This is a genomic window from Streptomyces sp. NPDC102259, assembly GCF_044766465.1.
GTDB lineage: Bacteria > Actinomycetota > Actinomycetes > Streptomycetales > Streptomycetaceae > Streptomyces.
This window is the reverse complement of record NZ_JBIWMA010000030.1, coordinates 1-57,289: the sequence shown is the minus strand read 5'-3', so window position 1 is coordinate 57,289 and position 57,289 is coordinate 1. Positions and strand designations below refer to the sequence as shown.

Genomic DNA, 57,289 nt, shown 5'->3' with positions numbered 1-57,289 from the left:
TGCGGCTTGGATGCGGCGGGAACGGGTGGGGTTCATGTGATCGTGCTCTCTGTGCGGGCTTCCCAGGGCGGGAAACAGGTTTCGCGTGAGGGTCGATGGAGCGGTTCGGAAGGCTGGTGGGGCCGGGGTGGTTCAGGACTCCCGGCAGCCGGCGTCGTACAGCACGAGGGTGCTCAGCGGTGGCACCCGGACCGGGCGGCGCAGATTCGTTTGTCTGCCGGTCTTGAGGTCGACGGCGCGCTGGGAGCTGGTGGACCGGTAGGTGAAGGTCTGCTTGTCGCTGGTGTTCATCGCGACGATGTAGCCGGCGTACTCCAGGACGTAGAACGGTGCCTTGCCGACCAGCACCTTCTCCGATCCCGGTGCGGTCGAGCCCTGGGCCGGGTCGGGCACGTCCGCGGGGACCGGCGCGAGGTAGAACGTCTCGCCCGCGAACGCCTGGTGCAGGACTGGTCCGGGAGGCGCGAGGCCGCCGCCGGGCACGTCGACGTTGCTGTCGAGGTCGGAGATGCCCCAGTCGCGTGTGACCCAGTCCTGGACGGTGAAGACGTTGCCCGGGTTCTTGTCGAACACCGATGTCACGCGGACGGTGGCCGAGCGCTCGGCATCCGGGGAGATGAGGTGGACGCGCGCCATGTCGTTGACGGCCTGGCGGGCCCGGAAGTACAGCGAGGAGTAGAGGACCTCCTGGCCGCGTTTGACGGCGATGCAGGCGTTGGCCTCGTCGGTGAAGACGAAGTCGGGCGTGTCCCACGAGCCCGCGGGCAGCCGCTTGTCCGACGCCGCAAGCGCCTGGAAGGCGGGCAGGTGCTCGGCGATGAACAGGAACGCGTTGAGACCGGTCCGCGTGTACAGCCCGGTGCTGAGGTAGGTGTCGAGCTGTGGGGCCAGCTGGCCGTCCTCGATCATCTGCTGGGTGTAGCCGGCCAGGTCGGGGTCGGCGAACACGGCGGCCGCCGACACGGGGCTGCTGTCGTGGTCGAGGAGCTGGGCGTAGACGATGGCGCCGGGATACGGCTCGTTGCGCCAGCCGATCTGCGTTTCGATACGGACGGTCCTGTGTCCGTCGGCGTCCACCGCCGGGTGGCGGAACCACGAGCGGGCCTTGGCCATCGTGATCATGCGGGCCTTGAGCTTCGCATCCGGTGCGCCGCCCGCTCCCTGGGTGACGGCCTCGTACATGCGGACGAGGATGCCCGAGGTCTCGCCGTAGTCGGCCACATAGCCCAGCTCGCGGCTGAGGCCCTTGGCCGTGACGGTGTAGTGGCCGTGGCCGAGCGGCCAGGTCCAGTTGCCGGCCTTGTCCTGCGAACCGGCCCAGGGCTCCAGGCCGACCGCCTGGTAGAGCCAGCTCTTCGCCGCCGTCTCGCTCCAGGCGTCGGACGGTGACAGCAGGGCGAGCGCGCGGTTGCAGGTGTAGATGCCGATCGAGCAGTACATCGCCTGGTTGGTGTAGCTGCGCTGGTGCTGCCTCCAGTACTCGCGGCTGGCGAGCATCATGTCCCGGTAGGCGCTGCGGCGCGAGACGGTGGTGCCCGAGGCGGCGGGGGCGGTGATCTCCACGTCGTCGAAGTAGGCGGTGGCGCCGCCCAGGACGCCGACCCGGAAGGTGTACTGGGTCGCCCCGGCAGGCACGGTGAAGGTCGCGGTCAGCTGCTGCCAGTCCGTCGTCCCCGCGCTCGCGAGGATCAGGGCCGGGGAGGTGACGCCCGCCCCGTTCGAGTCCGTGAAGGCCACGCCGGCGCGGGCCGCGTTCTTCGACCCGTCGGTCTTCACCCAGACCGAGAAGGTGAAGGTGCCCTGGCCGGTCACCGCCTTCGACAACGTACCGACGAGCAGGTTCTTGCCGGACGAGGTCGCCCGCATCGACGCCGTTCCGCTGCGGAACACGGTGGTGTCCCGGGCGAAGGTGCCGAAGTTCGCCCAGCTGATCGCCCCCCAGCCGTACAGGGTGCTGGCGTCGCCGGTCTCGAAGCCGAGGTTCAGCAGCGAGGTCGGACCGGTGGTGACGGTCCTGTCCAGGCAGGTCTGCAGGTCGTCCCAGGTCAGGCAGAGCGCCGCGCCGATACGCCCGAAGCCCTCCCAGCCCTGGTCCGAGGTCATCACCGTGGCGTCGTCCTGCCATGCCAGATAGGTGCCGTCGAAGGCCTGACAGAGTTTCTCCAGCGCCTCGGGGTTGCGGTAGGCGGGGGACTTCGGCCAGGAGTAGCCGTGCGCCAGGGTCGTGAAGGCGTAGACGTCCAGGGTGGGCGCCCAGCGGTTGTACAGGATTTGGGACTGGTCCTTCAGGACGCGGTCCGTGACCAGCGCGAGCTGTTCGGCGTCGGTGTTCGGGCGGGTCGTGGGTGCGGCCGGGGTGCCGAAGTCGTCGTCCGCGCCCGGCTGGAAGTGCGGGGCGGTGTGGGTGTAGGCCCGGTAGATCCCCCGCGAGGGGGTGGTCATCGGGTAGAAGAACTTGTCGGCTGTGGGCCCGTAGGCCCAGATCCGGCCCATCGCCCGGATCTCGACCTGCAGCTCGGTCCTGCCCTTCGTCGCGCTGAGCGGGAGCGGCAGCGTGTGGCAGTAGAAGCCGCCCGGCCGCCGGGGCGCCACGTCCATCAGGTCGATGTTGTCCACCGGGCCCTGGTCGAGCCAGCCCAGAACCCTGCCGTCCAGGAAGATCTGCAGCCGCCAGTTCTGCTCGAGTGCCGGGGCGCAGTCCCCGCCCCAGAACTTGACCGACACGTAGTTCCCCGCCCTGGGGTCGACCTTCAGCGTGAAGGCGGTCGTGCCGCCCCAGAAATCGGCGGGATTCATGGGGTTCAGTACCCGCCCGGGCTGGCCGAGCTGACCGGCCACGATGTCCGATCGCTCGGCGGTCAGCGCGTGGGCGGTCTCGGAGGCGGTATCACCGAACATGATCATGTCCAGGGTTCCCGCGCGGCTGCCGGCTCCCGCGGAGGAGGCTGCCGCGGACTGCTGGGGGGACCACCACTGCGCGGCGACGATGCCGGCACCGGCGAGTGCACCTGCCCGCAGCAGGGTGCGGCGGGTCATCGGGCTGCTGTCTCTTGACGCTTGGGGGTTCGGCGAAGGGTCGTTCATGGAGACACTTCCTTGGGCTCCGGGGCAGATGCCGGTCTCGGCGCGAGGTCGGTGACCAGCGGTGAAGCGGTACAGCACGCCCGGCGACGACCGAGCCTCAAGCGTTTCGGGATAGTAACCGCTTGCCATGCAAGGTAGGGACAAAGACGTCCACAAGACAAGGGTCGGGCCCGAGGTTGTTTCGTTTTGTTATCGCCGATGTTTCCCCGTAGGCCGCTTCGAAGGTCTGCGGATTTCGCCTTTTGGCTGCTCAGGATGGCTTCATGAAGGTCGAGGCATGAGCCCTGCATGAGCCCGCTCCTTCGATGTTGACTGAACGCAACACCGTCGTTACGGTCGTAACCGCTTACTGCGCCTCTCGGCCCACCTGCTCCGGGCATCCGCCCCCTCTAGGTCAGGACTGCGATGACCATCTCCTCAACGCCCCCTGCCCCCAGCCGCCTCACCAGTGCGGCACCGCGCAGCGGGCGTCCCCCAGCGCTTTTCGCCATGTCGCCGGAGCACTTGAACGCCCTGTTCCCCCCGAGGCTGATGAACCGGCTCAAGGGCCTCCTCGACATCGATGAGTCGCTGATCGCCCAGCGGTTCGACCAGGAATCACTCACCCCGGCCCTCGCCGAGGCCGAGGTCCTGATCACCGGCTGGGGTGCCCCGGTCCTGGACCCCGCCGCGCTGGCAGCCGCGCCCCGGCTGCGGGCCGTCCTGCACGCTGCAGGCACTGTCCGAGGCATGATCAGCGAATCCTGCTGGGAGCGTGGGCTGCTGATCTCCTCCGCCGCCCACGCCAACGCGCTGCCCGTCGCCGAGTTCACCCTCGCCACAATCCTCCTGGCAGGGAAGAACGCCTTCGGCCTGCGGGAAAGCCTGCGCACCGGGCACCGACTCCCCCCAGGGCCCGCCGACCTGGCACTCGTTGGCAACTTCGGCCGCAAGGTCGGCATCATCGGTGCCTCCCGTGTGGGGCGCCGTGTCCTGGAACTGCTGCGCCCCTTCAACCTGGCGGTCTGCCTCAGCGACCCCTACGTCGACGCCGCCGAAGCCGCACGGCTCGGCGTTGAGCTTGTCTCCCTGGACGAGTTGCTGGCCGGCAGCGACATCGTGAGCCTGCACGCCCCGGACACCCCGCAGACCTATCGGATGCTGGACCGGCGACGACTGGCCGCCATCCCCGACGGCGCCACCCTGATCAACACCTCCCGGGGAGCTCTCATCGACCCGGAGGCGCTGGCGGACGAGCTGACCTCGGGGCGGCTCAACGCCGTCCTGGACGTCACCGAGCCCGAACCGCTGCCCCAGGACTCGCCCCTGTACGACCTTCCCAACGTCTTCGTCACCCCCCACATCGCCGGGTCCCTGGGCAACGAGCTCGAACGCCTGGGCCGAGCCGTGGTCGAGGAAGCCGAGCGCCTGGTCGACGGCCTCCCGCTGGTCCACCAGGTTCTGCGGGCCGACCTGCACCGCATCGCCTGAGCCCGTGCCCCCTTCTGCAGGCTTGCGCCGACAGCCCATGACGAACGCACCCGGCAAGAGGCTGAGAGCGCGAGATCCACGTCCGGCGGCCGCCTGCTTGGGTGCTCCGAGCGCTCATTCACCCCTGGCGTCCGGCCTGCTCCAGAACATGAGCGTTAAGGGCGGACCGTGAGACTGCACAATCCACCTAGAGTAACCGCTTACCAGTCAGGTCGAACCGTCTGCCACCTGCAACAGAGGCTGGGTTTCGGCCTGTCGACGGCTCTGCGAAGCTGGTCCGGCAACCATGGATGGAAACAATGAGCCACCCATGCAGTAACGTCGTTCTGTGACCCTCAGCGCGAACAAGGCATCGTCGCCGACCAAGAACGCCAACGGCGGACGTTCCAGGAAGCCGAAGCCGATGAGCGCGTCGCGGCCGAGCACCATCCGCGATGTCGCCGCCGCGGCTGGCGTCTCCTCAGCAACGGTTTCCCGTGTGTTGGCCGGCAACTATCCCGTGTCGGCCGAGACGAAGAAGCGCGTCTTGGCGGCCGTCGAGTCACTGAACTACGTGATGAACGTCCACGCTCAGGCCCTGGCGGGGAATGCCATCGGCCCCGTCGCCCTGGTCATCGACAACGTTCTCGGGGCTTCACTGGCCCATATCGCCGCCGGAGTCGAGCAGGAGTCATCGCTGCACGGCAGGATCAGCCTGATCTGCGCCACCCATGGCGACCGCGTCCGGGAAGACGAGTTGGTCCGGCTCATGCGCCAGCAGCACGCAGCAGCCGTCGTCCTGGTCGGCGGGGCTGTGGCCGACGACGCCTACCACGCCCGCATCACGGAGTACGCCAGGGCACTGGACGCTGTCGGCTCCCGTCTGGTGCTGTGCGGCCGCCCCACGCCACCGCCCGGCACCCCCGCGACCGCCGTGGGGTACGACAACCGCGGCGGCGCCTTCCACGCCGCTTCCTACCTGATCACCAAGGGGCACCGGCGCATCCTGTACCTCGGCGGCGTGCCCGGGTTCAGCGCCAGCGAAGAGCGGCACGCCGGATACCTCGACGCACTGCGCGCCCACGGCGTCCCCTACGTCGAGGAACTGGACACCTCCGGCGACTTCGACCGCCCCGGAGGTTATCTGCGGACCCAGGAAGCGATCCGCTCCCGCCTGGGCTTCACGGCGATCTTCGCCAGTGCCGACATGGTCGCGGTCGGGGCCGCCGCCGCTCTGCAGGACGAGGGTGTGAAGGTCCCCGACGACGTGTCGCTCATCGGCTTCGACGACATCCCGATGTCCGCCGAACTCACCCCCGCCCTCACCACCATCCGCGTGCCGTACGAGGAACTCGGACGCACCGGGGTCCGACTGGCTCTGGAGCACCGAGAGGGCCGGTCACGCTCGAGCGAGCACGTCATTCTGAGCACGCAGCTGGTGGTCCGTGACACCGTCCGGTCGCTGACCTGACCCTCGCAGGTCCTCGCGGTCGGGCCTGGTCGAGAGCCGACGCCGCATAGTCCCACGAGGGTGAGTCCGCGCCGCGCGGACGCCGTCACAGCCGTGACCGTCCGCAGCCCTCAGCGCCCTCCTGCAGTAAGCGGTATCCCTTGAGAGTCCGTTCCCCTGGTCCGGCATCCCATCGCGGACCGGCCCGAAGACTTCGAGCCGCCCCTCAGAGGAACCACCGCATCTACGGTGCACCCGCAAAGAACACCCTTGATATCCAGGGTAGTTGCCTCTCTACCTGCACTTTCAACGGCAGCTCCCGTAACTGGGCGGCATGTTTCGCGCGAGTCGTAGCCCCGGTGGCGTCCAGGGCGTAGCATTCGAGCAACCGCTTACTACCGCCTGGCCAAGCACATCACGCGGCAGGCCTCGCGCTCACCCCTCCCCGCGGGCCGGATACCACCCGCAGACCATCAAGGAACCGAAAGCTCATGACGACGCCTTCATCCAGGGTCATTGCCGAGCCTGAACTCACCTCCCCCGCCTCGGCTGGAGCCCCGGTGCGGCCGTGGGCCGACCCGCTGATGCCGGTCGGCGAGCGTGTCGCGTCCCTGCTGGCGGTCATGACCGGGCGGCCCTGTTCGGACTCGGTCCCTCCGGGGAAGGGTGCGACGCCGAAGGCCTGAGTCCGCCCGGCGTCCAGGACGAACTCCTGGATGCGCTCCTGGCGACCGGCTCACCGGCCCCGTGCGTGACGTCGGCCGTGACCGGGTCCTGTCCACTGCCGCCCGGATTGAACCGGCAGCCGGCAACTGATCCGCCCACCCACCCACAACGTCCTGTCCTGCTGCCTGAGACCCGACAAGGTGCACTGATGCCGGCGCATCGACGAGAGCGACACCCCGACATGGATCAAACAATTCCCCGCCCCCAGCCACCGCGATCCGCCAAGCCGGTGCGCCTGGCCGCCGCGGCCCTGCTCGCACTGTCCGGCACCGTATTGCTTCCGGCGAGGCCTGCCGAAGCGGCCGCGGCGAGAGACGTCACAGCCGCAGTGCTCGCGGGCACTGACGTGACCCTCTCCGGCCCGTCGATCATCAAGCTGCCGTCCGGCACCACGACGTACAACGGCGTCTTCTCCGGGCAGGGCACCCTCACGATCGCCGGGCCGGGGACGCTGGTGGTCACCCGTGACAGCGCCTTCACGCTGCCGAGCTCCGACCAGCACCAGAGCCTGACCCGGGGCAGTGGGACCGCGTCGCACCCGGCCGTCAGCCATCCCGACCAGCCCGCCGTCATCATCGACCGCGGCGCCACGCTCCAGTACGGCAACGGCGGATCGACCGGGGTCATCGGCGACTATCCCTATGCCTCGATCGGCGGTGTGAAGCTCAACCACGACAACATCAAGGTCGACGGAACACTCGTCCTAAACCTGAAGAGCCGCAGGTACAACCTCGGCACGATCACCGGCTCCGGCCTGATCTCGCAGCCAAGGTTCACGTGGAACCAGCTCGACCTCGTGGGCACGATCCCGTTCACCGGCACCATTTCCAACGGCACCGGGATGAACTTCGGCAACGTGACCTACCGTCTCTCGATGCCCTCCGTCTCCGCCGTGCGCAACGATGGCTCCGCCATCATCGCCGCCCGCAACTACACACTCGTGCTGCCGGCGAACTTCTACGAGGACCACTACGGCAGCGACATCAACTTCCACACCTGGCAGACCGGTCTGATCGTCATGACCGGCGTGGACCACTACATCAACCCTTCGCTCGACCGCACGAAAATCGCGCACGGCTCCAACTACCGCGGCATCAACATCGGTGCCGCACACGTGCAGTGGGGCAACGGAACCACCGACAAGTTCTTCCTGCCTGCCATACCGTCCAACTCTTACATCAACATGCGGCACGGCTCGTTGACCTTCGATTACAACGGACCGGTCACTCTCGGCACACCCATCTCCGGCGGCATCCTCGGCAACTCGCCGAACACTCCGGGGAACGCCTCGATCACGCTCGCTGCGACCAAGGGCAACGCGGTCACCTTCGCCGCGCCGATGAACTACCACGGCACGACGACGATCGGCCACGGCGCGACCCTGCTGCTGGGGACGGGTAAGCCGGGCGGGGACAGCAGCCTGCTGACCGGCGCCTCGAACGACGCGGTGATGAACAACGGCACCCTGACGATCCGCAACGCGGCCACCGCGATCACCCTGGCGAACGTCAGCGGCACCGGCGGGCTGACGCAGGCGGGTGCGGCCACCACGACTCTTTCCGGCCGCACGCGCTACACCGGGCCGACGACGATCGGCTCGGGAACCCTCGCGATCGGCTCCAACGGCTCAGGCATCGCATCGAGCAGCAGCCTGAGTCTCAGGGCGCCCGGAGCGAGGTTCAGCATCGCGTCGGCGCGCTCCGGACAGGCGCAGAGCGTACGGCAGTTGTCCGGGGTCGCGGGCAGCGCGATCGAACTCGGCAGCACTGCCCTGAACGTCAGCACGTCGGGCTCGACGACATATGCGGGCTCGATCACCGGTACCTCGGGCGGGCTGACGACATCCGGCAGCGGAACGCTCACGTTGACCGGCCACGCAAGCACGCCGAGCGGCACCTGGCACGTGCGGCAGGGCACGCTGGCGATCGGTTCCAGCGGGACGCTCGACCTCGGTTCGCTGATCCAGTCGGCCGGCAGCACTCTCTCGCTCACGCCGGGGACCGGTGCCACCTCGCCGACGGGCGCTCCGATCCAGGTGCGCGGCGCGGTCCAGCTTGCAGGGAAACTCACCCTCGCATCGGTGCCCGCGATCCCGGCCGACGGCAAGGTGGTGCTCCTCCACGACACCGGCACCCAGCCGATCTCCGGGAGGTTTACCGGGCTTCCGCAGGGGGCGCACCTGACCGTGGACGGCAAGCAGTTCACTATCGACTACGCGGCCCACGACGTCACCCTCAGAGCGGGCACCGGGAGCTCCGCAGCCGCAAGCGGCAATGGCAGTGCGAGCGGTGACGAAGCCTCCGTTTCGGGCGGCAGCGGCCAGTCCTCGGGCGTCGGTTCGTCGGTGGCGCTCGGCGGGGCAGCCGCAGTCGCGGCGGTCGCTGCGGGCGGAGTCCTGGTCGCCAGGCGCAGGCGACGCAGAGCCGCCAGGAAGGCACAGACCCTCCCCTTCGAATATGGCGGACCTGCCACTCCTCCTCGTCCGACGAGGCATCGGCACCGAAGGTAGAAGGCCTGCCACTTGTACTTCTGTGTCCAGGGCCTTGCGCTGGGCCATCAGATCACGGCACTACGGCGTCACCTCGGCGCGGTCGAAGCGGGATTGCGCCGAAGGGCCCTTCGCGGCGTCCTTGGCGGACACGTCGTTGAGGTGCACCGTCCCCGTGCGCAGTTGTTCGGCTGCAGCGGGACCCCGCCGCACCATACGGAAGTGCACCGCGTTACCGGGCACAAGCGCTGGTGCAAGGGCCCGCAGGGCGAACAGCAGCGGCGCGTTCCAGGGGTTGATCACGCCGACGCCCCCCCCAGCGGCACACGCGATGCCAACTTCGCCTGTCTGTCGTCGCCGTCGCGGACGACTCAGACCGGGGTCGCCCGGCGGGGAGTGCCGTCGGGGCGCCGGGGGGCGATCTCAACAGCGGCGGCGGCTGCTCCAGGCCGCCTATGACGGCGCGGCCCACGCCGTGCTCACCGCACTCGACGACGTCCTGCGCGCCGGACAGGGCCCGACCACAGGAAGCTCAGCTAAGTAAGCGCTTCCCTAGATCATGGATACACCCTCCCGACCCCGCCACTCGGGTTCCGGGCTGCCCATCCCGGTAAACCAGCAGGTCAGATGCACTCTCTGGCATTACGAACCTCGCAGCTCAAGAAAGGTGCGACATGAGGTTGACATGAACGACCCCGGGAGGGTGCTATTGAGAGATAGCGCTTTCTAAGATCTGATGAAAGCGCTTTCCGAGCACCGCCGCCGTTACTTTCCCCCTCCGGCCGCGACGGACGCCCCCGCCCCTCACTCGGCCGGCACATCGGTTGAGTGCTCCAGAAGAGCAGGTCCACGTCATGTCGGCACCCCTCCTCCTCGCCTCCGCCCCTTCCGCCGCGGGCGGCGCTCCCGCAGTCGGACCCACCCCCATCGGCGCGACCGCCACCACCCCGGACCTGGACCATCGGCACGAGTCACTGCCGCACCAGAATCAGGCAGCCTGCATCGCGCGCCGGGCCGTCTGCACCACCCTGGCGGAATGGGGGGTGGACGGCGGGACGGTCGACGACATCCTGCTCGTGGTCTCGGAGCTGGTGACCAATGCGGTCCAGCACGCCGCCCCGCCGCTGACGCTCAGCCTGCTGCGCAGCAGCGAGGATGCGGTTCGGGTGGAGGTCTGCAGCGGCGGTTGTGCACCGAGCCCGGTCCTTCGATCAGCCGACGACGAACCCGAGGAGCACGGCCGGGGACTGACCATTGTGGCCGCCCTCGCGACAGTTCACGGCATCCGGCACCAGGACGGCGAAACGATCTGCTGGGCCGAATTCTCCGGGGCAGCTGCCGGGCTCTCCCAGGCGGCTTGAGCGGGTGGGTGATTGCCGCCCGGAACGGCGCCGACTAGCTTACAGAAAGCCCTTTCTCGTCTCCTGCCACAACATACGGCATGACGGACGAGCAGAAAGCGCGCCCACCACCCTGCCGGGAGATCGCCCCGGTCTCGCCCCCCGGCGGGGCAGCAGTGCGTCCCGCGCCAGAACTCGGAGTGCCCCATGCCCCAAACCGGCAGCCTGTCGAACGTCCTCGTCTACACCCGCACCACGGGCTACAGCCACGACTCCATCCCCGCAGGGAGGGCCGCGCTGTGCGAGCTGGGAGCGGAGCACGGCTTCGCGGTGGAGGCGTCCGAGAACCCCTCGGTCTTCACCGACGCCTCCCTGGCCGGGCGCAGCGCGGTGGTCTTCCTGTCCACCAGCGGCGACGTGCTCACCCCCGGCGGGCGGGCGGCGCTGCGGCGCTTCATTTCCGCCGGCGGCGGCTTCATGGGCATCCATTCCGCCGCATGCACCGAGTACGACTGGCCCTATTTCGGCGGCCTGCTGGGTGCCCGCTTCGCGGGGCACCCAGCCTTCCAGCCGGGCACCGTGATCGTGGAGGACCGGACACATCCGGCGATGGCCCACCTGCCGCAGCGGTGGGAGTGGAATGACGAGTGGTACGACTTCCGGGCCAACCCCCGCCCGGGCGTGCATGTCCTCGCCACCGTGGACGAGGCCGACTACGAGGGTGGCGGCATGGGTGTCGACCATCCCCTGGTGTGGTCGAAGGAGTTCGGGGGCGGCCGTTCCTTCTACACAGCACTGGGTCATGCCGATGCCGCCTACACCGACCCGGCCTTCCGTGGGCACCTGTTGGGCGGCCTGCGCTGGGCAGCGGGCGCGGCAGGCTGAGATTGACATGCTCCTCGGGCTGACGCCCGAGGATTCCGGCCGTCCCTACCGGTCGCCGTGCCGCTACGCAGCACGGCTTCGGAACGGACCAGCTCACCGCCCCCGGCCGACGGTCGCGCCGAGGTCGCCGACGCGTACGAGGAGCAGCTGGAGTGCGGCTCTATACCAGGGACGACTTCAACTATCCGGAGCTGATCCGGGGGCTAACTCGGGTACAGCGATGTCCTGTTGGGAGTCTTCGATCCCACCGCCGCGACGGCGGCGGTCACTCTGCACGCCCTGGATGCGAGCGACTTGGGCCGGTACGACGCGCTGCTCGCCCAGGACCGGCATCGCCCTCCTGGCCCATCTGGCCGACCACCAAGATCACTTCACCATGGTCGCCGGTGCGCACAGCGGTCGCTCCGTCCCGCACCTGACCGAGCTGTTCCGGCTCGACGATGAGGCTGGCGTGCTGTCCGATCCGGAGCTCGCCGCGCACGGATGCGGCAGTTCCTGGCCGTGGCGGGGGGCGGCCGTGAACAGACTGTCGCTCACCAGATCGCCACGATGCGGCCACCGTCCGCCCGCGCAGCGTCGCGAGATAGTCCAGTTCGCGCTCCGGGCGGCGCGCCGTGCTGCCGACGGTCACCAGCAGCCAGTTGTCCTCGGCGGCCCGCATCACACCGGACGCGATCGAGGAGAAGTACAGATCGGCGATGGAGCGACACGCCGGCCTCCCGCGCCACGTCCGGCCCAGCCGGGCAGAGTATCCGGCCGTTTCCCCCATTACTTCGGTGACCGCACCGACTGCCGGATCACCAGCTGCGTACTCAGCACCACATGGTCGTCGGCCAGGCGGTTCTCCCGTTCCAGGGCCAGGCGGACCGCGGTGCGTCCGAGGTCCTCGTAGGGCACGCGAACCGTGGTGAGCGCCGGCGTCAGGTCGGCGGCGAAGGGTACGTCGTCGAAACCGACCAGGGAGACGTCGCCGGGCACGTCCAGACCGGCCTCACGCAGTGCTGCCAGAGCGCCGGTGGCCACCATGTCGGTGCCGGCGAAGATCGCTGTGAAGTCCAGCCCCTCCGCCAGCGCGGCCCGGGTCCGCTGATAGCCGGAGACCCGGGTGTACGAACCGGGTACGTCCAACTCCTCGGCATAGGCCACGTCGTGCGCCCGCAGGGCCTGGCGGTGGCCGCTTTGACGCTGCTCGGCGCTGCTCATCAGGGGATCGCCGCCCAGGAACAGGATGCGTCGGTGTCCCGCGCCGAGCAGGTGGTCGACGGCCTGGAAGGCGCCGCCGCGGTTGTCGTAGTCCACCACCGTCACCGGGAGGCTGGACGGCAGCGGCGGCCGGCCGCACAGGACCAGCCGGGAGCCGGCGGCGTCCAGCGCCCTGGCGTACTCGGCCATCCGGGCGTGGTACGCGTCGTCCAGCACCGCTCCTCCGACCAGGACCACCGCGGCCGCGTGCTGCTCGCGCATGAGCTGCACCAGGTCGTCCTCCCGGTCCCGGTCGTTGTGGGTGGCGCAGACCAGACTGAGCCTGCCGCGCGCTGCCGCCTCCTGCTCCGCCCCTGCCGCGACGTGGGCCAGCGAAGGTCCGGTGATGTCCTGCAGGACCAGCGCGATCGGGCCCGCGACCCGGCCGGAGAGGGCTTTGGCGTGGACGTTCACCACATAGTGCAGGGACTCGACCGCCGCCATGACCCGGGCGCGGGTGGCCTCGGAGACCGGATAGTTTCCGGCAAGCGTTCGGGAAACGGTTGCTACCGATACGCCGGCCTTCACGGCGACATCGCGAATCGTGCTGGGCCTGTCGCCCGCGCCGTTTTCGCGCCGACGCCTGCCGGGCCGCTTGGGTTCGGGGCTCGTTCGCGCAACGCTTCCGTTGTCCGTCACAGCTCGACGTTACTGCATGTGACACCCCTTGCGGACTGTTGGGGCGCGAACTACGGTCTCTCAGCGGTAATCGTTTACTAGCCTCTTCGGAGCCGCCCGTCATGTCCGTCACCCACCTGCGCTGGGGAACCGCTGAGCTGTCCCTGCTCCTGGCCTTCGACACGGCCGCCGGTCCGGTGAGGCTGGTGGCGGCGGGCGAGGCGGCCACACTTCCCGATCCGGCGGGCGATCCCGAGCTGTGTGCCCTGCTCACTCGCCGGGCCCTGCCGCTGGTCGAAATCGAGACTGCGGGCAGCGGGCGGCTCGGAACGTCGGGCAAGCGCCACGTGGACGGTGCCGCATCGCGTGCCCTGCGGTACACCGGGCACGAGGAGGACCACGAGCGGCACGGCGGCGGGGACCTGCGGACACTGCGGGTGCGGATGGCCGACGAGACCACCGGCCTGCGCGTCACCGCCGTCTGCACAGTGCGCGAGGGCATACCGGTGCTCGGCACGGAGGTGTACGTGGACAACGCCGGAGACCGTCCGGTCACCCTGGAGTACGTCTCCTCCTTCGCGTGCTCCAACCTCGCCCGCCACCTCGACGACGGTGAACGCTGGGAGGACGGCCTGGCCCTGTGGCTGGCGGCCAATCCCTGGAGCGGCGAGTACCGCTGGTCCAAGGCCACCCTGGGCGAGCGCGGTCTCTACGACGTGGGCATGGTGCCCTTCGGTCAGACCGGCTCCAAGAACCGGATCACCGTGACCAGTACCGGCTCCTGGTCCTCCTCCGAACACCTGCCTGTGGGCTGCCTGGAGGAGCCCCGCACCGGCCGCGCCCTGCTGTGGCAGATCGAGCACAACGGCTCCTGGCACACCGAGATCGCCGACCGCTTCGGCGACGTGTACCTGGCCCTGTCCGGACCGGCGGACCGCGAACACCAGTGGCGCCGCCGGCTTGCCCCCGGCGAGTCGTTCCGTACCGTGCCCGCCTCGGTGGCCTTCGTCTCCTCGGGCGGCTTCGAGGCCGCGCTCGCCGCCATGACCCGGCACCGCCGCGCCACCCGGCGCCCGCACCCCGACCACCAGGGCCTGCCCGTGGTCTTCAACGACTTCATGAACAGCCTCATGGGCGAGCCCAGCACCAAAGCCCTTCTCCCCCTGGTGGACGCGGCCGCGGCAGCGGGCGCCGAGTACTTCTGCATCGACGCCGGCTGGTACGACGCCGAAACGCCCGGAACCGTGGGCCCGGGCGGGGTGCCCGGCTGGTGGGACGCGGTCGGCGAGTGGGAAGAGTCGGCCCCGCGCTTCCCCGGCGGGCTGAACGAGGTACTGGACCGCATCCGCGACGCGGGCATGGTCCCCGGGCTGTGGCTCGAACCGGAGGTCGTGGGCGTACGCAGCCCGGTCGCCGACGCCCTGCCCGACGATGCCTTCTTCCGTCGGGACGGCATCCGCCTGGTGGAGTGGGGCCGCCATCAGCTCGACCTGAGCCACCCGGCGGCGCGTGCCCACCTCGACGCGGTCGTGGACCGGCTGGTGCGCGACTACGGCGTCGGCTATCTCAAGCTCGACTACAACATCGACATCGGCCCCGGCACCGACGGCCCGGACGGCACCGACAGCCCCGGCGAGGGCCTGCTCGGCCACAACCGCGCCTACCTCGACTGGCTCGACGGCGTCCTGGACCGGCACCCCGCCCTGGTCCTGGAGAGCTGCGCGGCCGGCGGCAGCCGCACCGACCACGCCCTCCTGTCCCGGCTGCCCATCCACTCCGTCACCGACCAGCAGGACTTCCGGCTCCTGCCGGCCATCGCCGCCGTGGCGCCCACCGCGGTCACCCCCGAGCAGGGCGCGATCTGGGCGTACCCGCTGCCGGAGCACAGCGAAGCCGAACTCGGCATGGTGATGGTCTCGGCGATGCTCGGCCGTATCCACCTCAGCGGCCGTCCCGACCTGCTGTCACGGGAGCAGCTGGCTCTGATACGGCAGGCCGTGGACACGTACAGGACCTACCGCTCCCTGCTGACGGGCGCCCTGCCGCGCTGGCCGCTGGGCCTGCCCGGCTGGCGCGACGGCTGGATCGCCCTCGCACTGACCACGGGAGTCACCGACGATCAGGGCGACACGACGCTGCTGGCCCTGTGGCGCCGGGAAGGCGCGCCCGAGACCGTGACCGTGCCGCTCCCGTGGATCGCCGAGGACGAGCGGCCGCGTGTGGTGTTCGGAGCGGGCCCACAGCCGGCGTACGGCTGGGACGGCCGGGGGCGCACCCTGCGGGTGACGCTCCCGGCCGAGCAGTCGGCGGTGTTGCTGTCCTTCGGACCCGACCCGGATGTGCGGGCCTGAGTCCCGCTGCCCGCGAGCATGTTTGCGGCCCCTCGGTGCGTGCGGATTCACCGAGGGGCCGCTGTGCGTCGGCAGAGAAGGGGGAACACGGGGACGCGTACGCCGGACGGAGTCCGGGGCCGGCAGGGCGGCTCAGGCGCTGATCGTGAGATCTGCCCTGCGGATCGCGTGGGCGAGCTGAAGTCCTGAGGCAAGCCGCGCCAGTTCGTCGACCACCGTGCGGCCGAGTCGTTCGAGTTCGTTGCCGAGCGAGCCGGCGATGTGCGGGGTGAGGACGACGTTGGGCAATTGGTAGAGCGGGGATCCGGCCGGCAGTGGTTCTGGTTCGGTGACGTCGAGCACGGCGCTGATCCGCCTGCTTACCAGCTCGTCGGTGAGCGCCTCGGGGTCGACGAGGGCGCCTCGGGAGGTGTTGATCAGGACACCGCCGTCCCTGATCAGCGTGAGCCGGTCGCGGTCCAGCATCCGGTACGTCTGCGGGATGTCAGGGGCGTGCAGGCTGACGATGTCGCTGGTGCGCAGCAGGTCTTCCAGGGACAGCGGTACGGCTCCGAGTGCGGCGGCCTCGGTCTCGTCCACGTAGGGGTCGTACAGGGATACCGAGAAGTCGAAGGGGCGCAGGAGTTCGAGCACCCTGCGGCCGACCCGCGAGGCGCCGATCACTCCGACGCGGCGGCCCAGGTTCCCGACGTCTGCGAAGTCGGTGGGGGCCGGGTAGACGTGTTCGGTCCGGAAGCGGTCGCGCAGGCTGAAGGCGTCCTTGCCGGCGAACAGGATCGCGGCGAGGGTGTACTCCGCCACCGGCAGCGCGTTGGCCTGCACCGCGCTGGAGACGGTGAGTCCGCGCTGCCATGCCTCCTCCCCGATGAGGCTGCGCACGCTGCCGGCCGCGTGCAGCACGGTGTGCAGCCGGGGGGCGGCGGCCAGTGCCTCGGCTCCGATGTGCGGGCAGCCCCATCCGGTGATCAGCACCTCGGCCTCGGCCAACGCCGCCCGCGCGGCCGGCTCGGAGAAGTCCTGGACGACGAGCGTGGAGTCGATCCGTACCAGTTTCTCCAGCCGCGCCATCAAATGTGGCGGAAGGAGTTCGTGCAGGTGCACCGGGTTCATCGCGAACACGGCTGAGGGCAGGCGTGGGCTGGGCATGGGGCTCCTGCTTCGACACGGAGAGTGGACCGGGGCAGTAAACGTATTCCAAGCTAGGGACGAATCTGGCCGCAGGTCAATGGCTTCGCCGGAGTTGCAACAGCGTGACGACCGCCCGTCCCAAACCGTCAGCGACAGGGAGATTGCAGGTCAGCACCCATGCTCGGTAACCTGTTGGAGAGTTGGGCGAAACAATTGAGCCTCTCCCTCTTGTGGTTCCAGCCACATGCCCCTTACGGTCCACGCAGCAAACGGTTACTTCCTACCTCTCGGGTGTGACCTCCCGCCCCTGCCTCGCTGACCACCGCGCCGGCCCCCACACCGCACGCGCCGTCCTGTCCCCTGTGGAGGACCGATGACCACGTTCCGCGCCAGAACCCTCACCGCGGCGGCCGCGGCCGCCTCGCTCTGTCTCCTCCTCGCCGCATGCTCGGGCGGCGACGACTCGAACGCCGACGCCCAGACCAGCACCAAAGGCAAGGTCTCCCTGGAGTTCTGGAGCTGGACCGACGGCATCGAGGCCCAGACCAAGGTCTGGAACAAGGAGCACCCCGAGACCCAGGTCAAGTTCGTCAACGCGGCGGGTGAGACCGCGTACCAGAAGCTGCGCGCCGCGGTGAACGCGGGCACCGCCCCGTGTCTGTCGAAGATGGACGCGATGAACCTGGCGAGTTTCGCCGCCGACGGTCTGCTCACGGACATCTCCAAGACCGCCGCGCAGTACAAGGGCAAGTACACGGCCCCGGCCTGGAACGCGGTCAGCCCGGGCGGTACCACCTTCGGGATCCCGATGGGCTCCTCGCCGCTGTTCACCGCCTACCGTGCGGACCTGTTCAAGAAGTACGGCATCGAGGCGCCCAAGACCTGGGACGATCTGATCGCGGCCGGCAAGAAGGCACAGCAGCAGAACAAGAACGTCAAGATCTACAACATGGCCGGTGAGGACCCGAGCACCCTGGTCGACCTGTCCTGGCAGGCAGGCGCCCAGTGGTACAAGGCGGACGGCGACCACTGGACGATCAGTTTCACCTCGCCCGAGGCGCTGAAGGCGGGAGACGTCGTCCAGCAGCTCGTCGACAACGGCCTCGCCTCCAACGCCTCCTATGCCGACCCGGGCGTCTTCAAGACCTGGGACCTCGGCAAGACCGTTGCGATGACCACGTCGACATGGCAGTTGCCGATCTACGACACCAACTTCCCCAAGTCCAAGGGGAAGTGGCAGCTCGCGGACGCGCCCGTCTTCGACACCGCCTCACCGCGGACCTCCAGCAACTTCGACACCACGGCTGTCCTGAAGGGCTGCAAGTACCCCGACCGCGCCGCCCAGTTCGCCGCCTGGCTGAGCAGCAGCAAGGAGTCGCTGACCACGCTGACGGATCCGGCTTCCAAGTCCGGTCTGTTCCCGGCGGTGAAGGACGTGTCGCCGTACGTGGACAAGATCATCCCGGCCGAGATGTTCAACAAGGAGTCAAACAGCGCCGAGGTGATCACCACGGCCGCCTCCCGGGTCGGTAACCAGTGGCAGTACGGGCCCGACTACGCGGCCATGTACTCCGAGATGCAAAAGCAGTGGGGCAAGGTCATCAACAAGCAGCTCACGGTCAAGGCGATGCTGACCAGCCTGCAGAAGTGGACGATCGACGACCTGAACGGCAAGGGCATCAAGGCCGTCGCGGGCAGTTGACGACGCCCGTTCGCCTCGCTCGGAGACAGCCGACGCACATCACTTGGAGACATCCGTGTCCACCCTGACGCGACCGCCGGTCGCGACCGACTCCCCGGTCCGGCGGCCCTCCCCCCGCCGGACCGGGAGGCGGGGAGCCTACAAGGGCCTGCTGTTCGCGCTGCCCTTCCTGGCCGGCTTCCTCGTCACCTACGTCCTGCCGATCGCCTACGCCTTCAGTGAGAGCCTGCACGAAAAGAAGGGCACCGGCCTGGGCTTCGGCCCGACGCGGGTGGTCTTCACCGGCTTCGCCAACTTCACGTCGGTCCTGACCGACGGCGCCTTCTGGGCCAGCATGCTGCGCACGCTGCTCTTCGGGACGGCGCAGATCACGGTGATGCTGGGGATCTCGCTGCTGCTGGCCCTGGTGCTGGACGGCGTCGCCGCGCGGGCGGTCCGTTTCTTCCGGGCCGGACTGCTCATCCCGTACGTCATCCCCACGGTGGTCTCCTCCCTGATGTGGCTGTTTCTCTACAGCCCCACGGGCAGCCCGATCCTCGACCTCGCGGACCGCGTCGGCATGGACATCCACTTCTTCGGCGGCCTCAACACCTATCTCTCGCTGGGCAATCTGCTCACCTGGCAGGGCATCGGCTTCAACATGATCCTGATCTCCGCCTCGTTGCAGGCGCTGCCGCGGGAGCTGTACGAGGCGGCCCGGCTCGACGGGGCCCGCGAGTGGCGCATCGCCTGGTCCATCAAGGTCCCGAACATCACCGGGATCCTCGTGCTGACGGGCATGTTCTCGCTCATCGGCCGGCTCCAGCTGTTCACGGAGCCGCTGTTGCTGCGGCAGATCGCACCGGAGTCGATCAACACCGACTTCACTCCGATGATGGAGATCTACGACAAGGCCTTCAAGACCGGCAACTACCAGTACGCGGCGGCCGAGTCGCTGGTCCTGGCCGTGGCCACCGGCATCCTCGCCTTCGTCTTCTACCACGTCACGAACAGGAAGATGTCATGAGCAGCGCCACCCAGGCCGACCGCGCCCCCGAGGCCGTCCGTACCCCAAAGGCCGCTGCCGCTCGCAAGTCCCCGCGTGCCGTCCACGCGTCCGGGGGTGGAGTGCGCCCCACCCGCCGCGCGATGGTCCTCACCACCGGCCTGCTGGTCGTCTTCCTGCTCTACTCCCTGGCCCCCACCTGGTTCCTGTTGGTCTCGTCGACCAAGAACCAGACCGATCTGTACTCCACCTTCGGCCTGTGGTTCTCCTCCAACCACCTGGCGGACAATCTCCAGGACATCGCGAGCTATCACGACGGCGTCTTCCTGCGCTGGATCGGGAACTCCGTCCTCTACTCCACCCTCGGAGCCGCGGGCGCCACCCTCATCTCGCTCGCCGCCGGCTACGGCCTGTCCAAGTTCGAGTACCGGGGCCGGGGCGCCCTGTTCGCCCTCGTCGTCGGCGCCTCACTGCTGCCCAGCACCCTGCTGGCCTTCCCGCTCTACCTGGTGTTCGCCAAGGTGGGGCTCACCAACACCATCTGGTCGGTGCTGATCCCCTACTTCATCAACCCGTTCGGGGTCTACCTCGGCAAGGTCTACGCCGACAGTTCGGTACCGACGGAGCTGATGGAGGCGGCCCGCATCGACGGCGCCAGTGAGCTGCGCATCTTCGCCTCCATCGCCCTGCAGCTGATGCAGACCGGCGGCATCACGATCTTCATGCTCGACTTCGTCAACATCTGGAACAACTTCTTCCTCCCCCTGTTCATGCTCAACGGCGAGCGCACCTTCCCCGTGACCCTGGGACTCTTCTCCTGGCTCCAGCAGGCGCAGACCGCTCGCGACATGAACACGCTCGTCCTGACCGGTTCCCTGCTGTCGATCATTCCGCTGGCGATCTTCATGTTCGCGCTCCAGAAGTACTGGCGCAGCGGAATCCTCATGGGCAGCCTCAAATAAGGATCAGCCGTGCCCAACACTCCCAGACGCCGTGAAGTGCTCAAGTACGCCGGAACGACCGGTGCCGCCACGGGCGGCCTCGGCTGGCTGACCTCTCAGCCGGCGGTGGCCGCACCCGCCGCTGTGGCCGACTCCCCCGTACCGTCCGGCTCGTTCGGTCAGTCCGCCGCCAGACCCCTGGACATCGTGGTCTTCGGCAACGCGCACTCCGAGACCTCCCACCACCTGACCGCCACGCATTCCGACACCGTCACCGGCGGCCTCGGCCAGAGCGCCCGCGTCCTCAACCCCTCCGACCCGGCCTCATACTGGGGCGGCACGCTCACCTTCGAGGTCGCGGTCAGTCCGGTCGGCACCACGTATGTGACGGTCCGGCTCTGGGGCGACGAGCACGATCCGACCGCCACCGAGGCGGGCTTCGGCTCCCACAACTGGCGGCTGCAACTGTTCTGCGAGGGCCTGCAGGTCGGCTACCAGGACGAGGGCGCGGTCGACAGCCTCGACATCCTGGACACCGCGCCGCGCAGCCCGGGCCGGTTCTTCTTCCACACCCTGCCGCTGCCGGAGAAGCTGACCAAGGGCAAGCGGAAGGTGAGCCTGGAGATCCGCTCGATGGGCCGCATCTGGTCCTACGGCCAGAACCAGGCGCAGCTGTACTACAACCAGACCACGGCCTCGCGCGGCATCTACCGCCTCTACACCCACACCGAGCCATACTTCGTGCCGCCCAAGGGCGAGGTCCAGGGGCCGGCCCCGGTGCCCGTGGCGCGCACCACGGGCACGGAGGTGCTGGACGCCGTCAAGGCGCGGGTCCAGAAGGAACAGACCGCTCTCCTCACCACCGCCACGCCCGCCACCATGGACGGCTGGGCGATGCAGTCGCTGGCCGAGGGCTACCTGTGGTCCGGCAGCCCCGCCTACCAGCAGGACGCCGCCGTGGAGCGGGTGTTGCAGGCCATCGACGGCCGCTATATGGCCTGGCAGTCGGACGCGACCGTGCTCACCGGATCCGACCAGCAGTGGCAGGGCTTCGGCCGGGTCGGCCTGTGTCTGGCGCTGCTCTGGGACCGTCTCGGCGACAAGCTGGACTCCAAGGTGACCGGCTCCCCCTACGAGATAGCCAACGCCGGCTTCGAGGACGGCGGCGCCACCCCCACCTCCTGGGTTCGGCCCGGCTGGGCCTCCGGTGGCGGCGGTACCTGGGCCCGCGACACCAGCGTCTCGCGTTCCGGTTCCGCCTCTCTGAAGCTCACCGCCACCACCGGCGGCGGCTACAGCTATGTCAACTCCGCGCCCAGGACCAAGGTCGGCCCGGGCACGTACACCTACGGCGCCTGGATCAAGACCGACGGCGTCACCGGTGAAGGCGCCCACATCGACCCGCTGTTCTACGACGCGAGCGGCAACCTGGTCGGCAGCGACCACAAGAAGTACGCGAGCACGGGCACCCACGACTGGGAGTACGTCTCCCTCGACCTGGCGACCCCCGACGGCGCCACCCAGGTGGAGCTCCACCTGCGACTGACCGGCCCCGGTTCGACCTGGTTCGACTCCGTCACCCTGGTCAATCCGACCGAGCTGCGCAATCCCGGCTTCGAGGCCGGCGGCGCCACTCCCGACCACTGGGCCAGGCCCGGCTGGGCGTCCGGCGGCACGTGGGCCCGCGACACGACCGTCTCGCACACCGGCTCGGCTTCTCTCAAGCTCACTGCGACCGGCGACAGCGACTACAGCTACGTCTACGCCGCCCCCACGGTCCAGGTCGGCCCGGGCACGTACACCTACGGCGCCTGGATCAAGACCGACGGCGTCACCGGCGCAGGCGCCCACATCGACCCGCTGTTCTACGACGCGAGCGGCAACCTGGTCGGCAGCGACCACAAGAAGTACGCGAGCACGGGCACCCACGACTGGGAGTACGTCTCCCTCGACCTGGCGACCCCCGACGGCGCCACCCATGTGGAGCTCCACCTGCGACTGACCGGCCCCGGTTCGACCTGGTTCGACGGAGTCGAGGTCCTCGCGCCGGCCGGCATCGCCGCCGTCGAGCAGCCGGTGCGCCGCGCGGCGTACACGAAGATGCTCAAGGCCAGCCGCGAGTACTGGCGCCGGCACTTCCCGCACTACTCCAACCAGACCCAGATCTGCGCCATCGGCATCTACCAGGCCAACCGCGGCCTGAGGCTGCTGGATCCGGACCTCGCCCTGCCGGAGGCCAAGGCCCGCGACTACCTGTACCAGTCCATCGGCATGGTGCCCTACCTCGGCCCCGAGGACGCGGACGGCAACCCGGCCAAGCCGCTCGGCGCCAACTACTACCAGGTCACCAGGGCAGGCCTGACCCGGGAGCTGGGCTACGTCGGCAGTTACGGCGAGGTCACCGACTGGCTGGTCATGATGTACGAGTCGGTGACCCGGGGCCACGGTGGCCAGGATGCCCCGGAGCTGCGCGAGCAGATGATCAAGATGGTCAAGGCGCGGGGCCGGTTCCGTGTCGTCGACGTGGACGGTGACAACGCGCGGGTCTCCCGCACCGAGACGGTCATCGGCTGGCGCAACGAGGTCTACCCCGGTGCGATCGCGTACGCCTCCCGTACCGCGTGGGATTCCAACCCCCTGATGTCGGCCGCCGTCTTCAAGGATCCCGACCTCGTCGGCTGGACCCAGGAAATGGTGGACGACGGCCAGCTCTGGCCGCAGCTCCAGCTGATTGCGACCTACGACTGGACCCGCGTCGGCCTCAACGCACTGCGCCTGGTGTCCCGCGACTGGAACGACTACCAGGCCCTCGCCGCCCGCCCGGGCCGGCTGCCCACCGGCTGGAACAGCCCCGACTTCGTCTTCACCGACGAGGACAACGGCGCGGTCGCCGTCAAGCACGGCAAGGAGCTGTTCTTCGCCTCGCTCTACTGGCGGGCCCGCCAGGGCGTCAACGACTACGCCCGCATCCACCATGTCACCCCCGTCGACCAGCGCTCGGCGACGATCCGCCAGCACACCGCCGGCACCACCGACGACACCTTCACGGCCCGCGACTGGATCCTGTGGGACTACGCCATCAACGACCCGGGCGCCTCGGCCATCCCGCCCGGCGGATTCCCCCCGCCCGGCGACACCCTCCACCAGTCCCAGAAGGGCGACGTCTACCACCTCGCCCCCGTCCCCGCCGACGTCCCCGACCCCACCCTCGGCGTCCACTTCGACGGCGTCGAGACCATGCTCGTCGGCAAGGCCCCCTTCTACTACTGCGAGTACGGCGACTACCTCATCGCCATGAACACCAGCACCGACAAGGTCTTCACCCTGCCCGCCCGCCAGGACTTCGGCCCCGCCCGCGACCTGGCCACCGGCAAGACCGTCGGCGCGGGCGTCCGGCCGAAGATCGGCCCGCGCAGCACCCTCGTCCTGCACCGCATCTGACCCCTCCCCCTCCCGTTCCCTTCCCCGCACTCAGCGTCGAGTCGACAAGGAAGCCCATGCGCGATCCGTACCGCTCCCCTGCCCCGCTCACCTCCGAACTCCCCTCCCCCGCCGACCCGTACGGCCCCTCCCCCGCCCCCAGCCGCCGCCGCTTCCTCAAGCTCACCGCGGTCGGCGCCGGTGCGGCCGGCATAGCGGGCGCCGCTGGACTGGCGGGCGCGACCAGCGCGGAGGCTGTCACCTCGGGCCTGACCTCACTGACCCATCCCGGCGTCCTGCACAGCCTCGCCGACCTGAACCGCATGCGCGCCAAAGTCGCCGCAGGCGCCTCGCCCTGGATCGACGGCTACCACGTCTTCGCGGCCGACTTCTTCTCCTCGGCCTCGTACGTGGTCGCGGGCGGCCGGGCCACCGTCACCCGGGGCACCAGCCCCGAGAGCGGCAACGCGGAGCTGTGGTACGACTGCAACGCCGCCTACCAGAACGCCGTCATGTGGTACATCACCGGCGACACCGCACACGCCTCCAAGGCGCTGGAGATCATCAAGTCCTGGACCAGCACGCTCCAGACCATCAACGGCGCCGACGCCGAACTCGCCGCCGGGATCTACGGCGCCAAACTGGCCGCCGCCGTCGAGATCATGCACTACACCGGCCCCGCGGGCAGCTGGTCACAGTCCGAACTCGACGCCACCGTCGCGATGTTCCAGAACATCTTCGTGCCGCTCATCAACATCTACGGCGACGGCGGTTACGGCCTGATGGGCCTCAAGGGCATGATGCAGATCGCCGTGGCCTGCAACAACCTCACCCAGTTCAACGACGCGTACAACGCCTTCTACACCAACAGCTGCTGCTCCCTGACCAAGCTGGTCAAGTCCGGCACCGGCCAGGCTTGCGAGTCCGGCCGCGACCAGGCACACACCCAGCTGATCCTGGGCTCGCTCGCGGAGATCTGCCAGACCGGCTGGATCCAGGGCCTCGACATGTACGGCGCGTCCAGCTCGCTGCTGCTGTCGGGCTTCGAGTACACGGCGAAGTACAACCTCGGCAACACCGTCGCGTACGACGCCACGTTCGGGCGGTGCAACTGGCACTGGTCGAGCATCTCCACGGACGGGCGCGGCACGTTCCGGCCCATCTACGAAATGGCCTACAACCACTACGTGAAACGGGCCGGGAAGTCGGCCCCGTACACCGCCCAGGTGGCGGGCAATCTGCGGCCGGAGGGCGCGCCGTTCCAGTGCGACCATCCTGGCTTCGGCACCCTGCTGTTCTCCCTCTGATCGGACGTCACGTGATCCACAACCCCGTCCTGCGCGGCTTCGAGCCGGACCCCGTGATCGTGCGGGCCGGTGACGGCCTGGACCACTACATCGCCACCTCGACCTTCGAGTGGTACCCGGGAGTGCGTCTGCACCACTCCCGGGACCTGGTCAGCTGGCGGGCGCTGGGCGGGGTTCTGGACAGCCGCCGGCTGCTCGACCTGGCCGGGGTCCCCGACTCCGGCGGGATCTGGGCGCCGGGGCTGTCCTACGCGCACGGACTGTTCCACCTGGTCTTCACGGTGGTGGACACGTACGCCGAGGGATGGAAGGACCTGCCGAACTATGTCACCACGGCGCCCTCCGTCGAGGGCCCGTGGTCCGCCCCGGTGCCGCTGCACGGCCGGGGTTTCGACGTCTCGCTCTTCCACGACCACGACGGGCGCAGCTGGCTGCTGAACATGCGCTTCGACTGGCGCCCGGAGCACGACATGTTCGCCGGGATCGAGCTGCAGGAGTACGACCGCACGTCGCACAAGCTCCTCGGACGGCCCCGGACGATCACGGTGGGCACGGCCGCCGGGGACGCCGAGGGCCCGCACCTGTACCGCCGGGACGGCTGGTACTACCTCGTGCACGCCGAGGGCGGCACGGGTTACGAGCACGGGGCGGCCGTCGCCCGCTCCCGCGACCTGTTCGGGCCGTACGAGCCGGACCCGGCCGGGCCGTTGCTCACCTCCCGGCACGACCCGAAGCTGGAACTGCAGAAGGCCGGCCACTGCTCGCTCGTCGAGACCGCGTCCGGACAGTGGTATGCCGCCCACATCACCGCCCGCCCCTACACCGAGCGGGGCCGCTGCGTACTCGGCCGGGAGACCGCGCTCCAGCCGGTGACCTGGACCGAGGACGGCTGGCCGCGCATCGCGGACGCCATCCCCGCCGTCACCGTCCCGGCGCCCGACCTGCCGCCCGCACCGTTCCCGATGCCGGACGCGACCGACCAATTCGACGCGCCCGTCCTCGGCCCTGACTGGTCCACGCTGCGCCGCCCGGCCGGCGAGGACTGGCTCAGCCTCACCGAACACCCCGGCTTCCTGCGGATCCGGGGCGGCCAGTCACCGGCCGGCCGCCGCTCCCCCAGCCTGGTCGCCCGCCGGGTCACCTCCGCCCGCTGCTCGTTCGAGACCCGGGTGTCCTTCGGCCCGCGCACACCGGACCACCTGGCGGGCATCACCGCGTACTACAACACCCGCAACTGGCACTATCTGTACGTCACTTCAGCCGACGACGGCAGCCCAGTCCTAAAAGTCCTCAGCTGCGAACAGGGTGCCCTCACCGCCCGCCCCGTCCACGTACCCCTGGCCCCCGGCGCACCCGTCGCACTGCGGGCCGAACTCGACGGCCCCGTACTGCGCTTCTCATACGACTCCGGAGACGGGACCAAGGCCCTCCCGCTCGAACTCGACGCCACGGTGCTCTCGGACGAGGCGGCTGATGAGTTCCACGACGGCCAGTTGCGGGTTCTCGGCTTCACCGGCGCGATGCTCGGCCTGTGGGTACAGGACCTCGACACAGCAGGCGTGCACGCCGACTTCGGCTACGCCACGTACGAGACGGTGACCGGATGACCACCGCGGTCGAGCTCTTCCACACCGTCCTCGGCCCGGACACCGCCGACGCCCACGGCCCCAACACCCTGCTGTTGGTGCATGGTTGGGGCGGCGACGGCCGCGAGTGGTCACGGCACGCCGAGAGCCTGGCCACCGGCGGGCACCGCGTGATCGTCCCCGATCTGCGCGGCCACGGCCGCTCGCCCGTCCCGGACGAGGACAACACCCCGGCGGCGATGGCCTACGACCTGACGGCACTGATCGCCCGCCTGGGGGCCGGTCCCGTCGTCGCGGTCGGCCACTCCATGGGCGGCCAGGTGGTGAACCTGCTCGCCGTCCACCGCCCGGACCTCGTACGCTCCGTCGTCGCCCTCGACCCCGCGCACGGAGCCCACGGCGCCGAACTCGACGAGATCCCGCGCCGCCTGACCGCCTACCGCGAGAACGGCGCCCGCGCCGCGGTTCCGCTGGTGACCGGCGCCTTCTCCCCCACCGCCCCACCCGGTCTGCGCACCGCACACATCCGTACCATGCTCGGCACCCCGGGCCATGTCATCGCCCAGGCCTATGCCGGCATGTACACCGATCCCGGTGCGGTGGGCATCCGCCCGAGCAGTGAGGCGTACCTTCGGCGCCGTATCTGCCCTGCCCTGACCGTGTGGACCTCCGCCGAGGCCGCCGACTGGGAGCGAAGTACCCTGCGGGGGCCCGAATCCCGTGTCGACCACTGGGCCGCGACCGGCCACTATCTGCACGAGGAGCACCCCGGCCGCACCACCCGACTCATCGAGCAATGGGCTGCCTGCAGGACAGCGTGAGCGTCAGGCCCCCTCGGTCACAGTCATCCAGCGCCACTGCGTGAACGGCTCCCGGTTGGCGCTGGAGCCGAGCCCATGCGGGAGGCATTTCCCGACGCCCCCCTTCCGCCGAAGGGCGCTTCGCGGCGTCCTTCGCGGACACGTCGTTGAGGTGCGCATCGAGGGTGCATTCTGCCGCTCCGGGCGCCGCGTCACCGACGCCGACGTACGTGATGCGCCCTGAGCCCATGGAGCCGTACCCGGGGGCGCCGCAGCGCTTACGGCGCCGGAGCGGGCTGCAAGGGGGCATTGCCGACTGGGCCGTAGGCGCGCCGCAGGAGGGCGCGGGACAGCGCTGGGCGAGGTCCTCGAGCAGCCTGCGGTAGGCGTTGTGCTTTCGGCTCGGCACGACGTGGGGACCTCATGATCCGCGCGGGAAGGGGGCGCCCGGTTTGGATCGGCGAGGCGCCGGAGAGCCGGGACGGCTACAGCCGGGAGAAGTTCAAGCACTGGAACAAAGGCCTCGACCCCGCCGACGGCTGCGACACCCGCCGCGAGGTGATCCTGTCCGAGGCGAAACTCGCCCCCGAAATCGGAGCGCGGTGCGCGCTGTCGGGTGGGCGCTGGTTCTCGGAGTACGACCAGGTATGGGTGACATCGGCATCTGCGCTCGACGTCGATCACATGGTGCCCCTCGCCGAAGCGTGGGATTCCGGCGCCTCCGCCTGGACCCCGGCCCGGCGCGAGGCCTACGCCAACGACCAAGGCGCACCGACGTCGCTGATCGCGGTCTCGGGCAGCTCCAACCGCTCCAAGAGCGACAAGGACCCCGCCGACTGGCTCCCCACCGACGCCTACCGGTGTGAGTACGCCGGCGCCTTGACGGCGACCAACTGCGCTGGCAGCTGCCCGCCGACCCGGCCGAACACGAGGCCCTGACCCGTCTCGCGGAAGCCTGCCCCGATACCACCGTCACCTACGAACAGGTCCCGTTCTAGAGCAGCTTTGGGCACGCGAAAACGGTGCGCCGCCCGGGAAGGGCGGCGCACCGGCGGAGGCGTCACAGACGGCGGCGGTCCGCCTGAGGCTCCCGCGTTCGCAGTGTCAGGTCAGTGGCGGCCGCCGCGGCGGTGGCCCCAGGACTCGTCGTCGACGAACCGGCCATGGTCGTTGCGCAGGGTCGCGGTGTCGCGGTCGTTGTTCCACACGTAGGCGCGGCGGTCCTGGTAGAGGTCGGTGCGGGTGTCGCGGCCCTCACCGGTGTGGATGCGGACCGTGGCGCGGCCGGCCAGGCGGTAGTGGTCGAAGGCGTACGTGTGGCCGGACTCGTCGGTCAGGGTCCAGCCGTCCAGGTTGACCGCGTTGCGGGTGGTGTTGGTCAGCTCCACCCACTCGCTGTTCAGCGACCGGTTGGAGCGGGTGTCACGCCCCGGGGAGTCGTACTGCACCTTCGAGATCTCCACCACCGGGCGGCTGGGTCGGGCGTGGTCGGCTGCGGTCGCCGGCAGCGCCGCCACCGAGACCAGAGCGCCAGCGGCGAGGGCTGCGGCGGCCAGACGGCGGGCGGTGACAGAAGCGGAAGCGGACAAGGAAGTCCCCCAGATGGTGGGCACCCCTTCCATCGGGGACGTTGGCGGCCGCCGTGGAAGTCGGTGCGGTGTGCGGGTGGCGGCCGGGCCGGCCGCGCACCCACACTCTGTCCGTCTCACGCGGGAGTTGGGATGGAAACATGGACTGCGTTACTCGTTGCCCATGTTTCTGTGACTCTCAGATGCATCGTCCATTTATGCCAGTGTCGTCATGTTGACGGCTGAAGGGATCTCACAGCCCTTCCAGCAGCTGATTTTCCCCGGAGATCGCCAGCCTGGCCCGGGGCGGGCCGCCACCCGAAAGTGAGTAACAGCGTGCGCCCTCACGGCAGCCGGGCATGGGGGCAGAATCTGTGCCGCCCACGGCCAGCACCACGTCAGCTCTTCGACGGGATGCGCGCGCCGATCTCGCGCGCCAGGCGGTCCGCGTCCTGCGCGGCCGCCCCGCCTTCCTCAGCGGCTGTGCGCAGCACTTGGACCAGCTCGTACGCCTCGTCCAACGTCAGCAGGCGCAACCGCTCGGTGTCGTGCTCCACGGGCGCGAAGTCGATCTCATCGAGGTCAAGGGGCTCGTAGCCGTCCATGATCAGGGCAGCGTCACAGACCGTCGGCAGGACACGGCAGGACAACCCCTGCGACCCCGGCCTGCAGTAGCCCGCCAATTCCCGGGCGGCGTACTCGGCCTCTATTGGTAGGCCTGGTTCAGCGCCCAGATCGCCCAGACGATCACGGCCAGCGACAGCACAACGGCCGTCGTGCCGAGTGCGACTCCTACCCGCGCCCGGGAGGGAGTCGCCTCCTCCTGGCCCCGCGCCCTGCGCAGCGCGATGAGGCCGGAGACGACCGCACCGATCCCCGCGGGCACGATGAAGTACACGGGAAAGAAGCGGACCTCGTTCGGGACCCAGGCAGGCAGAAACGGGCACATCATCATCGCGACGGCGGCAGCGCCCAGCACAAACGATGTCGTGCCCCGCGGCTGCTGCCGCACCGTCAGCTGTTCGCTCGACCCGGCTGTCTGCTCAACGGAACTCATGGCCGGATGCTAGGCAGCGGGTCCCGTGCTCCGCTTGGGCGCGAGTACCTAGATCGTCCTGAGTAGCCCGCAATCGATGATGCTCGGCCCGCCCACAGCATCGCCGGGTTCGGTCGGGGGCGTACTCACGGGCGGCTACCCGATCCAGACGACATCCAGGACGGACAGGCACCGGGTCAGCCGGTTGATCACGTAGACGACGGACAGCTGTCCGATGGAGGCGGCGCGGACGTCCTCGCCTTCCGGGTCCCCGGCGTTCCACTGGGGCCAGCCCCACGGGGAACGTACGGCGATGTCGAGGATGTCGCGGACCATCTCCTTGGCGGGTGCGGGGAGCTCGGTGAGCACCTTTGCCGCCTGCGGGGACAGGCGCACCGTCCACGGCTGACCGTTCACCGGCGGGTGCCGAGGACGTCGTCCAGCTCCACGAACCCGGACTCGTCCCGGCCGGAGTCCATGTAGGCGTCGACGGCCGGGGCGGCGGCGACACGTAGCTGCCAGGTCCGCACGACGTCGTGCAGCGGGGTGAGGCTGTAGCTGTGGCGGGAGTCCTCCAGGGCCTTCGCCCAGTCCCGCTCGAAGGCCGGCACCCACGTGTCGGCGCGGCGGTCGGCGCGCAGCTGCGCGAGCAGCTGTGCGGCGGCGGCCGGGGCTGGCGGTCGGGGGGCTTGTTCGGGCTGTGCGCTCATCGGCACCTCCTGGCAGGTCCTCCCGTCACGGTACGCGCGACGAGAAACCGTGGGAGCGGGGATGGGCAGATCTGAGCCGAAGCTCAGGAGTTGTCACCAGCGGGACCGGCTGAGCTGGCGAATGGGGACGGTCGAGGCAGCCTGGTTGTCATATATGAGGCATCCGACTTGTCACAGACGTTCATTCAGCAGTCTTTCTGTCACCAGACACGAAGATCGGGAGCCTGAGGTTCTCCACGGCGCTTCCATGGGCCCGTGGCCGCTACACACGCTGGGTCGGGAAGGGTGGTCGAAGCCGGTGACACCGCGTCTGTCTGGTCGCATCGGTGCAGCTGGGAGGGCCTTTTCGTGCCGACGGACGTCGACGCGGGCAGGTCCGGCCTGGATCTGGGCGAGGGCTGGACGAAGCGGTGGACGGTCTCGTGGCGGGCAGGCGGGGACGATGCGTCGTGCTCGGTGCACGACCTCGTGCCTGCAGTTCCTGACCAGCACCGGCCGTCACCACGGCGCGGGGAGGCTGGAGGAGAGCCGGGTGCTGCTGGCCCTGAACTTCGCCGGCGACGTGGTCGACGTCGTCTCTCAGCCGCTGAAGATCTCCTTCGAGACCTGCGGGAAGCGTCGCTCCCACACCCCCGACTACCTCGCGGTGACCCGCCGCGGCGTCTGGCTGATCGACGTACGCCCCGAGCCCCTGATCAAGGAGTCGGACCGGGAGTCGTTCACGGCGGCCGCCGAGGTCGCCGTTGCCTGCGGCTGGGGCTACGCGGTGGCCGCCCGCTGGCGCGAGCACGCTTTCGCAGGGCTGGACGCAATGGCGTCGCGGCGCTGGCTGAGGTCCGATCCGCTGGGTCTTCGGCCGGTGCTGCTCTCCGAGGCCGGCGGTGGGCGGAGGTTCGGTGAGCTCGCGGCGGCGACGGGCTGCGAGGCGGTCGCCCGGGCCCAGCTGCTGCACCTGCTGTGGTCCCGGAAGCTGGGCGTCGACCTGGCCGGCCCGCTTCAGGACCGCTCGCTCGTGATGCCCGCCGGGGAGGCAAGGCGGTGACCGCGGCGGCGGTGCTGGACCTTTCCCCAGGCGCCGGGTTGGTGCTGGACGGGATGGAGTGGACGGTCGAGCGCGCGAACCGCACCTGGGCCGGGTGCAGTTGGTGAAGGACGACGGCACCCGCGAGCGAGTGACCTTCCGGTTCCTCGCCAACCATCCGCAGTGCCGGCCGTCGTCGCGGACGTCGGCGGTGGGGGCCGACCAGGGACGCCAGCGCAAGGCGTCCGAGGACCTGAACGCGGGCCGACTGGAGCTGACCGAGCTGCGGATGGCCCACCTGCTGGAAGTGGCGACCGGGTTCCGCTACGGCGACCCGTTCCATCCGGGCCCGGGTGAACCGAGAGCCGAGTACGACTCGGCGACGACAACGCTCACCAAGCGCCGGCACGCGAAGGTGGCGGAGCTCGCGGCCCTGGACCCTGCGCACGCGAAGCTGCTCGGGCTGAGCTCGGTCGGCTACCGCGCGCTGATCCGCTGGGAGAACGCCCGCCGGCGGTTCGGGCTGGTCGGCTGCGCGGACGACCGCTGGCTGCGTCGAAGCGGCGGTACGCCCACGGCCTCACAGGAGGTGCGGGAGGCCGTCTTCGCGGTCCGCGAGGAGACGAAGCGGATGGCGAAGGTGTCGATGCGGACGAAGGACCGCATGATCCGCCACCGAGAGGTAGGACGCCCGTCCCCGGAGAGCTGGCGATGCGTGAGAACACAGTGCCGCCTGGTTGAGCTGATCGCCCCGCCACGCTGCTTGCGGATCATGATCTGTAACCTGCGGCCGGGCTGAGACACAGTGATCCGCTTCGGCGGTCTGTCCGCACTCGGAAGGAACCACATCTCAGGTCCAGGTGGGCACGTGTCCCCCGGCGTAGCGGGCGCCGAAGCCGCCCTGGGGCAGGATTTCGTCGATGGCCTTGAGGTCGGTGTCGGTGAGGGTGAGGTCGGCGGCGGCGGTGTTTTCCTCGATGCGCTTTGGGCTGCGGGTGCCGGGGATGGGCACGATGTGCTCGCCCCGGGTCAGGAGCCAGGCCAGGGTGAGCTGGGAGACGGTGGCGCCCCTGGCCGCCGCGAGTTCGGCGAGCCGGTCGACGGCTTCGACGTTCTTCTCAAAGTTGCCCGGCTGCCAGCGCGGGTCGACGGTGCGTATGTCGGTGGCTTCGTACTGGTCGGCGGGCTTGGCGGTGCCGGTGATGAAGCCGCGGCCGAGGGGGGAGTAGGCGACGAAGCCGATGCCGAGTTCGTCCAGGGTGGGGAAGAGTTGCTCGGTGTCCCGTTCGAACAGGGAGTACTCGGTCTGCAGGACGGAGACCGGCTGCACGGCGTGCGCCTTGCGGATCGTCTCGGGTCCGGCCTCGCTGAGGCCGAAGTACTTCACCTTGCCCGCGTCGATCAGTTCCTTGACGGTGCCCGCGACCTCCTCGATGGGCACTTCGGGGTCGACGCGGTGCTGGTAGAAGACGTCGATGTGATCCACGCCGAGGTAGCGCAGGCTGTTGTCGGCGACCTTGCGGATGTTGTCGGGCCGGCTGTTGAGAGGGCCGCCGATCTGCTCCGGGGGCACGGACATGTCGACCCCGAACTTGCTGGCTAGGACCACGTCGTCGCGGAAGTCCTTGACTGCCTTGCCGACCAGGATCTCGTTGGATCCGGTGCCCCAGCCGTACATCTCGGCGGTGTCGAAGAAGGTGACGCCCAGGTCGTGGGCGCGGCGGAGGGCGGCGACGCCGGCCTCCTCGTCGGTGGGTCCATAAGCCATGGTCAGGCCCATCGCGCCGTAGCCGATCGCCGAGACCTCAAGGCCTTGGCTTCCCAGTGTCCGGTGCTGCATGAAGCACTCCTCTGAAAGAAATGTGGAAGGTAGATTTCTGGCGACCCGTTGTGTCAGTGCGCTGCGGCGGCCAGTCCGGCGCGGTGGATGCGGGTGTGCTCGGCGACGCGCCGGCCGAGGTGGCGGGCGGTGTTCAGGTCCGCGTCGTGGACCGCGGGGGTGTCGTTGAAGCTCTGGGTGCCGGCACCGAGGTAGAAGCCGAGGCGGTTGTCGTCCTGGGGGCTGGAGGTGGTGGTGTTCCAGCCCGGCAGAAGGTTCAGGCTCACCCAGAGCATTCCGTGTTGGGCCGCCAGGAGCGAGAGGTACTGCAGGGTGTGCAGCTTGTCGCCGCTCATGGAGCCGGAGTTGGTGAATCCCGCCGCGAGCTTGTCGCTCCAGGCGCGGGTCATCCACCGCTTGCTGCTGGCCTCGGCGAAGGCGTGGAACGCCCCGGACGCGGTGCCCATGTAGGTGGGGGTGCCGAAGATGATGGCGTCCGCGGCGTCCATCAGTTCCCAGTCAGCGTCGCTGAGGGAGGCGACGTCCACGGGTTGGACCTGTGTCCCGGCGATGGAGCACGCGCCGTCCGCGACGGCTGTGGCGATCTGCGCGGTGTGGCCGTAGCCGGAATGCGACGCGATGACGATCGAGATGTCGGACATGGGTGTTCCTCTCCTGCCGCGATGGCGGCGTGTTCGGTGGTGGTCCGGCGGACGACGCGTTGCCCGGTGTGGCAGTCGGCCGCACGGCTCCACGAGTGAGGGCCGACGGCACCGGCCGGGGCGCGGCGCATGCCCAGATGTCGCGGGCTAAGGCCGACCACATCAGCAATGGATCATTGTTCCGGCTAAAACAGTAGCACCGATAGGGCGACGATACGCAAAATGCGATATCGTTGTTCCATGAACGAGGGACGACGCGCCGCGCGGCGCCAGGTGCTGCAGGTAGCCGCCAAGCTTTTGGAAGAGGGCGGCAGTGAGGCGGTCTCCACGCGCGCTGTCGCCGCCGCCGCGGGCATCACGGCCCCCGCGCTGTACCGGATGTTCGACGACAAGGACGGCCTCCTGGCCGAACTGGCCGCCTACGGGTTCGAGATGTACCTGGCCGAGAAACGCGAAGCGCTGGCGCTGACCCCCGACGACCCGGTGGCCGACCTTTACCGCGGCTGGGACCTGCACGTCGACTTCGGAGTGCGGCACCCCGCGTTCTACATGCTCATGTACGGCACAGTGCAGCCCGGGCGGCGGCCCCCGGCCGCGGACGAGGCGCACGCCCTGCTGGTCACACTGCTGGGCCGGGCGGCCGAGGCCGGGCGCCTTCGGGTTCCGGTGAAGCAGGCGACCCGCATCATCCACGCCGCGACAACGGGCGCCACGCTGGCGCTGATCGGCGAAGAGCCCTCTGAGCGGGACCTGACCACTTCCGCACGGCTGCGGGACACCGTCATCGCCTCCCTCACCACGGACCCGCCCGCCTCATCCGGGTCGGACCTGGCCTCGCGCGCACTCGCCCTCGACGCCGCACTGGAAACCGCGCTCACCACCAAACCCGCGGCTGCCGACGCGGGGTTGACTCTGCGAGACACCGAGACGGCGCTGCTCCGCGAATGGCTTCAGCAGCTGGCAGGCTGAACCGGGCCGCCTGCTCGACAGGCGGTGGGCGTTCAGTCACGGAGGTCAGCTGCAAGGCCCTCCAGCAGTTGGCTGCCCTTCGCCACGAGCCAGATCATCCAGCCGTACGCACCTCACGGCCTACGTCGCCATAAGGGCTTGCAGTCCGGCCGGTGACAACAAGCCTGCCTATGTGACAACTATCGCGCTTCGGCTCAAGATCGCTTTCCGTCGGCGTCATCAGTAGTCGAGGTCGAGGTAGTCGATGTCGTTGATCTCGACGTCGCTGAGGCTACTGGCGCGCACTCCGCCGTCCTGGAAGTAGATGTCCTTGAACCCTTCGGCGATGATCGCGCGCATCTCCTGGTCGCCGGCGCCCTGATCGCGGGCTTCGAAGAGGCGCTGGGCGTAGGCCGGGGGGAGGTGGACGGTGAGGCGGCGGAAGCGGCCGTCGTCGGTGGTGCCGACGGGTGCGGTGTAGCCGAAGCGGGCCCTCGTCTCCACCGTGACGCCCGTGGCGGTGGCGGCCTGCCGACGGCGGCGCTTGCGGACCCGGGGCTGCCAGCGCTGCCGCACCGCCTCGTCGTCCTTCGCCGCGACCTCGGGCGGCGGGTTCTTACGGGCACCGCGCCGGTAGCGGTTGACGGAGTCGGCGGTGACACCGATCTCCGCCGCCACGGCCTTCGCACTGCCCAACTGGCGGATCAGGAAGCCGATCCGGCCCTTCAGCGTCCTGGGCGGCTGCTGGGTGAACGCTTCGCGGTCGGCGCGCTCGATGGCGTCCCCGATCTCTCCCGCCACGGCGCTACTCCCCTTCGTCCCGGACGGCGTCGCCGCCCTTGATGTGACGGGCCGGGTTGAGGCCCTGCTCCATCAGGTCGACCGCCCACAGCATCGTCTGGACGCCCTCCAGCTTCGCCAGACCCGGCGTGGGCCCGAGGCGGAACCCGCCGGGCTGCGGCTTGCCCGAGGCCGCATACGGCAGGAAGTCCAGCGGGCTCTCCCCCGGCGACGGGTAGGCGACGCAGTCGGACAGCACCGCGAGCGGGAACAGGCCCGTCATCCTGGCCATGTTGGACAGCTTGCGGTGCATGTTCACCCGCGCCTTGCTGATGACCGCGGCCCGGATGTCGGGGCGCCAGGTAGGCCGCTCCAGCGCCGGCCACCGCTCCCCCTGCTTGTAGGCCTTGCCCTGCGGGCGCTCGCGCAGCTTGCCCACCCCGCCCTTCACCGTCGCCTTGATGGCGGCCAGCACGGCGGCCATCGCCGGGTCGGCCTGCTTGTGCCCGCGCCATCGCCGCGAGGAACTGATGGTCGTCCAGGTCTTTGGTGACGCCGAGGTCGGCGAGGGTGTCGACGTAGGCGGTCTTGAGCCGGTCGTGCCACGGGTCCAGGTACGCGCCGCTCTCGCGCCGCAGGTACGCCTCGATGGGGTGGACGTTGTAGCCGAGTTCCTGGGCGTAGGCGACGGTGTGCGTCTGGTACCAGGCCGGCCCCGCCGGCCGGGAGCCGTCCGGGGTGAACGGGCTGGGCAGGCGCGGGTCCAGTTCGATGTGGGAGAGGTCGACCAGCCAGGAGCCGGGGATCTTCGGATTGAAGGCGGGAGCGTGGAAGTGGTCGGGAGCGGACAGGCCGACGACCAGGCGGGCCGCGGCCGCGAGGAACGCGGTGTTGAGGTCCAGGCCGACCGCATACGGCAGCGTGCACTCCTCATCGCTCAGCAGGTCGACGTCGCGCACCCACTGGTAGGCCTCCTCGTTGAGGAAGCCGCCACTCCAGCCGGAGTTGACGACGACCGGGTGTTCGGCGGTGGCCTCCGGCGGCGCCGGGTCCATCGGCTCCGTCCCGAGGCTGCCGGGGTTGTGGCCGGAGACCCAGTTCCCGGTCGCACGGTCCTGTACAGCCCGGGTCGGCGGGCGCAGCGCCGTCATCAGCTCGAGCCCGGAGACGGCGGTGGAGCCGCGCGGGGTGATGACCCGGGTCGCGTAGACGCCGAGGACGCGGGCGATGTCGGCCGGCTCCATGTCCGCCACGCCGGGCCAGGACCGCTCATCGAGGGCGTCCCAGGACAGGATCGCGAGCTGCACGCACTGCCGCTCGCGGCCCTGGGCCTTGCGGTAGATCCGTGCCCAGGGGCCGAACCCGCGCTGGGTGAGCTGCCACTTCGCCTTGGCCACCTGCTTGATGATGGGATGGTCGGCGGGAAGGCGCAGGGAGCGGCGCTGCGCTGGGTGGTGCATGTGAGCCTCGCGACTTGCCTTGCAGGGGCCATCTACACCTGGGTGGGGCTGGCCTGACAGGAGTACCGGGGATTTGGGCGAGGGCAGTCAGCATCGGCCATAGGGCACAAGAAGAATTCCCCCTTACGTGCCGACCACCGCGATGAGGCTGGTCAGGACTTGGGGCATGGCGGTCGCGGCCGGGCGTTACAACGGGAGCTGTATGCCGAGCTCCTGCATGGCGAGAGAAGGCGGGCCCCCTTCGGAGCGTTCGGTCTTGTAGCCCTTGACGCGGGGTTCGAGGGTGCGCGGGTCGACGGCTTCGGCAGGGGCGCTCTTTGCGTACAGGCCGTCGGGCTCGGTGTCGCGGTCATGGGGCAGGACCCAGAAGACGCGGCGACGGAACGTGCCAGAGGCGCGGGAGGCTTTGGCGTCGGGGCCGAGGATGGCGTAGCCGACCATGCGGCCGTCGCGGTGGTAGGCGGGCTTGCCCTTGCGGGTGGGCAGCCGGTCCAGGCTCTGGCGCACGTAGTCGAGTTGGGCAACGTCTTCCAGCCATACGAGGTCGACTTCGTGGCTGATCTCGTCCGCATCGATCAGGGAACTCATGCGCTGGCTTCCCTCTCTTCGTCGGTGAGCAGTCCGATGCCCGGGTAGTACTTGCGCTGGTTGGACAGGATCATGCCCTTGGGTGAGGCCAGCCCGACCAGTTCCCGGGTGCGGGAGGCGAAGGCGCGCGAGGACATGACCAGTGCGCCTTCATTGTTGCACCAGGTGGTGTAGGCGGCGTAGAGCGTCGTCTGCTCGGCGCGCAGGTCGGGACCCAGTCGGCAGCATTCCTCGTAGAAGCGGCCAGTGTGGTCCTCGGTTTCGGCGTAGGCGGTCGTGGCGATCCGGACGCGTTCGGGGCCGGTGAGGTCGCGGTCGCCGCCGAGGTAGCGGCGGGCGCCGTCGATGAGCCAGCCGAGGATGCCGGGGCCTTCCTCCATGACGAGGAGGTCGGCCAGGTTGTCGATCTTGCGGTCGTCGGGGACGACGCGTTCGAAGGGGATCAGACGCATGCGCCGCCAGAAGGCGAAGCCGCCGGTGCCGACTTCGGGGCGGTGGTTGCCCAGCAGCCAGAGTTTGTGGGTGGGTTCGAAGCTGAAGGGGTCCTGACGCATGCGGCGGGCTTTGATGCGGTCGCCGCCGGTGAGGTGTTTGACCCGGGCTTCGTCGAACTTGTCGCCGGGTTTGATTTCCGAGCAGACGTAGACGCGCCGGCCGTGGAGTTCGGCGAGGTCGGTGGGGTGGCCTTCGAAGGGCTTGGCCATCAGGAAGCCGGGAGGGGCTGCGTCGGCGTAGTCGCCGAGCAGCTTCATCATGACGTCCAGGAGGACGGATTTGCCGTTCTTTCCCGTTCCCCAGAGGAAGGGAAGAATCTGGGCTCCGACGTCGCCGGTGATCGAGTATCCGAGCAGCAGTTGCAGGTAGTCGATCATTTGCAGGCCTTCGGCGTCGTCGCCGAAGGTGTCGGTCAGGAAGCGCAGCCAGCGCGGGATGGGTGTCTGCTGCGGGCCGACGGTGGTGGAGCGGGAGTGGAAGTCCTTGTTCGGGTCGGGGGCCCTGAGCAGCCCGGTGCGCAGGTCGACGACGCCCTGGGGCGTGCACAGGGCATAGGGGTCGGCGTCCAGGCGGTCCGCTTTGAGTACCATGCCTGGCGCTGAGCGGGCCTGGACGAGCATGGCGTTCATGCCGGAGGTCGACATGGCGCGGGTGCGGTGCTTGTGCAGGGCGGTTGTGGTGAACCGGCCGCGGGGGTCGTGCTCGGCGATGGTCTCGGCGAGATCGCCAGCAGCCCACAGGACGGTTTCGTCTTCGTCGATCTGCCAGCGGGTCGTGTCCCACCGATACCAGCCGATGTTGGGGACGTGCCGGTAGTCGTTGGCGTAGAGCTTGACGAACAGTTTCGCGTTGCCGCGGTCGGTCAGCGTGTCCGGGAGGAGGCCGTTGGCGGTCGCTTCGCCGCTCGGCCGCTCGGCGGTGGCTTGGGCGGGCAGCGGCGCGGCAGGGGTCTGTGCGCGGATCTGGGCGGCGACGGCTTCGGGGTCGAACTCGAAGAGCGGCTCGATGCCTGGGGAGGTCATGGGCGCCTCCCTGTCGCGTGGAGGGGCTTCTTGAGGCCTGCGGCGAGGCCGCTGCGGATGATCTGCTCGATGCGCAGCTCCTGGCCCGGGCGGGCCGCGGCGGCGGTGTCTTTGAGTGCCTGTTCGGCTTCCTGCTGGGGAAGACGGCCGGCGGCGATGAGGCCGCCGAGGGTGTAGGCGGCCCGGTTGAGGGTGTCGGAGAAGCCTGCGCCATGGGCGACCTGGCCGCAGGCTTCGACCGGCGCCAGGACCGCGGCGAGGGTGTGCTCGGTTTGGCCTCGGCGGCCGCCGGCGGCAAGCACCGCCTGCTGGGCGCGCGGCGGGACGAGCCGGGGGGCGGGAATGGCGGGCGCGGGCGAGTGTCCGGTGCGGTCGAGTTCTTGGGCGAGCCACATGGGGAGGGCCGCGGGCTCGCGGGCCTCGCCGAGGGGGGTGTAGCTGCCGTGGTGAGTCGTGGTGCCGGGGGCGATGATGTAGCTGCCGTGGGCGCGGATGTCTACCTGCCAGGCCAGGGCGCGGCCGGGGCTAGAGCCGGCGGAGGACTTCCAGTGGCGGTTGCCGGTGGTCCGGTACCAGACGTGGAGGCCCCCGGAGGGGGTGCGCACGCGCAGGGTGGTGGTGTCGTCGGCGGGGCTGTGCTGGCTGCGGAGGGCTGCGAGGACGGCGAGGGTGTGGAAGCCGTTGGCGAGGCCGGAGAGGTCGACGTGGTCACCGATGGGGATGCCGGGCAGGATTCGGTCACGCGCCGGAGGCTGGGTGCCGTGAGCGTCGATGTCAATGACGACGAGGCCGGCCGGGCCGCAGGAGACTCCGATGCCGAACTCCGGGTGCTGTCCCCACCACTGCTGGATGCGGTCTTGGTTGAGGGTGGCTGCGTGGAAGCTGTGGCACCAGAGGCCTGCCCGGAGGCAGGGGCAGCCGGTCGGTGTGTGGACGTTGGCACGGCAGTCGCTGCAGTTCGCGGCTGGTGTCTTGCGGCCTGGGGCGAGGGGGTGCACGGGCCAGCCGCGGCGGGCGCAGGCCTGGGCAGTGGCAAGGGCCGAAGCGACTGAAGGAGCGGGGATGACTGAGCCGCTTGAGTCGCTGCGGGAAAACTGCAGCTCAGCAGGCATCTGCACCCCCCACTAGCGACCGAAGCGACTCAATGACAGACACAGCCTAGCGAACGGGGACGGTGGGGTCGTGGAGCACATGCAGAACAACGGTGCTCCTGTGGCGATGATGCGACCGGCTAGCGCTCGTCCAGCGACCGAGCGAACAGCACAGCGACCCTGGACGGTTCGGTCGCTGCGTGACGGCAACAGCAAAAGGCCAGCTCAGATGGGGGGGGATAGCCTGAACAGCGACTGAAGCGACTGAAGCTCTCTGTATATAACGCACACGCACACTCTCTATGGAGCCCGTATATGCGCTGTCTGGTCGCTTGAGTCGCTTTCACTCCATGGAGAACGCGCTGACCTGGCGTTTCGGTCGGCCAAACCAGCCAGCGACTGGAGAACTGCTCCGTCGCTGGTTGTTCGGTCGCTGCCTTGCCAAGTGCAGCGACCCAAGCGACTGAAGCGACCGAGCCTCAGGCACCCGGCAACGGTGCACCCGCAGAACGGGCAAGTCCTTTCCTACATACGCCGAGCAGACCCAAAGCTGCTCGGCGATGAATTGAGCCGCCAGATGCTTCAACCACCTGCCTCGATGCCCGATCCCACGATCCGCCGCGACAGCGCGACGGCGAAAGATGTCCCGGTGCCGCACAGCGACCGAAGCGACTGAGACCCAGTGCTGCCTCAGGCGCGTCCGCTGAGAGTTGGCGGTCCGGCCGGGACGGCCCCCATCTTCTGGCCGCGACGGGCGGTACGGCCGTCCTTGAGCTTCCGGCGGGCGGAGCGCCTGCCCTGCGCCTCCTGCCCGCCGTCAGGCCTTGCAGTGCCCCGCAGCGACGCGCAGCGTTGAGGTCCGGGTCAGGGCGCGCCATGAAGCGCTCCAGCTGCGGCGACGTGCACGACAACCGGACGCCTCTCGAGGGCTCAGCATTGGCGTGTTTCGGGTATTCGAGGCGGCTGCCTCGGCAGCTGATGCCTGTGTGGAGGCGGCACAAGGGTCTGTCCCTGGACGCCAGCCTCGAGACGGGCTGTCGCGGCGTGGGACCCCGCGCCGTCGGCACGTACGCGCTGTGATGAACTGGCCACTGACCGCCATCGATAGAGGGGGAGAAATGGCGGCAGACGTAGAGCAGTTACGCCAGGATGGGCACCAGGTCGAGAAGTGGTCGCTTGGGTGGTTGCTGCTGTCGTTGGCGATGTGGGCGTGGTTCGGCTACCGGTTCCTGATGCACGAAGACCGGGGACTCTTCGCACCCGCTGAAGACAGCCGGCCCCCCCCTGGTAGGCATACTCGCGCTGGCGGTCATCCCGACGATTGTTGCGGCGGCGACTCTTGTATACGCCCGGGTCCTGTTCCGCCTGGCCCGCCGGGCCATACAGGCGGCGGAGGCACGCCCAGCACGCTCAGCGGCCAGGTCAGCCAGGCCGCTGATCTACGTGAACGGCCAGGAACACGTTCTGAAGCTGGGCGTCTCCCTGTCGAACACGCAGCCGCTCAGATTTCCTCCTATGCGACGGGAATAGGGCGGCGGTAGGTACGCTCGCGCCATTGCTTTGCTTGCGGATCCCACGTGAAGGCGACACGGTATCCGTCTTCACGTACCGTCGCGGCGATCCAGTAGCCGTCGTGGTCCCAGCGGATCGTCGCGGTCGTGCCAGGGCGCCGATCGGACTCGCTGAGCGGTGCATCCGCGGCGCACAGCTCTGGAAGCTGAGCAAGCGCCTCGGGTTCGACGGCTACCTTCATCTCGACCAGCCACCCGTCCTCGGTACGCAGGTGGATGAGATCCACGACGTCGGCAGGATCGTCGAGACTCGCTCGCGCCTGTCGGTGAATGAACCGGTGCATGATTTCACGCGTCCCCGAGCCCATCCCCTTGGCCAGAGCGTTCCCGAAGTAGGTGGAGATCGCCTGCAGGAACGGCGTTGCTGTCATCGTCGCAACGACGAGCACGATTTCTGACAACTCGGCAGCGGTTGATGCGGGTTGGTCGCTGCCGGGTCTGTCCTCGGGAAGTTCTGGTGGCTCGTAGGTGCGTTCGCTGCTCATGATCCCCTGCTTGATCGCCGACACTCGTTACTCGTCGATCACCCAGGATATTCAGGGCCGTCTCCGATGCCTCGCACTCACGCGAAGTGTTAGCGCCTCACGGCGCTCGAACTCGCCCTGCCCGGGATGCGCCTGCGTCAGATTAGGCACACCGTATCTCTGTCGTCGGGCCGTTCTCGCCCTGGCGCGATCTGCCGGACGAGCTCGGCTCGTTCAAACAGAACCCCTGCGGCCCCTACTTTGGGCTTTCCTTGTTGCTGCTGCTTTGACGTCGGCTACCAAGCTGTTCGGCTCAACAGAGGGCGTCTCCCGTCACGGCTGGGCACCGTGCCACGCAGCGGGGCCGACTGCCGCAGCCACATGGATAGACCGGGCGGGCACGGCGCCCTGGGCCTGCACCGGACGTTGGGGCCGTTCCCGGGGCGCCGTGGGGTGATGTCACCGTGACCTTGTTGCGGTTTCTCCCAGCTGCGGATTCACCTCTTCGGCAGGCTTGCCGACGGCGGGGCGCGGTGCGGGCTGGCTTGTGTCGGGCAGGGGGCGTGTGCGGGGTGCTGGGCGGGCGGGGAGGCTGGTGTAGACGTCGGGCCGGTTGGCGGCGGATGCGAGCAGGGTGCTGATCCGGCGGGCGAAGTCGGGTCCGGGCATTGGCAGTTCGGTCTCGGGCTGACGGAGGTAGCCGACGGCGACGGCGTTGGGGACGTAGGTCATGAGTGCGGTGACGGCGGCGGGGCGGGGCCGGGCGGTGTACTTCGCGAGGTGGCGAAGGACTCGCAGGATCGTGGTGGTGGAGGTGCTGGTGACCCGGTGCTCGGCCGCCCGCCACGGCCCCGGAGGTTCCGGAGCCGGGCGGCGTTCTGGGACGGTGGGCCCTGGCGCGGGCTGGACGTCGTCGGTCTGGCGGTGCCACCAGTCGGCCGCGTCGCTCTCGCCCAGGGCGAGGTGGTGGAGGTAGAGGCAGTACGCGGCGGCGGCCTGGCCGGCTCCGGCGGCGTACTGCCACCAAAAGCGTGCGCCGTCGCTGGTGTCGGTCAGCTGCAGGACGCAGGCCAGGATCAGGGCGCTGCGGGGTTCGGGGACCTGATCGGTGACGAAGTCGGCGACGGCGGTGGGCGGGGTGTGGGTGACGAGGGTTTCGCACAGCGCCCGCAGGTCCTCTGCTGCCGCGGCGGAGGTGCTCGCGCCGCCGGGCGGGCGGGCATCGGCGCTCGTCGGCGGTGCGGACGCCGCCACGATGTCGCGGGGCATGGTGCGGTCACGGACCAGCAGGGCCCTGGAAAGGATCTCTTCGATGCAGGTCATTCGGCGTTCCCTTCGGTCTCGGGCGGCGGGCAGATGACGCTCTGCAGGAAGTGGACGGCGTGACGCTCGTCGGAACGCACGGTGGCCAGCGGGACCCCGAGGAGGTCGGAGGCGTGCTCGGGAGCGATCCCGCACAGGCGGCGCAGCACCATGACGTCGAGCTGGTGGTCGGGCAGCCGGCTCATCGCTTTGAACAGCTGGAGGCTTTCGGCGATCTGGTCGAGGCGGTCGGCTTCGGTGGTCAGGGACTGCAGGGCGACGGTGTCGAAGGCGGCGCCGCCCAGTTCGGGCCGGCCGTCCAGGTGCAGGGTCCGGGTCATGACGGTGGCGCGCAGGACGTTCCAGGCGAAGCTGCGGGTGTCCGGGCTGGCGAGTGCGTCGTTCCAGCACAGCCAGAGGATGTCGAAGGTGTCGGAGACGGCGGTGTCGCGCTGGTCGTCGTCGAGGAAGACCTGGGCGTAGAGGCCGTAGTCGTTCTCCACCAGTTCGCGGAACGCGCGGTGGTCCAGCGGCGGGGCCGTGTGAGAGGTGGTCAGCGCGCCTTTCTGGCCGGAGCGTTCCACCCACTCCCGGCTCTTGTGGGCCTCGAACGCGGCCTGGCGCCACAGCCGGTACAGGGGCCAGCCGGGCATCTGGAGCTCCGCGGACAGGCTGAGGACGATCTCCCAGCGCGGATACAGTCCGGTTCCGCGCAGCAGCTCGGAGATTTTCGACTTGGCGAGCAGGACCCGCAGGCTGAGCTCGCTCAGTGTCAGACCGCTGCGCAGGTACGTCTCCCGCATCGGCTCCAGCCAGGCGCGGTGGGCGCTGCCCACGTTCTCCGCGATCGGTCCCAGCTTGCGCCCGGGGCGCACGGGGGCCGGACTGGCCGGCGGTACCGGCGGTTCGAAGGGCGTCGTCACGTGGCGTCGTCCTCCTTGTCCGGCACCGCCGCCACGCGGTGTCCCGAGGCCGGCGCGGCCTGCGTGCGGGCCGCGTGGACGATCTGCTGCACGGTCAGCCCGAGGGCCGGGGCGAGCGTGGCGACCGCTGCCGTCTGGCCGATCGCCACCATCACCACACTCCAGACGAACACCGTGGCCGTCGCCATGATGATCACCGTCTGCTTCCGTTGCATCCAAACTCCTCTGGTGTCGGCCATATCCCGTACGGCCCATCCGGAAGCCGCAGGGCTCCCCGGAGCACGGGTGCCGAAGCCGCCGCCGGGAAGAGCAACCAGCATGGCCACAGAGGAAGTTGCTACGCCATGTGATCGCTGATTCACGGAACAATGACTGTCACAGGGCGGTGCCGGGCGCGCACGGATGACCGCTGAGGCGCAAAGAACGCCAGGTACGGCATGCAGGAGGGTGGAAGTTCCCGGTTCTCCTTGAAATTGCACGGCGTACCCGCGTCAATGGAACAGGACGCCTTCGGGTGTCGGCCTTCCATCCGGAAGGGCCCGCTCCCGTGCCGAGAATTGGGGAGCGAGCGTCACCCGCTCCCGCCCGGCCGCTGTTGGAGGCCAGGCGGGAGCGGAGCGGTCCGCCAGGGACCTCCGCGACCGTAGCCCAGACCACTGACAACCGCTTACCGGCCTGCAGTTCACCGGTTACCCATCCTGTGCTCTGCCGCCATGGTGCTGGGCAGGAGTCGCAGCGCTTCGGTCAGGCGGAGGCCCGCCAGCGCGAAATCCTGGCGGAGCTGGTCGCTGACGACACCCCGCTCAGCCCGGACGGGAGCCGCACCGGCTGCGAGACGACGCCGCAGGGCAGCCCGTGCAGCGGGCTGGGCTCAGAACGGGGGTTCGTCGTGCCAGGGGCCGCCCGGCCGCTTGGGCGGGCTGGGGGCGGGCGGCAGGAGGATGGCCATGGCGTCCTCGACGCGACCGAGGTCGATCAGATAGCCGGCCAGGTCGTGTCGGTTCGAGTGGGGGTGCTGCTCGAGGACGGTGACGGCTTCTTCGGTACGTCCGGCGCCGGCGAGGAGCTCGGCGATGTGCGACGCCGCGTACCGGGTGGCGCCCTCGGGGTGGGAACGGGCCTGTGCGACCGCTTCGTCGACGCCGTCACGGGCGGCGATCAGCGGCAGCCGTATCCAGTACAGGTCCCACTCCTCCTCGCCCCAGCGGGCGGCGGCGAGGGCGTCGAGGTGTGCCAGGCCTTCCTCGGGGTGGCCCTGGTCGAGGCACAGCTCGGCCAGCGTGTGGAGGACCCAGTCGTACCCGTTGTAGATGTCTGCCTGGACCCGCATCACGTCGATCGCTTCGCTCCCCCGGCCGTGCCGGGCCAGAAGCTGCGCAAGTTCGAAAGCCGAATAGGAGGTACCAGCCACCGCACTGCCGGCCTGCCGGTATGCCGCGATCGCCCCTTCCACGTCGCCGGCCTCCTCCAGCAACCGCGCGAGCTGCCGAACTGCGCTCCCTGAGTCGTCAGTCGCCGCCATGGCCCGGAGCTCGTCGAGCCGACCGTCTCGTGCCAGGATGGCGGCGAGCTGCTCACGGTTGTTGAGTCGGCTGGTGCTGCTGGCGCGCAGCAGGGAGATCGCTTCGTCGGTACGGCCCTGGCGCTCGCGGATCTGGGCCAGGTACCCGAATGCCGTGTCGCGATCGAGGCCTTTGCAGCACCACGGGAAGTCAGTGCACCGGTGTTCGGTCCGAGCGGCGACCAGCGCGGCGGCTTCCTCGTCGCGGCCGGCGGCGCCCGCGACGTCGACCAGTGTGCCGAGGGGCAGTTCGCCGATGTGCCGGCGCAGCAGGGTGAACGCCTCCTCGGCGCGGCCGTGCCGCGCGAGCAGGCGCGTGTAGAACTCCATCGCCATCGGGTGTCCGGCCTCCATCCGGACCCGGGTCATCTCGATCGCCTCGTCGGCGCGGCCCCAGCCCTCCAGCAGCTCGGCCGCGGCTGCGACGGCCGCCCACCAGCCGGTCGCCAGGTACGGGGCGAGCACCTCCAAAGCGTCGGCCTGCCGGCCCTGCTCCCCCAGCGACCGCGCCCACGCCAGCGCGCAGAACCACTCCCCGCGTCCGGCATACAGCTCCACCACGTCGACGTGGCCGCGTTCGAGCAGCCGAGAGACCAGCTCCGGCGGGATGCACCCGGACCGCGTCCGGGCCCGGTATTCAAGATCAGTAGCGTCCACAGCCACGCACACTAGCGCCCGCCTCCGACACCCTCTCCGCCGTCACCAACGCACCCAACCAAATCCTGTGCCGCAGGGGAAATCACCAGAACTCCGGCACTTGCCATTGAATGCAGGTGGGGCGCTTTCCCTCGGAGGTCAAGAATTCCTTAACGGCCTGCCGCACAAGAGCGATCGGGATTTCTGAATCCTCTGGGAATTCGGTCGCGAACGTTGCTTGATACGGCCTAAGCCCCCGTCGCCGGCTCCTGCACCTCGAACCCGTACGTCCTCGGCGCGGTCTTCGGCGTCCTGAGCGAGGTATCGGGAGGATTCGTCGTCGAGGGCTTCGACGAGCCGGTGCAGCAGGGCGGCCCGGCGGTCGAGGTAGTCCGGACGGCTGTCGGGGGTGGAGGCCGGGGTCGCCGTAGTGCTCGGCGTCGTTGAGCAGTCCCACCAGTTCCGTGACCAGCAGCCTGTCCGTCCCCGGCTCGACGGTGCTCACGACCGCCTCCCGGCGAACGCGGCCAGGCGCTCCATCTCGTCCACGCCGTCGTTGCAGCACTGCCCGCACACAAGTCGCCGGGCCTTGGGCCGCTCGGGCAGGCGGACGTCGAACGGCATCCGGGTCTCGTCTTTGAACTCGCGCAGGTCGTAGCCGCATTCCGCACAGACCAGCCGGGCGGCGCGGGCCTGCTTCTTCGACCAGGCGGGCCACTCCGCCGACAGCGCCAGCGTGGCGATGACCATGCCATCAGCCCTGGGCTGGAACACCTTGAAGTCCCAGCGCGGGGCGTCCTCGGGAATGTCGGCGACGGTCTGTTCCATCGAGGGTATCCACGGCACCAGGTGGGCCAGGTTCCTGCGCAGGATGCGGACCTCCTCGCCCTCGCGCATGGCCTTGCTGTAGGAGGTGGCGAGAGGGAATCGGAAGGCCGACACGATGGTATGCGGGACCTGAAGCAGGTCCAGGTCCGGCTGATGTCGCCGCGGTGGCCTTCCACTCGCCCCAGTTGACCTCCCGCCACATGGCCAGCCCGTCGGCGTTCAGCCTCCCGGACGCGTTGATCGTGCTGACGATCCGTTTCTGCGCGGCAGAGCCGAGCTCCAGTGCGGCACGGTCAGGTGACGACCGGCGATGACGCCCGGCCGTGCGCGAGGAGCACCTGTCAGACTTTTGGTGCAGTGCTGATTCCGTGCACGTATCCCCGTGACGGCGTCAGCACTCGCTTTGCGATGGCCGCCGGGTGGCTGGCAGGTGTGAGTGCCCGCGCGAGGGAGACTCGCGTGAGCAGGGGTTGGGCAGTCAGCCTCCCGGGCTCTTCGCCGTCCATGGTCGGCGAAGAGTTCATCTTCACGCCCTATGTGATCTTCGTGTGGCGCTGAGGGTGTCTTGCCGTTCCGGTCCGGGGCAGGCGTACTGGAAACGTCGCCCCTGTATGGAGACCCGGAATGACAACCTCCCGCGACCAGTGGTCCCTGCCCGACGGAACGCGTGACGCCGCGGTGGCCCGTCTGGAACAGGAGATCGCCCAGCTGCGGCAGGCGGTCGGCTCCCACGCGGTGGTCGACCAAGCCCTCGGTGTCCTCATCGCGACTCACCGGATCCCGCCGGCCGTGGGGTTCGAGGTGCTGCGCGAGGTCTCCCAGCACACCAACATCAAGCTGCATACGGTCGCGGAGGCGTTGATCGGCTGGGCGTTGGGTCAGCCGCTGCCGGAGCCGGTGGGCCGGGAGCTGGGCGAGGCCGTGCAGCGGTACTCGGGCCAGGAGGGTATCCCGGACCAGCCGCAGTAGGGATCAGGGGTGCAGGGCCTGCTCGAGGGTGGGGTGGCAGGCGATGATGGCGTCGAGGCCTACCAGGCGCAGGACGTGCAGGACGGGTTTCTGCGCGGCGGCGATCCGTACCCACCCTTGCGTGCTGCTGACGGCCTGGTGGGCGGTGACGAAGATGTTGATGCCGCTGGAGTCCATGAAGGTCACTCCGCCGAGGTCCACCACGATCCGTGACGGCGGCGCCGCGCCGTCCCCGGACAGCAAGGCTGCGCTGAGCAGCTCTCTGACGTCGTGGTCGATCTCGCCCTGCACGGTCACGACCCGCACGCCGTCGACCGTGCGGTGGACGGCGGAGAACCGGCCTGGCCGGTCCGCGTTCTCGATGTCGCTCACCGTCTCCTCGACTGCGCTTGGGCCTGCCCCGGGCAGGGCGTGCACGGAGGATTCTGCCCCACCGTCCAGACCCCATGCACGCAGGGGAATCGTGCCGAATAACATGCCTCTGACATGTATGACGGGATCGGGGGTAGTGGCGCGCTCGTGAACGGTGAATGAGGGCGACGCCCGAGGCATCCCATGACGACGGTGACGGCTGTACCGAGCCGGAAGAGCACCTGATACGCGCCGGCTACGCCCTCGGCGGAGACGACGGCTGCATCGCCGACGTCCGCCAGCACGCCCTCGCCTTCCTCGACCAGGCCGGAGCCGACTACCCCCTGTCGGTAACTGCCCGCACGAGGGACCTGACCCAGCTGGTGGTCAGTGAGCTGGTCACCAACGCCTGCAAATACGCCCCCCGGCCCGGTCCTGGTGGAACTGCGCATCAACACTCGCGCGGTGGACGTCGTCGTATGGGATAGCGACCCCACCGAGCCGGAGGCCCGGGGCGCCGATCCCGACAGAGTCGGCCAGCATGGCCTGGAGATCGTCAAGGCGGTTGCCGAGTCCCTCTTTGTCGAGCAGCGGTCGGTCGGAAAGCGCATCACGGCCCGCATCACGCTGTCCGATGCCTCGAGCAGCATCACTCGCACTTGAAAGGTAGGACAGGCACTCATCGATTCCGGACGCGGTTCTGCACCGGCAGGATGTGGGCGATCAGGGCGAAGCCGACTGGGACTGCGAGGTTTACGAGGAGGACGGGGATCTCTTCTGCCAGCGAGTAGCCGACGCTGAGGCCGAGTAGCAGGTTGAGCACCATGACGGCTGCCCACAGGGGGCTGAAGACGGCAGCGGCCGCGCTCATGGCTCGTACCGGTGAACCTGCTGTCCGCCAGGCGGCTGTGAGCTGTGCTGTTCCGGCCCACAGCAGGATGCCGGCGGTCAGGACCCATGCGGTGCGCGACGCCGTGATGAGGGGGCCGCCGTTCCACCAGGTGCGGCTGGCCCACCACAGCAGAAGCGAGACAGTTGCCGGTCCGGCGAAGATGACCCCTGCCAGGCCTGCTTCGAGGCGGGCTCTGTGGCCGTCGGCAACTCCGCCCAGGGCGTTGGCGGCGCAGAGCGCGAACCACAGAGGGCAGAAGATCGCTGCCGCGACCACGCCGGTCACCCGGTGGGGAGGTTGGGCCAGGAGGGCGCAGAGGAGAAAGGCGGCACCGCTCAGCGGGATACCGGCTAGGACCAAGCGGATGGAACGCATGAAGGTACTCCGCGGGAGAGGGCGGCGCTGAAGTGGGGCATGGCGCATCGAAATGGTGTGCTGCTTGGGGGCAGGTGTTGGCACGGCCGCGGACCGGGCGTGGGCGGCGGGCGAGGTCGGGCCGTGCGGGCAGCCCCGGGCGGGGGCTGCCTCAAGCGGTGATCCGCATGAGGGTGATCTGGTCGCCTTGCACGGTGAAGGTGAAGTGCGAGGGGCCGTTGAAGCCGTTGCCGCCGACCTGGGCGAGCACCGTGGTGCTGTCGCCGGTGGTGTGGACTTGCGTGACGTGCAGTGTGACGTCGACGCCGATGAATTCGGCGTCACTCCATGCACGGATGGCTTGATGGCCGGTGAAGATGCGGCCCCAGTCGTTGACTGCGCCGTTGGGGTTGAAGGCGGCCAGCCATGCGTCGGTGTCGTGAGCGTTCGCGGCGTCAAGGGCGGCCGCGACGATGGCGGGCAACGGGGTGGCGGTCATGATGGGGTCCTTCGCGGTCGGAGTGGCAGTAGTCGTCGAACCGTTGGTGGCGGGTGGTGGCTGCAGGCTGTGGACGGTCCACGTGATCAGGAAGGTCAGGATGAGCAGGGCTGCCAGTCCTGCCCGGTTAAAGCCGGGGACTGTGGAGGGCAGCTGGATCCGGTTCATGCGGCACCTCTGACCAGGAGCTGTGTCTCGAGTTGGTGGGCTGTGGCGCGCAGCACGCGGGCGGTGTGGGGGTCGGGCTCGGTGGGTCCGCGGTGCTTCAGCAGTCGTGTGGCGCGGTCCATTGCCTGGCGGGTTTCCTCCTGCAAGGGTGCGGTGGCGGCGGAGACGCCCGCCCGTTCGCCGCGGGTGCGCTCGCTGACCAGTTCCAGCCGGTGTACAGCGGCGGCCAGCCGGCCCAGCCGCCGCTGGCTGCCGGCCGTTCTGTCGGCCGCGAGGATGTCGGCGCTGGTGTGCAGGACGAGTGCGAGCGCGTGGCTCTGGTGGCGGCGGGCCCACTGCCGGGTGACGGCGTAGGAGGCGGCCAGGGCCGCGGCACAGCCCAAGAAGGTCTCCACGGCGCGGGAGATGAGCAGCGCTCCCACCGGCTGGGCCGGGCCGGCTGCGTCGACCAGCAGCAGCGCCATCGGCGTGACGAAGACCATGGCCAGGGCGTAGTTGCGGGAGACGAAGAGTTCGGTGGCGAAGGTAAGGGCTGCCAGGACCAGCGCGGCGGCCCAGGCACGGGGGTGCGCCAGCAGCAGGAGTGCGGCGAGCAGGCAGCCGGCCAGCGTGCCCAGGAGCCGTTGCAGGGCTCGGTTCGCCGCAGTGGAGGTCTGGTTGCCGCGGCTGAGGACCGCGGCAGCGGTGGCCATGGCCCAGTAGGGCCGCTCAAGTCCCAAGAGGATGGAGACGCTCCCGGCACTGGCGACAGCGCCGGCACTGCGCAGCGCCATGACAACGAAGGGCGAGCCGGCGGGGTTGAATGCCACGGCGAGGCGGGCTGCCGTTCGCGCCCTGGCCGCTCGGTTGTTGTGCACTGGTTCAGGTTGCTCGCGGCGGGTGCGCCATGCCTGGTCGAGGACGGACAGCAGGGCGGCTGCGGCGCCGGTGGCGGCGGTGGCCGCGGCGAGCAGGAGAACGTTGCCGGGCAGGACCGTCCCCAGAGCGCACACCAGGACGAACATCATCATGCCCGGTGGGCGCGCGGCGAGCGCGGTACAGGCGTAACTGACCAGGGCGGTCCATACCGCCGTTACGGCGACGGCCGGCCACGGGTGGTGGGCCGCAAGTGTTCCGCAGGCAAGGGAGAGGACCAGCACGGCGGCAGCGGAGCCTACGGTGAAGGCTTCGCGGCGCGGGGCGGCATCAGAACTGTAGAGCGCGGCCAGGGATCCCGTGCTGGCGATCAGGCCGGTGACGGTGTGGCCGGCGGCCGCGCCGATGGCCACCGGCGCGGCCGCGCATACGGCGGCGCGGACACCGACCCGGACGCGGGCCGTGTTGGGCTTAAGGTGCAGCAGGCTGCTGGCCAGGGCAGGCACTGGGTCTTTCCTCTCCTGTCCTGGGGACGGGTCAGTTGGCGGTCAGGCCGGCCGTGACGAGGTCGCGCGCGGCGGTAAAGGACTCGGCCGACGAGACGGCTGCGGGGGTGAGGCGGGGGTCGAGGAACGCGGTGAGCGCGGTAAGCCCGGTCGTCGCGGCATGCAGGTGGTCGTGCGCCCAGGCCGGCGCCGGCCCGGCCTCCAGCAGGCCGGCCAACGTAGTGGCCAGGGCATGATGGTGGCGGGAGACCACCGTGCTGTACGCGAACAGGTGGGCGTAGGCGGCGTGCAGTTCCGGATCGGTGCGCGCGGCGTCCTGGTGGGCGGCGTACAGGGCATCCAGCCAGGCGGCCGGATGGTGGCCCTGGCCGGCCGGGAGGGTGTCACGCAGCCGGACGAGCCAGCGCTCGATGACCGCTTCGCGCAGTGCGTCGCGGTCGGGGAAGTGCCGGTAGATGCTGCCGTGGGAGACGCGCAGGATGCGGGCGGTGTCCATGACGGTGGCTTTGCGGGGGCCGAAGCGGCGCAGCGCCTGTTCGGCGGCGTCGATGATCTGCTCGGCCAGCAGTGCGCCTTCGGGCACGGTGGTTCCTCACGGCATGGTGACTTGGTATGCGGGGCACAGCCGGAGGGTGCCGGGTTCGGGTGAGCCCGGCACCGCATCCGGCGCGGATTACACGGGGTAGGTGCTGTGCTGGTCTGCGAGGGTGATCCAGCGGGTCTCGGTGAAGAATTCCGCTCCCCATTCGCTGCCGAAGTGGCCGAAGCCGCTGTCCTTGACGCCGCCGACGGGGGCCTGCGGCTCGTCGGAGACGGAGTGGTCGTTGACGTGGACGGCGCCGTGGCGCAGGGCGCGGGCGACGGCGAGGCCGCGGGTGGCGTTCTCGGTGTAGACGGCGCTGGACAGACCGTAGGGGGTGTCGTTGGCGAGGGTGACTGCGTCTTCGGCGCTGTTCACGCGGAACAGGGTGGCGACGGGGCCGAAGACTTCCTCGTGGTAGATCCGCATGTCCTCGGTGACGTCGGCGAGGACGGTGGCGGGGTAGAAGGCGCCGTCGGCGTCGCCGCCGCCGGTCAGGACGGTGGCTCCCTTGGCGACGGCGTCGGCGACCAGGCCGGCGACGCGTTCGGCGGCACGGGCGTTGATGAGGGGGCCCACCAGGGTGTGCGGGTCGTCGGGATTGCCCTGGCCCAGGGAGTTCACCTTGGCGAGGAAGGCGTCGGTGAAGGCGTCGTAGACGCTGTCCTGGATGATGACGCGGTCGACGCACATGCAGATCTGGCCGGCGTTCATGAACTTGGCGACCGTGACACCGGCTGCGGCGTACTGCAGGTCGGCGTCGTCCAGGACGACGATCGGGTTCTTGCCGCCCAGTTCCAGGATGACGGGGGTCAGGTGTTCGCCCGCCAGACGGCCGACGATGCGGCCCACTGGGGTGGAGCCGGTGAAGTTGACGCGGCGCACGCGGGGGTCGGCGATGAGAGCTTCGACGACGGCGGGGGCGTCGGCACGGTCGTTGGTGACGATGTTGACGACACCGGCCGGCAGGCCGGCCTCGGCGAGGATGTCGGCGAGGAAGTAACCCGAGGTGATGGGGCCGTCCTCGCTGGGACGGATGATGACCGGGTTGCCGGTGGCCAGCGCGACGGCGACGGCGCGGGCGCACAGGATCAGCGGCCCGTTCCACGGCACGAAGGCGGTGACCACACCGGCCGGTTCCCGTACGGCCATGGACCATTCGCCGGTGACGTCGCTCGCCAGCAGCTTGCCGACGGGGCCGGTCGCCATGGTGGCGGCCTGCCGGATGAGGGTGGCCGACATGTGGATGTTGAAGCCGGCCCAGGTCCGGGTGCCGCCGGTCTCGGCGAGCATGATCTCGGTGAACTCGTCGGCTCGCTGTTCCAGCAGGTCGGCGGCCCGGTGCAGGAGTTCGCGGCGGGCGGTGGGCGCGGTGGCGGCCCAGGAGGCGAAGGCGGCGTCGGCTGCGTCGACGGCGAGGGTGACGTCCTCGGGCCCGGCGGCGGGCACGCGTACGAACACCTCACCGGTGCGGGGGTCGAGGTCGTCGGTGGTGCGGCCGGAGACGGCGGGTATCTCCTTGCCGCCGATCAACAGGCCGCGGGCGGCAGAGGCGGTGCTTGCAGGCATGGCGGAACTCCAAAGGGCGGAAGGAGGCAGGGTGAAGAGCCGGTGCGGCGCTACGGGGGTTTCGCACCGCACCGGCGGTCTAGGCACCTGGGCAGCCCCGTCGAGTCCGTCGGGGCCATACGGGCGGACGTCAGTTGTGCGGGTGCAGCAGGTCTTCCAGGCCGATCCGGGTGAGGAACTCGGCGCGGATGTGGTCGGCGACCGCGCTGACGGTCTCGGAGCCGTCATTGGCGGGGTCGATGTGGACGCGGAAGGGCCGCTTGCCGTGTTCGGTGCCCACGACCTCGACGATCGCGTCGGCAACCTGGGAGACGTCGGCGTCTGCGGGAGCGAGGGCCGCCAGGCGCTGGGAGACCTGGTCCATCATCCCGGCGTAGTGCGCCTCGTAGTCGGGGATGACGCTCTGGTCGCCGGGGTGGCCGCCGGTGGCGAAGTGGTTGGTTCCGCGGGTGAAGGAGCCCGGGACGATGATCGACGTCTCGACGTTGAAGCGGGCCAGTTCGGCGGCGTAGGAGACGGCGAGGGCGTCCATCGCGGCCTTCGCGGCGAAGTAGGGGGCCAGGTACGGCGGGGTGCCGCCCTTGGTGGACGTCGAACCCACCCACAGCACCAGGCCGTTGCGCTGCTTGCGCAGGTGCGGCAGGGCGGCGCGGTTGACGCGCTGGGTCCCCAGTACGTTGGTGTCGTAGACGGCGATCATCTCGTCCGGGGTGAAGGCCTCGGTCGGGCCGGTCACCATGTGGCCGGCGTTGTGGACGATCACATCCAGGCCGCCGGCCTCGCTGACGACGGTCGCGATGGCGGCGTCCGCGGATTCCTGGGACAGGACGTCGAGTTCGACGGTGCGCAGGTCAACGCCGTTCTCTGCGGCGTAGTTCTTGGCATCGGTGACCCGCTCGGCGTTACGGGTAGTGGTGTTGCGCATCGCGGCGTACACGGTGTGGCCGGCGTCGGCCAGTGCGCGGGCGGTCAGCGCGCCGAAGCCCGAACCGGCGCCGGTGATGAGGATGGTGCTCATGGGATGTCTCCTGCGGTGGGAAGCGGCGTGAAGCAGTGGAAGAGGCGGGAGCGTGACGGGCTCAGGCGAAGGTGATGACGGACCGGCCACCGCCGGCGCCGGAGCCCAGGGCGTCCAGGGCGTCGGGGGCCTGGTCCAGGCTGATGGGCGTCACGGAGGGGAAGATGTCGTGGGCGGCGGAGAAGGCCAGAGTGTCGCGCAGGTCGTGGGGGGAGCCTGAGGGGGAGGCCATGACACGCAGCCGGTTGAGGACCATCGGCTGGGTGGGCAGGGTCAGCGGGTCCGAGCCGTAGCCGCACAGCAGGAGCGTGCCGTCGGGGGCCAGGCCGCCGAGCGTGGCGGCCGCGGCGGCGGTGGAGGGTGCGGCGTTGAGCACCAGGTTGGCGCCGCCGTCCCATGCCTTGAGCGCGACCGCCGGGTCGGTGTCGGCGCTGGGGATGAACAACTCCGCGCCGAGGGACTTGGCGTGGTCCTCGCCACGGCGGGAGCGGCCGATGACCGCGACCCGGGCGCCCATGGCGACGGCGTAGCGGATGGCCAGGGCGCCGATACCGCCCGCGCCGATGATGGCGACACGGGAGCCGGCCTTCGCGCCGCCCTTGCGCAGGCCGTTGAAGGCGGTGATGCCCGCGCACATCAGCGGGGCGGCGGCGACCGGGTCCATGCCGGCCGGGAGCGGGGTGACGTAGCCGGCCTTGAACACGGCGTATTCGGCGTAGCCGCCGTCGGCGACGATGCCGGTGATGCGCTTCTTCGGGCAAAGGATCTGCTCGCCGGCGACGCAGTAGTCGCAGTGGCCGCACGAGTCGTAGAGGAACTGGGCGCCCACGGCGTCGCCGACGGCCAGTCCGGTGACGCCCTCGCCGACCGCGGCGATGGTGCCGGTGATCTCGTGGCCGGGGATGACCGGGAAGCGGGCGAAGGGGTAGTGGCCGCGGATCAGGTTCAGGTCCGAGAAGCACACGCCACACGCAGTGACCTTGATGAGCACCTCACCGGCCTTCGGCTCGGGCGTCTCACGGTCGATCACGGACAGGGGGGCGTTGACGGCAGTAGCCAAGGCAGCACGCATCGTGGGTCTCCAGGCAGGTGAGGTGGTACGAGGGATAACCGTTGACCACGGCCTTCCTCTGTCGGATCTGACATTTCCAGCCACAGCAGCAGGGAGAAAGAGGGCTGGTTTGACTAGGGCTGACTGTCCTAGGGTCCGACGGGAGAGGCTGCGGGGCGCGGCGGAGCCGGGAGCGGATGCGGTCCCGCGGGGAGGGCTGGGTGCGGGGCTGTGGCCCCCGGGGGTCCAGCGAGCCGGGGGACCGATCGGGGATGCCCCTCGAAAACGGCACATGGGCGGAGGGTGCCCGATGTTGTTTGCGATGAGGGCCGGGGCTGCCGCCTGCGGGCGGCGGTGTCCTCGATGTGTCAGGCCGGGGAGGACGCCGTCCGGCTGGTGGATGTGCGGGTGATGAGTTCGATGGGGTGGTGGCGTTCGGTGGGGGCTTGTGCGGTGCCGGTGAGGAGGTCGGTGAGGAGTTCGACGGCTT

Annotated in this window: 49 protein-coding genes and 4 pseudogenes (1 of these 53 cut by a window edge); 20 read left to right on the top strand and 33 right to left on the bottom strand. The window is 69.5% G+C overall.

Annotated elements, in window-relative coordinates:
* On the bottom strand, window positions 1-36 hold the beginning of the coding sequence (locus tag ACIRPU_RS39430) for an ABC transporter substrate-binding protein (RefSeq protein WP_403876511.1). 1,287 nt of this gene lie to the left of the window's left edge; 36 of the gene's 1,323 nt are visible here — the first part of the coding sequence; the start codon lies at window positions 34-36; its stop codon lies off the left edge, out of view.
* A gap of 96 nt (window positions 37-132) precedes the next feature.
* Window positions 133-3,036 carry a carbohydrate binding domain-containing protein gene (locus ACIRPU_RS39425; RefSeq protein WP_403876508.1) on the bottom strand — a complete coding sequence of 968 codons (2,904 nt, stop codon included), beginning with the start codon at window positions 3,034-3,036 and terminating at the stop codon, window positions 133-135.
* A gap of 537 nt (window positions 3,037-3,573) precedes the next feature.
* Between ACIRPU_RS39425 and ACIRPU_RS39420 the strand changes: the two genes are divergently transcribed.
* On the top strand, window positions 3,574-4,554 hold the full coding sequence (locus ACIRPU_RS39420) for a hydroxyacid dehydrogenase (protein ID WP_403876505.1): 981 nt from the start codon (window positions 3,574-3,576) through the stop codon (window positions 4,552-4,554).
* A 207-nt stretch (window positions 4,555-4,761) separates the two neighbouring features.
* Here ACIRPU_RS39420 and ACIRPU_RS39415 read toward each other — a convergent pair whose 3' ends face one another.
* Window positions 4,762-5,046: a hypothetical protein gene (locus ACIRPU_RS39415; protein WP_403876502.1), complete on the bottom strand. Its 285-nt coding sequence runs from the start codon at window positions 5,044-5,046 to the stop codon at window positions 4,762-4,764.
* Between ACIRPU_RS39415 and ACIRPU_RS39410 the strand changes: the two genes are divergently transcribed.
* On the top strand, window positions 5,033-6,004 hold the full coding sequence (locus ACIRPU_RS39410) for a LacI family DNA-binding transcriptional regulator (protein WP_403876499.1): 972 nt from the start codon (window positions 5,033-5,035) through the stop codon (window positions 6,002-6,004). The two genes, ACIRPU_RS39415 and ACIRPU_RS39410, sit on opposite strands and share 14 nt — an antisense overlap.
* A 772-nt stretch (window positions 6,005-6,776) precedes the next feature.
* Window positions 6,777-9,218 carry an autotransporter-associated beta strand repeat-containing protein gene (locus ACIRPU_RS39405; protein ID WP_403876496.1) on the top strand — a complete coding sequence of 814 codons (2,442 nt, stop codon included), beginning with the start codon at window positions 6,777-6,779 and terminating at the stop codon, window positions 9,216-9,218.
* 60 nt (window positions 9,219-9,278) lie between these two features.
* On the opposite strand, the gene ACIRPU_RS39400 is transcribed toward ACIRPU_RS39405, so the two are convergent.
* Window positions 9,279-9,500: a hypothetical protein gene (locus tag ACIRPU_RS39400; RefSeq protein ID WP_403876494.1), complete on the bottom strand. Its 222-nt coding sequence runs from the start codon at window positions 9,498-9,500 to the stop codon at window positions 9,279-9,281.
* Between the two features lie 551 nt (window positions 9,501-10,051).
* On the opposite strand from ACIRPU_RS39400, the gene ACIRPU_RS39395 reads away from it, so the two are divergent.
* From ACIRPU_RS39395 to ACIRPU_RS39385, 3 genes and pseudogenes are all read left to right on the top strand, one after another.
* Window positions 10,052-10,558, top strand: a complete 507-nt coding sequence (locus tag ACIRPU_RS39395) for an ATP-binding protein (RefSeq protein WP_403876491.1) — start codon at window positions 10,052-10,054, stop codon at window positions 10,556-10,558.
* A 186-nt stretch (window positions 10,559-10,744) separates the two neighbouring features.
* The gene (locus ACIRPU_RS39390) at window positions 10,745-11,422 is read left to right on the top strand and encodes a ThuA domain-containing protein (RefSeq protein ID WP_403876489.1); all 678 of its coding nucleotides are present in this window, start codon (window positions 10,745-10,747) and stop codon (window positions 11,420-11,422) included.
* Window positions 11,340-11,843: pseudogene (locus ACIRPU_RS39385) on the top strand (DUF993 family protein); the annotation flags it as partial. The gene ACIRPU_RS39390 and the pseudogene ACIRPU_RS39385, both read left to right, overlap by 83 nt.
* 347 nt (window positions 11,844-12,190) lie before the next feature.
* Here ACIRPU_RS39385 and ACIRPU_RS39380 read toward each other — a convergent pair.
* On the bottom strand, window positions 12,191-13,303 hold the full coding sequence (locus ACIRPU_RS39380) for a LacI family DNA-binding transcriptional regulator (protein ID WP_403876486.1): 1,113 nt from the start codon (window positions 13,301-13,303) through the stop codon (window positions 12,191-12,193).
* Window positions 13,304-13,404: 101 nt separating this feature from the next.
* On the opposite strand from ACIRPU_RS39380, the gene ACIRPU_RS39375 reads away from it, so the two are divergent.
* The gene (locus tag ACIRPU_RS39375) at window positions 13,405-15,633 is read left to right on the top strand and encodes an alpha-galactosidase (RefSeq protein WP_403876483.1); all 2,229 of its coding nucleotides are present in this window, start codon (window positions 13,405-13,407) and stop codon (window positions 15,631-15,633) included.
* A gap of 132 nt (window positions 15,634-15,765) precedes the next feature.
* Here ACIRPU_RS39375 and ACIRPU_RS39370 read toward each other — a convergent pair whose 3' ends face one another.
* Window positions 15,766-16,779 (bottom strand): hydroxyacid dehydrogenase, encoded by a 1,014-nt coding sequence (locus ACIRPU_RS39370; protein ID WP_403876480.1) that lies wholly within the window; start codon window positions 16,777-16,779, stop codon window positions 15,766-15,768.
* Window positions 16,780-17,134: 355 nt separating this feature from the next.
* Here ACIRPU_RS39370 and ACIRPU_RS39365 point away from each other — a divergent pair, with 355 nt between their 5' ends.
* The 8 genes and pseudogenes from ACIRPU_RS39365 to ACIRPU_RS39330 all read left to right on the top strand — a co-directional run bounded on the left by ACIRPU_RS39365 (window position 17,135) and on the right by ACIRPU_RS39330 (window position 28,500).
* Complete coding sequence (locus ACIRPU_RS39365; protein ID WP_403876477.1) at window positions 17,135-18,463, top strand: ABC transporter substrate-binding protein; 1,329 nt, start codon at window positions 17,135-17,137, stop codon at window positions 18,461-18,463.
* A 55-nt stretch (window positions 18,464-18,518) separates the two neighbouring features.
* The gene (locus ACIRPU_RS39360) at window positions 18,519-19,469 is read left to right on the top strand and encodes a carbohydrate ABC transporter permease (protein ID WP_403670294.1); all 951 of its coding nucleotides are present in this window, start codon (window positions 18,519-18,521) and stop codon (window positions 19,467-19,469) included.
* A gap of 122 nt (window positions 19,470-19,591) precedes the next feature.
* Complete coding sequence (locus ACIRPU_RS39355; RefSeq protein WP_403876610.1) at window positions 19,592-20,410, top strand: carbohydrate ABC transporter permease; 819 nt, start codon at window positions 19,592-19,594, stop codon at window positions 20,408-20,410.
* Window positions 20,411-20,419: 9 nt separating this feature from the next.
* On the top strand, window positions 20,420-23,830 hold the full coding sequence (locus ACIRPU_RS39350) for a Tat pathway signal sequence domain protein (RefSeq protein ID WP_403876474.1): 3,411 nt from the start codon (window positions 20,420-20,422) through the stop codon (window positions 23,828-23,830).
* Window positions 23,831-23,886: 56 nt separating this feature from the next.
* Complete coding sequence (locus ACIRPU_RS39345; RefSeq protein WP_403876471.1) at window positions 23,887-25,116, top strand: alginate lyase family protein; 1,230 nt, start codon at window positions 23,887-23,889, stop codon at window positions 25,114-25,116.
* 11 nt (window positions 25,117-25,127) lie between these two features.
* Window positions 25,128-26,723, top strand: a complete 1,596-nt coding sequence (locus tag ACIRPU_RS39340; RefSeq protein WP_403876469.1) for a glycoside hydrolase family 43 protein — start codon at window positions 25,128-25,130, stop codon at window positions 26,721-26,723.
* Complete coding sequence (locus ACIRPU_RS39335; protein ID WP_403876466.1) at window positions 26,720-27,523, top strand: alpha/beta fold hydrolase; 804 nt, start codon at window positions 26,720-26,722, stop codon at window positions 27,521-27,523. The genes ACIRPU_RS39340 and ACIRPU_RS39335 overlap by 4 nt, the downstream gene beginning before the upstream one ends.
* A gap of 402 nt (window positions 27,524-27,925) precedes the next feature.
* Window positions 27,926-28,500 (top strand): annotated as a pseudogene (locus tag ACIRPU_RS39330) (HNH endonuclease family protein).
* 111 nt (window positions 28,501-28,611) lie between these two features.
* On the opposite strand, the gene ACIRPU_RS39325 reads toward ACIRPU_RS39330, so the two are convergent.
* The 5 genes from ACIRPU_RS39325 to ACIRPU_RS39305 form a co-directional block, all read right to left on the bottom strand.
* Window positions 28,612-29,091: a lamin tail domain-containing protein gene (locus ACIRPU_RS39325; protein ID WP_403876462.1), complete on the bottom strand. Its 480-nt coding sequence runs from the start codon at window positions 29,089-29,091 to the stop codon at window positions 28,612-28,614.
* Between the two features lie 377 nt (window positions 29,092-29,468).
* Window positions 29,469-29,675: a DUF6417 family protein gene (locus ACIRPU_RS39320; RefSeq protein WP_403876459.1), complete on the bottom strand. Its 207-nt coding sequence runs from the start codon at window positions 29,673-29,675 to the stop codon at window positions 29,469-29,471.
* 101 nt (window positions 29,676-29,776) lie between these two features.
* Window positions 29,777-30,127, bottom strand: coding sequence for a hypothetical protein (locus tag ACIRPU_RS39315; RefSeq protein ID WP_403876456.1), 351 nt, complete (start codon window positions 30,125-30,127; stop codon window positions 29,777-29,779).
* Between the two features lie 135 nt (window positions 30,128-30,262).
* Window positions 30,263-30,523, bottom strand: coding sequence for a hypothetical protein (locus tag ACIRPU_RS39310; RefSeq protein ID WP_403876453.1), 261 nt, complete (start codon window positions 30,521-30,523; stop codon window positions 30,263-30,265).
* On the bottom strand, window positions 30,520-30,816 hold the full coding sequence (locus ACIRPU_RS39305) for a DUF6247 family protein (protein WP_403876451.1): 297 nt from the start codon (window positions 30,814-30,816) through the stop codon (window positions 30,520-30,522). Before ACIRPU_RS39305 ends, ACIRPU_RS39310 begins: the two co-directional genes overlap by 4 nt.
* A 442-nt stretch (window positions 30,817-31,258) precedes the next feature.
* Here ACIRPU_RS39305 and ACIRPU_RS39300 point away from each other — a divergent pair, with 442 nt between their 5' ends.
* Both ACIRPU_RS39300 and ACIRPU_RS39295 read left to right on the top strand, forming a co-directional pair.
* Window positions 31,259-31,858 carry a hypothetical protein gene (locus ACIRPU_RS39300; RefSeq protein ID WP_403876448.1) on the top strand — a complete coding sequence of 200 codons (600 nt, stop codon included), beginning with the start codon at window positions 31,259-31,261 and terminating at the stop codon, window positions 31,856-31,858.
* A gap of 58 nt (window positions 31,859-31,916) precedes the next feature.
* Window positions 31,917-32,636, top strand: a complete 720-nt coding sequence (locus ACIRPU_RS39295) for a hypothetical protein (protein ID WP_403876445.1) — start codon at window positions 31,917-31,919, stop codon at window positions 32,634-32,636.
* 51 nt (window positions 32,637-32,687) lie between these two features.
* On the opposite strand, the gene ACIRPU_RS39290 is transcribed toward ACIRPU_RS39295, so the two are convergent.
* Complete coding sequence (locus ACIRPU_RS39290; RefSeq protein ID WP_403876442.1) at window positions 32,688-33,677, bottom strand: aldo/keto reductase; 990 nt, start codon at window positions 33,675-33,677, stop codon at window positions 32,688-32,690.
* A gap of 53 nt (window positions 33,678-33,730) precedes the next feature.
* Window positions 33,731-34,318 (bottom strand): flavodoxin family protein, encoded by a 588-nt coding sequence (locus tag ACIRPU_RS39285; RefSeq protein WP_403876439.1) that lies wholly within the window; start codon window positions 34,316-34,318, stop codon window positions 33,731-33,733.
* 240 nt (window positions 34,319-34,558) lie between these two features.
* Here ACIRPU_RS39285 and ACIRPU_RS39280 point away from each other — a divergent pair, with 240 nt between their 5' ends.
* Complete coding sequence (locus ACIRPU_RS39280) at window positions 34,559-35,287, top strand: TetR/AcrR family transcriptional regulator (protein ID WP_403876436.1); 729 nt, start codon at window positions 34,559-34,561, stop codon at window positions 35,285-35,287.
* 219 nt (window positions 35,288-35,506) lie between these two features.
* On the opposite strand, the gene tpg is transcribed toward ACIRPU_RS39280, so the two are convergent.
* From tpg to ACIRPU_RS39220, 12 genes and pseudogenes are all read right to left on the bottom strand, one after another.
* Window positions 35,507-36,067, bottom strand: a complete 561-nt coding sequence (gene tpg / locus ACIRPU_RS39275; protein WP_403876433.1) for a telomere-protecting terminal protein Tpg — start codon at window positions 36,065-36,067, stop codon at window positions 35,507-35,509.
* 4 nt (window positions 36,068-36,071) lie between these two features.
* Window positions 36,072-37,491, bottom strand: a pseudogene (gene tap / locus ACIRPU_RS39270) (telomere-associated protein Tap); the annotation flags it as partial.
* A gap of 201 nt (window positions 37,492-37,692) precedes the next feature.
* The gene (locus tag ACIRPU_RS39265; RefSeq protein WP_142270019.1) at window positions 37,693-38,094 is read right to left on the bottom strand and encodes a DUF6009 family protein; all 402 of its coding nucleotides are present in this window, start codon (window positions 38,092-38,094) and stop codon (window positions 37,693-37,695) included.
* Complete coding sequence (locus tag ACIRPU_RS39260) at window positions 38,091-39,611, bottom strand: phage/plasmid primase, P4 family (RefSeq protein WP_403876430.1); 1,521 nt, start codon at window positions 39,609-39,611, stop codon at window positions 38,091-38,093. The genes ACIRPU_RS39265 and ACIRPU_RS39260 overlap by 4 nt, the downstream gene beginning before the upstream one ends.
* Window positions 39,608-40,609: a bifunctional DNA primase/polymerase gene (locus tag ACIRPU_RS39255; RefSeq protein WP_403876427.1), complete on the bottom strand. Its 1,002-nt coding sequence runs from the start codon at window positions 40,607-40,609 to the stop codon at window positions 39,608-39,610. The genes ACIRPU_RS39260 and ACIRPU_RS39255 overlap by 4 nt, the downstream gene beginning before the upstream one ends.
* A 1,606-nt stretch (window positions 40,610-42,215) precedes the next feature.
* Window positions 42,216-42,758 (bottom strand): hypothetical protein, encoded by a 543-nt coding sequence (locus ACIRPU_RS39250; RefSeq protein ID WP_403876425.1) that lies wholly within the window; start codon window positions 42,756-42,758, stop codon window positions 42,216-42,218.
* A 438-nt stretch (window positions 42,759-43,196) separates the two neighbouring features.
* Window positions 43,197-44,060: a hypothetical protein gene (locus ACIRPU_RS39245; protein ID WP_403876422.1), complete on the bottom strand. Its 864-nt coding sequence runs from the start codon at window positions 44,058-44,060 to the stop codon at window positions 43,197-43,199.
* A complete protein-coding gene (locus ACIRPU_RS39240; protein ID WP_403876419.1) occupies window positions 44,057-44,962 on the bottom strand; it encodes a sigma-70 family RNA polymerase sigma factor in 906 nt (301 codons plus the stop codon). The genes ACIRPU_RS39245 and ACIRPU_RS39240 overlap by 4 nt, the downstream gene beginning before the upstream one ends.
* Window positions 44,959-45,177 carry a hypothetical protein gene (locus tag ACIRPU_RS39235; RefSeq protein ID WP_142270027.1) on the bottom strand — a complete coding sequence of 73 codons (219 nt, stop codon included), beginning with the start codon at window positions 45,175-45,177 and terminating at the stop codon, window positions 44,959-44,961. Before ACIRPU_RS39235 ends, ACIRPU_RS39240 begins: the two co-directional genes overlap by 4 nt.
* 656 nt (window positions 45,178-45,833) lie before the next feature.
* Window positions 45,834-47,180: a hypothetical protein gene (locus ACIRPU_RS39230; RefSeq protein ID WP_403876416.1), complete on the bottom strand. Its 1,347-nt coding sequence runs from the start codon at window positions 47,178-47,180 to the stop codon at window positions 45,834-45,836.
* Window positions 47,181-47,262: 82 nt separating this feature from the next.
* Window positions 47,263-47,616: an Imm1 family immunity protein gene (locus ACIRPU_RS39225; protein WP_403876607.1), complete on the bottom strand. Its 354-nt coding sequence runs from the start codon at window positions 47,614-47,616 to the stop codon at window positions 47,263-47,265.
* A 44-nt stretch (window positions 47,617-47,660) separates the two neighbouring features.
* Window positions 47,661-48,101, bottom strand: a complete 441-nt coding sequence (locus tag ACIRPU_RS39220; protein WP_403876413.1) for a hypothetical protein — start codon at window positions 48,099-48,101, stop codon at window positions 47,661-47,663.
* Between the two features lie 510 nt (window positions 48,102-48,611).
* Between ACIRPU_RS39220 and ACIRPU_RS39215 the strand changes: the two genes are divergently transcribed.
* Window positions 48,612-48,956 carry an ANTAR domain-containing protein gene (locus ACIRPU_RS39215; protein ID WP_403876410.1) on the top strand — a complete coding sequence of 115 codons (345 nt, stop codon included), beginning with the start codon at window positions 48,612-48,614 and terminating at the stop codon, window positions 48,954-48,956.
* Window positions 48,957-48,959: 3 nt separating this feature from the next.
* Here the strand turns inward: ACIRPU_RS39215 and ACIRPU_RS39210 are convergent, their stop codons facing one another.
* Window positions 48,960-49,328, bottom strand: a complete 369-nt coding sequence (locus ACIRPU_RS39210) for an STAS domain-containing protein (protein WP_403876407.1) — start codon at window positions 49,326-49,328, stop codon at window positions 48,960-48,962.
* A 158-nt stretch (window positions 49,329-49,486) separates the two neighbouring features.
* Here ACIRPU_RS39210 and ACIRPU_RS39205 point away from each other — a divergent pair.
* Window positions 49,487-49,970, top strand: a pseudogene (locus ACIRPU_RS39205) (ATP-binding protein).
* Between the two features lie 16 nt (window positions 49,971-49,986).
* On the opposite strand, the gene ACIRPU_RS39200 reads toward ACIRPU_RS39205, so the two are convergent.
* From ACIRPU_RS39200 to ACIRPU_RS39170, 7 genes are all read right to left on the bottom strand, one after another.
* Window positions 49,987-50,574: a hypothetical protein gene (locus ACIRPU_RS39200; protein ID WP_403876404.1), complete on the bottom strand. Its 588-nt coding sequence runs from the start codon at window positions 50,572-50,574 to the stop codon at window positions 49,987-49,989.
* 151 nt (window positions 50,575-50,725) lie between these two features.
* Window positions 50,726-51,220: a nuclear transport factor 2 family protein gene (locus tag ACIRPU_RS39195; RefSeq protein WP_403876402.1), complete on the bottom strand. Its 495-nt coding sequence runs from the start codon at window positions 51,218-51,220 to the stop codon at window positions 50,726-50,728.
* Complete coding sequence (locus ACIRPU_RS39190; protein ID WP_403876399.1) at window positions 51,217-52,581, bottom strand: FUSC family protein; 1,365 nt, start codon at window positions 52,579-52,581, stop codon at window positions 51,217-51,219. Before ACIRPU_RS39190 ends, ACIRPU_RS39195 begins: the two co-directional genes overlap by 4 nt.
* 31 nt (window positions 52,582-52,612) lie before the next feature.
* Window positions 52,613-53,164 carry a TetR/AcrR family transcriptional regulator gene (locus tag ACIRPU_RS39185; RefSeq protein ID WP_403876396.1) on the bottom strand — a complete coding sequence of 184 codons (552 nt, stop codon included), beginning with the start codon at window positions 53,162-53,164 and terminating at the stop codon, window positions 52,613-52,615.
* Between the two features lie 90 nt (window positions 53,165-53,254).
* Complete coding sequence (locus ACIRPU_RS39180) at window positions 53,255-54,730, bottom strand: aldehyde dehydrogenase family protein (RefSeq protein ID WP_403876393.1); 1,476 nt, start codon at window positions 54,728-54,730, stop codon at window positions 53,255-53,257.
* Window positions 54,731-54,860: 130 nt separating this feature from the next.
* Entirely contained in the window at window positions 54,861-55,748 is an 888-nt protein-coding gene (locus tag ACIRPU_RS39175; RefSeq protein WP_403876390.1) for an SDR family oxidoreductase, read from the bottom strand.
* A 61-nt stretch (window positions 55,749-55,809) separates the two neighbouring features.
* Complete coding sequence (locus tag ACIRPU_RS39170) at window positions 55,810-56,820, bottom strand: alcohol dehydrogenase catalytic domain-containing protein (protein WP_403876387.1); 1,011 nt, start codon at window positions 56,818-56,820, stop codon at window positions 55,810-55,812.
* Between the last annotated feature and the right edge of the window lie 469 nt (window positions 56,821-57,289).

Coding starts and splice junctions, on each gene's coding strand:
- ACIRPU_RS39195 (WP_403876402.1), bottom strand. CDS start 51,220: ATGAACCGGATCCAGCTGCCCTCCACAGTCCCCGGCTTTAACCGGGCA.
- ACIRPU_RS39250 (WP_403876425.1), bottom strand. CDS start 42,758: ATGAGCAGCGAACGCACCTACGAGCCACCAGAACTTCCCGAGGACAGA.
- ACIRPU_RS39235 (WP_142270027.1), bottom strand. CDS start 45,177: ATGCAACGGAAGCAGACGGTGATCATCATGGCGACGGCCACGGTGTTC.
- ACIRPU_RS39365 (WP_403876477.1), top strand. CDS start 17,135: ATGACCACGTTCCGCGCCAGAACCCTCACCGCGGCGGCCGCGGCCGCC.
- ACIRPU_RS39305 (WP_403876451.1), bottom strand. CDS start 30,816: ATGAGCGCACAGCCCGAACAAGCCCCCCGACCGCCAGCCCCGGCCGCC.
- ACIRPU_RS39285 (WP_403876439.1), bottom strand. CDS start 34,318: ATGTCCGACATCTCGATCGTCATCGCGTCGCATTCCGGCTACGGCCAC.
- ACIRPU_RS39395 (WP_403876491.1), top strand. CDS start 10,052: ATGTCGGCACCCCTCCTCCTCGCCTCCGCCCCTTCCGCCGCGGGCGGC.
- ACIRPU_RS39245 (WP_403876422.1), bottom strand. CDS start 44,060: ATGACCTGCATCGAAGAGATCCTTTCCAGGGCCCTGCTGGTCCGTGAC.
- ACIRPU_RS39335 (WP_403876466.1), top strand. CDS start 26,720: ATGACCACCGCGGTCGAGCTCTTCCACACCGTCCTCGGCCCGGACACC.
- ACIRPU_RS39170 (WP_403876387.1), bottom strand. CDS start 56,820: ATGCGTGCTGCCTTGGCTACTGCCGTCAACGCCCCCCTGTCCGTGATC.
- ACIRPU_RS39200 (WP_403876404.1), bottom strand. CDS start 50,574: ATGCGTTCCATCCGCTTGGTCCTAGCCGGTATCCCGCTGAGCGGTGCC.
- ACIRPU_RS39215 (WP_403876410.1), top strand. CDS start 48,612: ATGACAACCTCCCGCGACCAGTGGTCCCTGCCCGACGGAACGCGTGAC.
- ACIRPU_RS39390 (WP_403876489.1), top strand. CDS start 10,745: ATGCCCCAAACCGGCAGCCTGTCGAACGTCCTCGTCTACACCCGCACC.
- ACIRPU_RS39345 (WP_403876471.1), top strand. CDS start 23,887: ATGCGCGATCCGTACCGCTCCCCTGCCCCGCTCACCTCCGAACTCCCC.
- ACIRPU_RS39290 (WP_403876442.1), bottom strand. CDS start 33,677: ATGCAGCACCGGACACTGGGAAGCCAAGGCCTTGAGGTCTCGGCGATC.
- ACIRPU_RS39420 (WP_403876505.1), top strand. CDS start 3,574: ATGTCGCCGGAGCACTTGAACGCCCTGTTCCCCCCGAGGCTGATGAAC.
- ACIRPU_RS39320 (WP_403876459.1), bottom strand. CDS start 29,675: ATGGACGGCTACGAGCCCCTTGACCTCGATGAGATCGACTTCGCGCCC.
- ACIRPU_RS39280 (WP_403876436.1), top strand. CDS start 34,559: ATGAACGAGGGACGACGCGCCGCGCGGCGCCAGGTGCTGCAGGTAGCC.
- ACIRPU_RS39300 (WP_403876448.1), top strand. CDS start 31,259: ATGCGTCGTGCTCGGTGCACGACCTCGTGCCTGCAGTTCCTGACCAGC.
- ACIRPU_RS39180 (WP_403876393.1), bottom strand. CDS start 54,730: ATGCCTGCAAGCACCGCCTCTGCCGCCCGCGGCCTGTTGATCGGCGGC.
- ACIRPU_RS39375 (WP_403876483.1), top strand. CDS start 13,405: ATGTCCGTCACCCACCTGCGCTGGGGAACCGCTGAGCTGTCCCTGCTC.
- ACIRPU_RS39425 (WP_403876508.1), bottom strand. CDS start 3,036: ATGACCCGCCGCACCCTGCTGCGGGCAGGTGCACTCGCCGGTGCCGGC.
- ACIRPU_RS39265 (WP_142270019.1), bottom strand. CDS start 38,094: ATGAGTTCCCTGATCGATGCGGACGAGATCAGCCACGAAGTCGACCTC.
- ACIRPU_RS39175 (WP_403876390.1), bottom strand. CDS start 55,748: ATGAGCACCATCCTCATCACCGGCGCCGGTTCGGGCTTCGGCGCGCTG.
- ACIRPU_RS39260 (WP_403876430.1), bottom strand. CDS start 39,611: ATGACCTCCCCAGGCATCGAGCCGCTCTTCGAGTTCGACCCCGAAGCC.
- ACIRPU_RS39355 (WP_403876610.1), top strand. CDS start 19,592: ATGGTCCTCACCACCGGCCTGCTGGTCGTCTTCCTGCTCTACTCCCTG.
- ACIRPU_RS39370 (WP_403876480.1), bottom strand. CDS start 16,779: ATGCCCAGCCCACGCCTGCCCTCAGCCGTGTTCGCGATGAACCCGGTG.
- ACIRPU_RS39315 (WP_403876456.1), bottom strand. CDS start 30,127: ATGAGTTCCGTTGAGCAGACAGCCGGGTCGAGCGAACAGCTGACGGTG.